This is a genomic window from Enterococcus sp. C46 (genome assembly GCF_040887565.1).
In the GTDB taxonomy this organism is placed as follows: Bacteria; Bacillota; Bacilli; order Lactobacillales; family Enterococcaceae; genus Enterococcus_B; species Enterococcus_B lactis.
The window spans coordinates 286,770-344,440 of record NZ_JBFOGA010000003.1; the positions used below are offsets into that span (position 1 = coordinate 286,770).

55 protein-coding genes and 1 pseudogene (2 of these 56 cut by a window edge) are annotated in these 57,671 nt (G+C 38.3%); 22 read left to right on the top strand and 34 right to left on the bottom strand.

Annotated features, from left to right (window positions below; translation table 11 throughout):
• From AB3I27_RS07045 to AB3I27_RS07070, 6 genes are all read right to left on the bottom strand, one after another.
• On the bottom strand, window positions 1-1,022 hold the 5' portion of the coding sequence (locus AB3I27_RS07045) for a radical SAM protein (protein WP_235688741.1). Its footprint begins 229 nt before the window's first position; only the first 1,022 of its 1,251 coding nucleotides appear in the window; the start codon lies at window positions 1,020-1,022; its stop codon lies off the left edge, out of view.
• A 496-nt stretch (window positions 1,023-1,518) separates the two neighbouring features.
• The gene (locus AB3I27_RS07050; RefSeq protein WP_024635601.1) at window positions 1,519-2,592 is read right to left on the bottom strand and encodes an ABC transporter substrate-binding protein; all 1,074 of its coding nucleotides are present in this window, start codon (window positions 2,590-2,592) and stop codon (window positions 1,519-1,521) included.
• A complete protein-coding gene (locus AB3I27_RS07055; protein ID WP_002308417.1) occupies window positions 2,589-3,416 on the bottom strand; it encodes an ABC transporter permease in 828 nt (275 codons plus the stop codon). The genes AB3I27_RS07050 and AB3I27_RS07055 overlap by 4 nt, the downstream gene beginning before the upstream one ends.
• Complete coding sequence (locus tag AB3I27_RS07060; protein WP_002287038.1) at window positions 3,417-4,223, bottom strand: ABC transporter permease; 807 nt, start codon at window positions 4,221-4,223, stop codon at window positions 3,417-3,419. It abuts the gene before it with no gap.
• 11 nt (window positions 4,224-4,234) lie between these two features.
• Window positions 4,235-5,320: an ABC transporter ATP-binding protein gene (locus tag AB3I27_RS07065; RefSeq protein ID WP_002308416.1), complete on the bottom strand. Its 1,086-nt coding sequence runs from the start codon at window positions 5,318-5,320 to the stop codon at window positions 4,235-4,237.
• A gap of 16 nt (window positions 5,321-5,336) precedes the next feature.
• The gene (locus AB3I27_RS07070; RefSeq protein ID WP_002308415.1) at window positions 5,337-5,879 is read right to left on the bottom strand and encodes a helix-turn-helix domain-containing protein; all 543 of its coding nucleotides are present in this window, start codon (window positions 5,877-5,879) and stop codon (window positions 5,337-5,339) included.
• A 268-nt stretch (window positions 5,880-6,147) separates the two neighbouring features.
• Here AB3I27_RS07070 and AB3I27_RS07075 point away from each other — a divergent pair, with 268 nt between their 5' ends.
• The 6 genes from AB3I27_RS07075 (at window position 6,148) to AB3I27_RS07100 (ending at window position 10,788) form a co-directional block, all read left to right on the top strand.
• Window positions 6,148-7,137: an oxidoreductase gene (locus tag AB3I27_RS07075; RefSeq protein ID WP_222897024.1), complete on the top strand. Its 990-nt coding sequence runs from the start codon at window positions 6,148-6,150 to the stop codon at window positions 7,135-7,137.
• The gene (locus AB3I27_RS07080; RefSeq protein WP_104869264.1) at window positions 7,134-7,871 is read left to right on the top strand and encodes a phosphopantothenate--cysteine ligase; all 738 of its coding nucleotides are present in this window, start codon (window positions 7,134-7,136) and stop codon (window positions 7,869-7,871) included. The genes AB3I27_RS07075 and AB3I27_RS07080 overlap by 4 nt, the downstream gene beginning before the upstream one ends.
• Window positions 7,868-8,419, top strand: coding sequence for a phosphopantothenoylcysteine decarboxylase (gene coaC, locus AB3I27_RS07085; protein WP_002308411.1), 552 nt, complete (start codon window positions 7,868-7,870; stop codon window positions 8,417-8,419). Before AB3I27_RS07080 ends, coaC begins: the two co-directional genes overlap by 4 nt.
• A gap of 16 nt (window positions 8,420-8,435) precedes the next feature.
• Window positions 8,436-9,068 (top strand): ECF transporter S component, encoded by a 633-nt coding sequence (locus tag AB3I27_RS07090; RefSeq protein ID WP_002308409.1) that lies wholly within the window; start codon window positions 8,436-8,438, stop codon window positions 9,066-9,068.
• An 84-nt stretch (window positions 9,069-9,152) separates the two neighbouring features.
• Window positions 9,153-9,800 carry an NAD(P)-binding oxidoreductase gene (locus AB3I27_RS07095; RefSeq protein ID WP_002308407.1) on the top strand — a complete coding sequence of 216 codons (648 nt, stop codon included), beginning with the start codon at window positions 9,153-9,155 and terminating at the stop codon, window positions 9,798-9,800.
• Window positions 9,801-9,804: 4 nt separating this feature from the next.
• Window positions 9,805-10,788: an NAD(P)H-quinone oxidoreductase gene (locus tag AB3I27_RS07100; protein ID WP_002308406.1), complete on the top strand. Its 984-nt coding sequence runs from the start codon at window positions 9,805-9,807 to the stop codon at window positions 10,786-10,788.
• Between the two features lie 583 nt (window positions 10,789-11,371).
• Here the strand turns inward: AB3I27_RS07100 and AB3I27_RS07105 are convergent.
• Window positions 11,372-12,886: a flavocytochrome c gene (locus AB3I27_RS07105; protein WP_002345300.1), complete on the bottom strand. Its 1,515-nt coding sequence runs from the start codon at window positions 12,884-12,886 to the stop codon at window positions 11,372-11,374.
• Between the two features lie 138 nt (window positions 12,887-13,024).
• Here AB3I27_RS07105 and AB3I27_RS07110 point away from each other — a divergent pair, with 138 nt between their 5' ends.
• Window positions 13,025-13,831 carry a hypothetical protein gene (locus AB3I27_RS07110; RefSeq protein ID WP_222897023.1) on the top strand — a complete coding sequence of 269 codons (807 nt, stop codon included), beginning with the start codon at window positions 13,025-13,027 and terminating at the stop codon, window positions 13,829-13,831.
• Between the two features lie 174 nt (window positions 13,832-14,005).
• Here AB3I27_RS07110 and AB3I27_RS07115 read toward each other — a convergent pair whose 3' ends face one another.
• From AB3I27_RS07115 to AB3I27_RS07135, 5 genes are all read right to left on the bottom strand, one after another.
• Entirely contained in the window at window positions 14,006-14,575 is a 570-nt protein-coding gene (locus tag AB3I27_RS07115) for a GNAT family N-acetyltransferase (RefSeq protein WP_222897022.1), read from the bottom strand.
• Window positions 14,576-14,657: 82 nt separating this feature from the next.
• Entirely contained in the window at window positions 14,658-16,724 is a 2,067-nt protein-coding gene (locus AB3I27_RS07120; protein ID WP_222897021.1) for a bacterial Ig-like domain-containing protein, read from the bottom strand.
• Window positions 16,725-16,989: 265 nt separating this feature from the next.
• Window positions 16,990-18,468 carry a helix-turn-helix domain-containing protein gene (locus tag AB3I27_RS07125; RefSeq protein WP_222897020.1) on the bottom strand — a complete coding sequence of 493 codons (1,479 nt, stop codon included), beginning with the start codon at window positions 18,466-18,468 and terminating at the stop codon, window positions 16,990-16,992.
• A 297-nt stretch (window positions 18,469-18,765) separates the two neighbouring features.
• On the bottom strand, window positions 18,766-19,701 hold the full coding sequence (murB, locus tag AB3I27_RS07130; RefSeq protein WP_002308397.1) for a UDP-N-acetylmuramate dehydrogenase: 936 nt from the start codon (window positions 19,699-19,701) through the stop codon (window positions 18,766-18,768).
• Between the two features lie 72 nt (window positions 19,702-19,773).
• Window positions 19,774-20,694 (bottom strand): Gfo/Idh/MocA family protein, encoded by a 921-nt coding sequence (locus AB3I27_RS07135; protein ID WP_002345303.1) that lies wholly within the window; start codon window positions 20,692-20,694, stop codon window positions 19,774-19,776.
• Between the two features lie 112 nt (window positions 20,695-20,806).
• Between AB3I27_RS07135 and AB3I27_RS07140 the strand changes: the two genes are divergently transcribed.
• Complete coding sequence (locus AB3I27_RS07140) at window positions 20,807-21,559, top strand: exodeoxyribonuclease III (protein WP_002308394.1); 753 nt, start codon at window positions 20,807-20,809, stop codon at window positions 21,557-21,559.
• Between the two features lie 742 nt (window positions 21,560-22,301).
• Entirely contained in the window at window positions 22,302-22,835 is a 534-nt protein-coding gene (locus AB3I27_RS07145) for a 3'-5' exonuclease (RefSeq protein WP_174132264.1), read from the top strand.
• 247 nt (window positions 22,836-23,082) lie between these two features.
• Here the strand turns inward: AB3I27_RS07145 and AB3I27_RS07150 are convergent, their stop codons facing one another.
• The 4 genes from AB3I27_RS07150 to AB3I27_RS07165 form a co-directional block, all read right to left on the bottom strand.
• A complete protein-coding gene (locus AB3I27_RS07150; protein WP_222897018.1) occupies window positions 23,083-23,607 on the bottom strand; it encodes a GNAT family N-acetyltransferase in 525 nt (174 codons plus the stop codon).
• Window positions 23,600-24,073: a tRNA (adenosine(37)-N6)-threonylcarbamoyltransferase complex ATPase subunit type 1 TsaE gene (tsaE, locus tag AB3I27_RS07155; protein WP_002308391.1), complete on the bottom strand. Its 474-nt coding sequence runs from the start codon at window positions 24,071-24,073 to the stop codon at window positions 23,600-23,602. Before tsaE ends, AB3I27_RS07150 begins: the two co-directional genes overlap by 8 nt.
• Before the next feature lie 124 nt (window positions 24,074-24,197).
• Window positions 24,198-25,178, bottom strand: coding sequence for a phosphate acetyltransferase (pta, locus tag AB3I27_RS07160; RefSeq protein ID WP_002312157.1), 981 nt, complete (start codon window positions 25,176-25,178; stop codon window positions 24,198-24,200).
• A 152-nt stretch (window positions 25,179-25,330) separates the two neighbouring features.
• Entirely contained in the window at window positions 25,331-26,011 is a 681-nt protein-coding gene (locus AB3I27_RS07165) for a uracil-DNA glycosylase (protein WP_002308387.1), read from the bottom strand.
• 125 nt (window positions 26,012-26,136) lie between these two features.
• Here AB3I27_RS07165 and AB3I27_RS07170 point away from each other — a divergent pair, with 125 nt between their 5' ends.
• Window positions 26,137-27,006, top strand: coding sequence for a Cof-type HAD-IIB family hydrolase (locus AB3I27_RS07170; RefSeq protein WP_002312156.1), 870 nt, complete (start codon window positions 26,137-26,139; stop codon window positions 27,004-27,006).
• 25 nt (window positions 27,007-27,031) lie between these two features.
• Window positions 27,032-27,547: an LURP-one-related/scramblase family protein gene (locus AB3I27_RS07175; protein ID WP_002313432.1), complete on the top strand. Its 516-nt coding sequence runs from the start codon at window positions 27,032-27,034 to the stop codon at window positions 27,545-27,547.
• A gap of 46 nt (window positions 27,548-27,593) precedes the next feature.
• Here AB3I27_RS07175 and AB3I27_RS07180 read toward each other — a convergent pair whose 3' ends face one another.
• From AB3I27_RS07180 to AB3I27_RS07195, 4 genes are all read right to left on the bottom strand, one after another.
• Entirely contained in the window at window positions 27,594-28,157 is a 564-nt protein-coding gene (locus AB3I27_RS07180; protein WP_002320003.1) for an N-acetyltransferase, read from the bottom strand.
• Window positions 28,158-28,211: 54 nt separating this feature from the next.
• Window positions 28,212-28,391, bottom strand: a complete 180-nt coding sequence (locus AB3I27_RS07185; protein WP_002308376.1) for a hypothetical protein — start codon at window positions 28,389-28,391, stop codon at window positions 28,212-28,214.
• A gap of 76 nt (window positions 28,392-28,467) precedes the next feature.
• Window positions 28,468-28,977: a hypothetical protein gene (locus AB3I27_RS07190; RefSeq protein ID WP_002313430.1), complete on the bottom strand. Its 510-nt coding sequence runs from the start codon at window positions 28,975-28,977 to the stop codon at window positions 28,468-28,470.
• A 95-nt stretch (window positions 28,978-29,072) separates the two neighbouring features.
• A complete protein-coding gene (locus AB3I27_RS07195; protein ID WP_002313429.1) occupies window positions 29,073-29,453 on the bottom strand; it encodes a VOC family protein in 381 nt (126 codons plus the stop codon).
• 331 nt (window positions 29,454-29,784) lie between these two features.
• Between AB3I27_RS07195 and pnuC the strand changes: the two genes are divergently transcribed.
• Window positions 29,785-30,534, top strand: a complete 750-nt coding sequence (pnuC, locus tag AB3I27_RS07200) for a nicotinamide riboside transporter PnuC (RefSeq protein WP_002308371.1) — start codon at window positions 29,785-29,787, stop codon at window positions 30,532-30,534.
• A gap of 42 nt (window positions 30,535-30,576) precedes the next feature.
• Here pnuC and AB3I27_RS07205 read toward each other — a convergent pair whose 3' ends face one another.
• Window positions 30,577-31,854 (bottom strand): hypothetical protein, encoded by a 1,278-nt coding sequence (locus tag AB3I27_RS07205; RefSeq protein WP_002334907.1) that lies wholly within the window; start codon window positions 31,852-31,854, stop codon window positions 30,577-30,579.
• A 78-nt stretch (window positions 31,855-31,932) separates the two neighbouring features.
• Window positions 31,933-32,577 (bottom strand): pyroglutamyl-peptidase I, encoded by a 645-nt coding sequence (gene pcp / locus AB3I27_RS07210; RefSeq protein ID WP_002287081.1) that lies wholly within the window; start codon window positions 32,575-32,577, stop codon window positions 31,933-31,935.
• A gap of 234 nt (window positions 32,578-32,811) precedes the next feature.
• Here pcp and AB3I27_RS07215 point away from each other — a divergent pair, with 234 nt between their 5' ends.
• The 3 genes and pseudogenes from AB3I27_RS07215 to AB3I27_RS07225 all read left to right on the top strand — a co-directional run bounded on the left by AB3I27_RS07215 (window position 32,812) and on the right by AB3I27_RS07225 (window position 36,088).
• A complete protein-coding gene (locus AB3I27_RS07215) occupies window positions 32,812-33,267 on the top strand; it encodes a lactococcin 972 family bacteriocin (protein ID WP_235688739.1) in 456 nt (151 codons plus the stop codon).
• A 91-nt stretch (window positions 33,268-33,358) separates the two neighbouring features.
• Complete coding sequence (locus AB3I27_RS07220) at window positions 33,359-35,395, top strand: bacteriocin-associated protein (protein ID WP_104760097.1); 2,037 nt, start codon at window positions 33,359-33,361, stop codon at window positions 35,393-35,395.
• Between the two features lie 7 nt (window positions 35,396-35,402).
• Window positions 35,403-36,088 (top strand): annotated as a pseudogene (locus tag AB3I27_RS07225) (putative bacteriocin export ABC transporter).
• A gap of 179 nt (window positions 36,089-36,267) precedes the next feature.
• On the opposite strand, the gene AB3I27_RS07230 reads toward AB3I27_RS07225, so the two are convergent.
• Complete coding sequence (locus AB3I27_RS07230; protein ID WP_002308361.1) at window positions 36,268-37,212, bottom strand: DUF979 domain-containing protein; 945 nt, start codon at window positions 37,210-37,212, stop codon at window positions 36,268-36,270.
• A 1-nt stretch (window position 37,213) separates the two neighbouring features.
• Window positions 37,214-37,900 carry a DUF969 domain-containing protein gene (locus tag AB3I27_RS07235; RefSeq protein WP_002308360.1) on the bottom strand — a complete coding sequence of 229 codons (687 nt, stop codon included), beginning with the start codon at window positions 37,898-37,900 and terminating at the stop codon, window positions 37,214-37,216.
• A 472-nt stretch (window positions 37,901-38,372) separates the two neighbouring features.
• On the opposite strand from AB3I27_RS07235, the gene AB3I27_RS07240 reads away from it, so the two are divergent.
• From AB3I27_RS07240 to AB3I27_RS07250, 3 genes are all read left to right on the top strand, one after another.
• Window positions 38,373-38,693, top strand: a complete 321-nt coding sequence (locus AB3I27_RS07240; protein WP_002308356.1) for a multidrug efflux SMR transporter — start codon at window positions 38,373-38,375, stop codon at window positions 38,691-38,693.
• A gap of 160 nt (window positions 38,694-38,853) precedes the next feature.
• Window positions 38,854-39,759, top strand: a complete 906-nt coding sequence (locus AB3I27_RS07245; RefSeq protein ID WP_002334911.1) for an ABC transporter ATP-binding protein — start codon at window positions 38,854-38,856, stop codon at window positions 39,757-39,759.
• A complete protein-coding gene (locus AB3I27_RS07250) occupies window positions 39,756-40,529 on the top strand; it encodes an ABC transporter permease (RefSeq protein WP_002312143.1) in 774 nt (257 codons plus the stop codon). Before AB3I27_RS07245 ends, AB3I27_RS07250 begins: the two co-directional genes overlap by 4 nt.
• A gap of 176 nt (window positions 40,530-40,705) precedes the next feature.
• Here AB3I27_RS07250 and AB3I27_RS07255 read toward each other — a convergent pair whose 3' ends face one another.
• A complete protein-coding gene (locus AB3I27_RS07255) occupies window positions 40,706-42,130 on the bottom strand; it encodes a basic amino acid/polyamine antiporter (protein WP_002306103.1) in 1,425 nt (474 codons plus the stop codon).
• Window positions 42,131-42,339: 209 nt separating this feature from the next.
• Between AB3I27_RS07255 and nrdI the strand changes: the two genes are divergently transcribed.
• Entirely contained in the window at window positions 42,340-42,786 is a 447-nt protein-coding gene (gene nrdI, locus AB3I27_RS07260) for a class Ib ribonucleoside-diphosphate reductase assembly flavoprotein NrdI (RefSeq protein WP_002308351.1), read from the top strand.
• Window positions 42,787-42,855: 69 nt separating this feature from the next.
• Here the strand turns inward: nrdI and AB3I27_RS07265 are convergent, their stop codons facing one another.
• The 6 genes from AB3I27_RS07265 to AB3I27_RS07290 all read right to left on the bottom strand — a co-directional run bounded on the left by AB3I27_RS07265 (window position 42,856) and on the right by AB3I27_RS07290 (window position 50,499).
• Window positions 42,856-44,838, bottom strand: a complete 1,983-nt coding sequence (locus AB3I27_RS07265) for a glucose PTS transporter subunit IIA (RefSeq protein ID WP_002308350.1) — start codon at window positions 44,836-44,838, stop codon at window positions 42,856-42,858.
• Window positions 44,839-44,851: 13 nt separating this feature from the next.
• Window positions 44,852-45,748: an N-acetylmuramic acid 6-phosphate etherase gene (gene murQ / locus AB3I27_RS07270; RefSeq protein ID WP_002306098.1), complete on the bottom strand. Its 897-nt coding sequence runs from the start codon at window positions 45,746-45,748 to the stop codon at window positions 44,852-44,854.
• 2 nt (window positions 45,749-45,750) lie between these two features.
• Window positions 45,751-46,812 carry a DUF871 domain-containing protein gene (locus tag AB3I27_RS07275; protein ID WP_002306097.1) on the bottom strand — a complete coding sequence of 354 codons (1,062 nt, stop codon included), beginning with the start codon at window positions 46,810-46,812 and terminating at the stop codon, window positions 45,751-45,753.
• Between the two features lie 211 nt (window positions 46,813-47,023).
• Window positions 47,024-47,551 (bottom strand): histidine phosphatase family protein, encoded by a 528-nt coding sequence (locus AB3I27_RS07280; protein WP_002320007.1) that lies wholly within the window; start codon window positions 47,549-47,551, stop codon window positions 47,024-47,026.
• Between the two features lie 66 nt (window positions 47,552-47,617).
• A complete protein-coding gene (eat(A), locus tag AB3I27_RS07285) occupies window positions 47,618-49,120 on the bottom strand; it encodes an ABC-F type ribosomal protection-like protein Eat(A) (protein ID WP_002334914.1) in 1,503 nt (500 codons plus the stop codon).
• Between the two features lie 257 nt (window positions 49,121-49,377).
• Entirely contained in the window at window positions 49,378-50,499 is a 1,122-nt protein-coding gene (locus AB3I27_RS07290) for a glycerate kinase (RefSeq protein WP_104760098.1), read from the bottom strand.
• A gap of 125 nt (window positions 50,500-50,624) precedes the next feature.
• Here AB3I27_RS07290 and AB3I27_RS07295 point away from each other — a divergent pair, with 125 nt between their 5' ends.
• Window positions 50,625-51,566, top strand: a complete 942-nt coding sequence (locus AB3I27_RS07295) for a 2-dehydropantoate 2-reductase (protein WP_002293798.1) — start codon at window positions 50,625-50,627, stop codon at window positions 51,564-51,566.
• Between the two features lie 142 nt (window positions 51,567-51,708).
• Here the strand turns inward: AB3I27_RS07295 and AB3I27_RS07300 are convergent, their stop codons facing one another.
• A complete protein-coding gene (locus AB3I27_RS07300) occupies window positions 51,709-52,605 on the bottom strand; it encodes a hypothetical protein (RefSeq protein WP_002334915.1) in 897 nt (298 codons plus the stop codon).
• 281 nt (window positions 52,606-52,886) lie between these two features.
• Here AB3I27_RS07300 and AB3I27_RS07305 point away from each other — a divergent pair, with 281 nt between their 5' ends.
• On the top strand, window positions 52,887-54,227 hold the full coding sequence (locus tag AB3I27_RS07305; RefSeq protein WP_087064059.1) for an amino acid permease: 1,341 nt from the start codon (window positions 52,887-52,889) through the stop codon (window positions 54,225-54,227).
• 194 nt (window positions 54,228-54,421) lie between these two features.
• Window positions 54,422-54,865 (top strand): DUF305 domain-containing protein, encoded by a 444-nt coding sequence (locus tag AB3I27_RS07310; RefSeq protein ID WP_002293791.1) that lies wholly within the window; start codon window positions 54,422-54,424, stop codon window positions 54,863-54,865.
• A gap of 381 nt (window positions 54,866-55,246) precedes the next feature.
• On the opposite strand, the gene nhaC is transcribed toward AB3I27_RS07310, so the two are convergent.
• Both nhaC and AB3I27_RS07320 read right to left on the bottom strand, forming a co-directional pair.
• The gene (gene nhaC / locus AB3I27_RS07315; protein WP_368022957.1) at window positions 55,247-56,665 is read right to left on the bottom strand and encodes a Na+/H+ antiporter NhaC; all 1,419 of its coding nucleotides are present in this window, start codon (window positions 56,663-56,665) and stop codon (window positions 55,247-55,249) included.
• 404 nt (window positions 56,666-57,069) lie between these two features.
• Window positions 57,070-57,671: the 3' portion of a M20 family metallopeptidase gene (locus AB3I27_RS07320; RefSeq protein WP_002320010.1), read on the bottom strand. Its footprint extends 622 nt past the window's final position; 602 of the gene's 1,224 nt are visible here — the last part of the coding sequence; its start codon lies beyond the right edge, outside the window; the stop codon is at window positions 57,070-57,072.

The following is a 57,671-nucleotide window of genomic DNA, read 5'->3' on the forward strand; positions in this document are numbered from 1 at the left end:
ATAATATCCACGAATTTATTTTCGATAACAGATCTCATAATACCTAACGTAATTACTGTGGTTTGAATTTCTTGATCGTGCAAAATACATTCAAATGTATAATCAACTAAATCAATAATGTATTTTTGGTATAAAATTGAGTCATTATATAAATCTAAAGAACTGGGTTCATCAAATTGAACTGGAGCAATATGTGGAATATTCACACCAAACTCTTCACCAAAAAATTTAACTAAGTCTACTAGTGAAACTTTTTGCTTTAAATGCTCATTAGTATAGGTTCCTTCAAATCCTAAATTTTCAAGTTTCCTGTCTTTTGCCTTTCGATAGCTCTCAACTATTCGATTGTATGATCCCTTCCCCTTTGTATCAATTCTTACGGCATCATTCACTGAAGCTGGACCATCTAGGCTTAATGTCAGCGTGAAATTATTTTCCTCGAACAAATCTAATAACCTATTGGAAAGTGCATATCCATTAGTGACGATTCCATATTTAGGCTTTTTATAGTCCGGATGTGTCTCACAATATTTGTTGATATAATTGACTGCAAATTCAATTTGCTTTCCACAAAGACTAGGTTCTCCTCCAAAAAACTGAATTGCTTCTACACTTTTAAAAGAAGTTAAGAAATATTCAAGAATATTTTCCAAGGATTTATTTCTCATAACTGTTCGATTAGCAAAGGAATAGATTCCGCAATCTGCATAGCAATATTTACACCTTAAATTACAATCCGAAGTCAATACCAGTGCCAATCTTTTAACATTAAAATTCTTAGAAATTGAAGGATTCTTTTTTTGATCAATGTATTTGTCGACTTTCTGAGTTTCAATATTACTAAGCATTTCATTAATTTCTTGGACATAGGTTCCGTTTAGATGCTTTTTTAACTTAATCAAAAGGTTTGGATCATGAATCAAGTAGAATCGCATACTTGACCTTTCCACCAAAATATTTACATTGTCTTCTTTAAAAAGTTGAAATTTATCGTTCTGATTTACTTGTATTTGATTATCCATCATATCCTTCCTCTCGTTCTGAATATTAAAACGAAATGTTCTTCATTAAAACAACTTTGTAAAAATCGACAATTCTAATGTAATAATTGGCTTAAACTCAATCATTGAAAAAATCAATTTTATTAGTTACAGATATCTGCTTTAAATGAATAGTCAATTGAAGAGGTGTATACATCTTATTACTAATTATTTTTTCGTATCAAAAATACTAACTTCACTCAAAAAAATGTTCCAACGCAGTAAGTTAAAAATGGACTGTATGTTGTCTTTACCACCTCATATCCTCCTAGCAGAATTCTGAGCTATTATTCACTATTCGACATATCCTTTTCCATATTTTTCTCTGGTAGAAAACTGTGGTAGAAAAAAATAAAATAACAAAAAAAAGCGGCTTTTCAGCCGCTTTTGGTAGAAAATTGGAAAACTCAAATAGAAAAAGGTCGCTTTTTCTCTATTTAGAAGGTTGATAAATCCCCAGTTTTACTGAGTTTTGCCATCATTTCCGATACATCTTGAATTCTAAGAATAGATCATTATAGATGCCTAGGTATTTCGATCCTAGATCTTCATAGACTTCAAGATGAGAGATCGTGTCATCAGATGGATAAAATTGTTCGTCCGACGAAATGTCTTTTGGCAATAACGCTTTTGCTTTTTCATTTGGTGTAGAATAACCAATATACTCTGCATTTTGTGCCGCGTTTTCCGGTTCTAGCATAAAGTTGATGAAATCATAGGCACCTTCTTTATTTTTCGCAGTTTTTGGCATAACGATATTATCAAACCAAAGATTGGACCCTTCTGGTGGGATCACGTAATGTAAATGTTCATTTTCCCACATCATATCGGCAGCTTCGCCAGAAAATGTTACTGCCACGGAAGCTTCTTCATTGATCATATACATTTTGATTTCATCAGCCACGATTGCTTTGACATTTGGTGTTAGATGATTCAATTTATTTGCTGCTTCTGTCAGCTGTGCCATATTCTTACTATTCAAAGAATAGCCTAAACTATTCAAAGAAAGCCCCATAACTTCTCGTGCACCATCAATCAGCATCAAACTGTCTTTCAATTCCGGCTTCCACAAATCATCCCAATGCTGGATTTGATCTGCATCAAAGAATTTATCATTATATACGATCCCTAAAGTTCCCCAAAAATATGGAATCGAATACTGATTATCTGGATCAAAATCCAAATTTAAAAATCGTGGATCGATATTATTTAATCCTTTGATCTTTGAATGATCTAAGGGTAGCACTAGTTTTTCTTTGATCATTTTTTGGATCATATATTCACTTGGAATAGCGATATCGTAGTTTGTTCCACCTTGTTGGATTTTTGTGAACATCGCTTCATTAGAATCAAATGTTTCATAATTTACTTTGTATCCATATTCTTTTTCAAATTTCGTGATCAAACTAGGATCGATATAATCCCCCCAGTTATAGATCGTCAGTACCTTTGCTCCACTCATGCCACTTGTTTTTTCAAGTTGACGAACACCAAGAAGTAGCACCGCAATAATGATAAGAATACCTAAAAACAGAGATTGTAATTTTTTCATCGTAGCCGTGCCACCCCCTCGCGTACTCTTCTGTTTTTCTTCAACCGTTTTGGACGGTTTTCTTTACTAATGAAGTAGTAACCAATGACCAATATCATGGAGAACAAGAAAACTAATGCACTTAGCGCATTGATTTCTAAACTGATTCCTTGTCTTGCACGAGAATAAATCTCTACTGAGAGCGTTGTAAAGCCATTTCCTGTGACGAAAAACGTAACCGCAAAATCATCAAGAGAATAGGTAAATGCCATAAAATACCCAGCTATGATCCCTGGAGAAAGATAAGGCAAAATGATATTTTTGACTACTTGCAAATTATTCGCACCAAGATCTCTAGCCGCATCAACCATTGAATCGTTCATTTCTTGCAATTTTGGCAAGACCATCAAGACGACGATTGGAATGCTGAAAGCAATATGGGAAAGCAATACACTCTGAAAACCTAATCCGAACCCTAGTAGTGTAAAGAAAATCAAGAAACTAGCACCGATAATAACATCAGGAGAGACTAATAAGATGTTATTCATGCTCAACAACGCTGTCCGTGCACGTCGTTTCTTCGTGTAATAGATCCCCATAGCCCCAAATGTCCCGATGATCGTGGCGATCAATGCAGATAAGAAAGCCAACATGAACGTATTCAATACGATAATGATCAAACGAGTATCTTCAAAAACAGCTTCATAATTTTCCCAAGTGAACCCTGTAAAGCTGTTCATCGTTCCTCCTTCATTGAAGGAATAAAAAATCAGATAGAAGATCGGTGCATATAAGAATAAAAAGACGATCCCTAAATAAAGATACGACCATTTAAATTTTTTCATTTATGAGCGACCTCCTTTTTTCTTCTCGCCTGTCAGGAGCATCACGATAAACATAGCAATGATTAAAATCACACCGATCGTAGAACCCATCCCCCAGTTTTGCGTAACCAAGAAATGCTGTTCGATAGCTGTTCCTAAAGTGATCACTCGGTTTCCACCAATCAGACGAGTGAGCATGAATAAAGAAAGAGAAGGAATAAAGACTGCTTGGACGCCGCTTTTCACACCATTTAATGATAATGGAAAAATCACTCGTCGGAAGGTCTCAAAGCTATTCGCTCCTAAATCTCTGCTGGCACTGATCAAAGAAGGATTCATCTCTTCCAATGCATTGAAAATCGGCATAATCATAAATGGAATCTCGATATACGTTGCGACGAACAAGAAACTGAAGTCTGTGAACAATATCTGTTTCGGTCCGATCCCGATAAAATCAAAGAAATGATTCACGCTGCCGTGAACACTGAAAATTCCAATAAATGCGTAAGCTTTAAGCAGCAGATTCACCCATGTAGGCAAAATAATCAACATCAGCCATAATTGCTTGTGCTTCAGTTTTGTTAAAAAATAAGCAGTCGGGTAACTGATGATCAGTGTAAAAAACGTAATCAAAAATGCATACCATACAGAATTGATCGTCATAGAAAGCGATGTCCCCGACGTAAAATAAGATAGATAGTTATTCAGCGTGAATTGCCCATTCATATCAAAAAAAGATTGATAAATGATCATTAATACAGGCGCGATCACGAATAAACCGAGCCACAAAATATAAGGGACGGAATAGATCCTGCGCATTGTTTTCATTCTTGTCCCCCCTATTCTTCGTAACTGTCAAGACGTGCATCGAATTCTTCTTCAGACTCGTTGAAACGCATGACATGGATATCTTCTGGCTCAAAGGCCAATCCTACTTTGCTTCCTTCTTTAGCTTTTTTCGTCGAATGGACCATCCATTCATTTTGCTGTTCATCATAACAGATGATTTCATAATGGACACCACGAAACAGCTGAGTATCGACCGTTACGACTAGCTTTCCTTTATCTGGTGTCGTGATCGTCAAATCCTCTGGGCGTAAAACAACTTCAACTGGCTCATTCGGGCGCATCCCGCCATCGACACATTCAAATTGCTTACCAACAAACTCAACTAGATTATCTTCGATCATCACACCGTCCACGATATTGCTTTCCCCAACAAAATCAGCAACGAAATGATTGATTGGCTCATCATAAATATCTACAGGCGTACCACTTTGGACGATTTTCCCTTTATTCATGACAAAAATCTCATCACTCATCGCCAACGCTTCTTCTTGATCATGAGTCACAAAAATAAACGTGATCCCTAATCGTTGTTGCAGATCCCGCAGTTCATACTGCATATCTGTACGTAGTTTCAAATCAAGCGCCGATAACGGTTCATCTAGTAACAATACTTTAGGTTCGTTCACGATTGCTCGTGCAATCGCTACACGCTGTCTTTGACCACCAGACATTTCACTGATCTCCCGTTTCTCATATCCAGGAAGCTGGACCATACGCAATGCATCTTTTACCTTCTTTTCGATATCAGATTTGGACATTTTTTTGATCTTCAATCCAAAAGCAACGTTATCAAAAACATTCATATGAGGAAAAAGTGCATAATCTTGGAAGACGGTATTTACTTGTCGCTTATTAGCTGGCAAATCATTCAACCGTTTCCCTTCAAAATAGATGTCCCCTTCTGTAGCTTCGGTGAATCCAGCTATAATACGTAGGATCGTTGTTTTACCACAGCCGGAAGGACCAAGCAGTGTATAAAATTTTCCTTGTTCGATCTCAAAACTTACTTTTTTTAATACTGTTTCATCATCATAGCGTTTCACTACTTGATCAAATGAAATGATTGGTTTCCCCACGTTTTTACCCCCTATATTACAAATATGATTGTGTCGCGACAATCAATACTTTTGTTCGTTTTTTGAGATGATTCCTTAATTGATGTTGTTTTGTCGCTTGATAATAGATCGACTGTCCTGCTTTTGCCACATAGATCGTCTCTCCTAAGCTTAACTCTAATTCCCCTTCTAATACAAAAATAAACGTTTCAGATAATGAAGGTTCAAACGTCTTATATTCTCCTGCACCTTCAAAAGTTAGTAAAACAGGCTCCATTTCTTTTTCATTCGAATCAGCCACCAGCCATTCCAATTCATACCCGTTTTCTTCATCGAAATAAACCGTATGATCTTCTTTTGAATAAACCACTTGCAGATTCGCTGCTTCTTGATGAAAAAATTCTTCTGGAGTGACACCTAAGACTTCAAGAATAGAAAAGAATGTTTCCATTGATGGTGAACTTAAATCTCGTTCCAACTGGGAAATATACCCTTTTGACAAATCTGTGCGTTCGCCTAGTTCTTCTTGTGTCAAATTCTTTTGGATGCGCAAATTTCTTAACTTCTCACCAATTTCCATAATTTCCTCCGTATGAAGTTTTCTAATAGTAAACTTCTGGTTTACTACCACTCGTATTAGTATACGAATTTTATTGCAAAAGGCAACCCTTTTTAACATTTTTTTTGCTGAATATTTCTTTATCTTTTCGAATCATTTCTACTTATTCGATTCTTTCTTTTTTCTACCTCTTTCACCTAATTTTTGTCTAAATTTAAGGAAGAACCAGAATAAAAAAGTAGGCTTTGTGGTATGATAAAAGAAAATTTTTAAAAGGAGTGTCTCACGAATGAACGCTTTTCGATCTTTTCAGGTAATAAATGAACCTGTTTTCCATACAGCAATCAGTGATCTGCCATTTACTGAATTGGCTGAAAATGAAGTCTTGGTAAAAATTGCCTATTCTGATGTCAATTATAAAGATGCATTGGCAATGAGCGAGTCTGGTCAGGTGATACGAACATATCCAATGACTCCAGGGATTGATTTATCCGGAACTGTCGTCCAAAGTAAAGATTCACGTTTTTCAGAAGGAGATCTTGTACTTGCTACTGGTTTTGGGCTTGGTGTCACCTATCCAGGCGGTTACAGCCAATACCAAAAAGTACCAGGAGACTGGTTAGTCCCTCTACCGAAAAATATGACACTGCGTCAAGCGATGATTTTTGGTACAGCAGGTTTTACTGCTATGTTGTGTGTGAACGCTTTAATCCGTCAAGGCATAACCTCCAATAAAAAAGTTGTCGTTACTGGTGCTTCTGGCGGTGTAGGCAGTGTAGCTGTCGCCCTGTTACATAAACTCGGATTCCAGTCAATCATCGCTTTTTCCAGAAAAGAAGAGTCTGTCACATGGCTAAAAAGTTTAGGTGCTTCTCAAGTCGTACGTCCTGATGAATTTCTGCCAGAAACAACAAAAGCTTTAGGAAAACAGCAAATCGATGCTGTCATCGACACAGTAGGCGGTGAGCAACTAAGTAGTCTTCTTCCATTGATCTCTTATAACGGTGTAGCAGCTTTATGTGGTAATGCAGGGGGAATCAAACTAAACACGACCGTTTTGCCTTTTATTCTGCGAAACATCCAATTGATTGGGATCGATTCTGTCAATGTACCTATTGAACAACGTCCTTCTTTATGGCAACAGATGGCAGATTTGCAGATGGCAGATGATCTAGTCGCCCAAGAAGTAACTCTGCAGCATTTGCCTGAAACAGCAACTAAACTACTTGCTGGGACACATCAAGGAAGAACACTGGTAAATGTAGGTGACCAAAAATGAAGGTTCTGATCACAGCTGGAGGGACAACTGAAAAAATCGATCAGGTACGCGCTATTACGAATCATTCGACAGGACGATTAGGACAAGCTTTAGCTGATCACTTAGCTGCCAACCCAGATACCACAGTCGATTACGTGACTACGAGACAAGCACTGAAACCGGAAAGACGTTCCAATATAACGATCTATACGATTGAGTCTGCCCAAGACTTGTTTTTACAATTAGAAACACTCACAAAAAAAGAACACTATGATGCAATTATCCACAGTATGGCAGTCAGTGATTTTACTCCTGCTTTTAGTTTTTCAGAAGAACAGTTGGCAAAAAAACTACCCGCTTCTTCAACACAAGAAGAACTGGCCAATTGGTTTGCAGAAAATGAACAAATAAAGAACTCTGCTTCAAAGATCTCTTCTGACACCGAGCATCTTGTGCTCGTTTTGAAGAAAACGCCAAAAATCATTTCTTATCTGCGTGAATGGCAGCCGAAAGCGAAAATCATTGGTTTTAAACTATTAGTAGACGTACCAAAGGAATCTCTTCTTACAGTCGCCAAAAACAGTCTGATAAATAACAAAACTGATTTTATTTTCGCGAATGATTTGACAGAAATCCATGGCGAGACACACCACGGTTATCTCTTATCTAAAGATGGGACAGTGGAAGAAGCACAAAGTAAATCAGAGATTGCTGCATTGATTACTGAAAAAATTAGATTGGAGGAATCAAAATGAAAAAGATCTTATTAGGCGTTACCGGAAGTATTTCTGCTTACAAAAGTGCCGATCTTACAAGTCAATTTGTCAAATCAGGTGTCCAAGTAGATGTGATTATGTCTCAAAGCAGCACACATTTTATCACGCCATTAACCTTGCAATCTCTGTCGAAGCGAGCAGTCCATACAGATGTCATGCAAGAATCAAATCCACAGGTGATCAATCATATCGAACTAGCCAAACAAGCTGACTTGTTTCTCATCGCACCTGCTACGGCAAACATTATCGGCAAGCTAGCAAACGGCATTGCAGACGATCTCCTTTCAACAGTCGCAATGGCGCTTCCGGCGGGAACACCAAAACTGATTGCCCCTGCCATGAACACGAATATGTATCAAAACCCGATCACTCAGCGTAATCTGGAAACATTGAGATCTGTCGGCTATCAGGAAATCGAACCAAAAGAATCTCTTTTAGCTTGCGGAGATTTTGGAAAAGGTGCCTTAGCTGATATTCAGACGATCATCGAACAGGTCATGCTGACTCTTAACGAAAGAAATGTTTAGTGGAAAAGGAGTACTTATGAAAAATACAAAAAACTTTACTTTGACTGCGATGTTTTTAGCTATTTTGATTTTATTAGCTGTTACGCCTCTAGGGTTTATTCCTATTGGCCCAATAAATGCAACAACCATGCATATACCTGTAATCATTGCTTCGATCGTTTTAGGACCAAGACTAGGTGCTTTTCTTGGCGGTACATTTGGACTGATCAGTATGATTCGAAGTACGGTTATCCAAACACCTTTGTCTTTTGTCTTTTCTCCGTTCATCCCAGTCATCGGAACTGAACATGGAAGCTGGAAAGCCTTGTTGATCGCGTTTATCCCTCGGATCTTGATTGGTGTTGTTCCTTATTTCGTTTATAATGGTCTGCGCAAACTGATGAAACAAAAAGCAGATACCGTCTCTTTATTCTTAGCAGGACTTGCCGGCTCATTGACCAATACGATTTTAGTGATGAATATGATCTACTTTTTATTCCAGCAAGATTATGCCAAAGTCATCGGGACAAATTTAAATGCTGTTTATTCAGCTATTCTTGCAGTTATTTTTACAAGTGGCGTACCTGAAGGAATCGTCGCTGGCCTTGCGACTGCGGCAGTATGCAATGTCTTGCTAAGATACTTCAAGCGCCCTTCTCTTCATCACTGATAGTTATCGTAGCCGATGTCTGATTTTTTTCTCTTTTGGTGTTACTATTAAATAGTAAGATTTGACGTCGAAAGGATGATCCAAATGAAAATTTTTGTTGTAGGTGCAAACGGACAGATTGGCCGACACCTGATAAAAGATCTAGCTTCAAGCTCCCACGAAATTTTTGCTGGGGTAAGAGATGTCGCTTCCCAGACATTAGTAAAAAAAGAGAATGTTTCGTATGTCTCTTTTGATTTAACTTGGTCCGTGGAAAAAATGGCTGAAGCATTCAAAGGTATCGATGTATTGATTTTTGCTGCCGGTTCTCAAGGAAAGAATCTTCTGCAAGTAGACTTGGATGGCGCAATCAAAACAGTGATTGCAGCTGAAAATGCGCATGTTTCTCGCTATCTGATGGTCAGTGCTGTTTATGCGGATGAACCAGCAAAATGGCCTGAGTCCATGACAGATTATTATATTACTAAACATTATGCAGATGAATGGCTGAAACGAACTAACTTAGATTTTGTCATTCTTCAACCAGTCACATTGACGAACGATGAAGAAGTTACTTCCATTCAATTAACTAAGCCTAATGAGAAGGCATCAAAAACGATCACTCGCTCTACAGTTGCTGCTGTACTTGCCGCTCTAGTGGAAGAAACGGATATTTCCCGTACGACTCTAGTACTTTCTGAAGGTAGCAAAGAGTTGAATACAGCATTCCAAGAATGGGCAAAGGAGGAATAGATCCATGCGTGCCATTTCAATCAAGCATCCTGGTTCTGTAGATGTATTAGAACAAATAGAAGTGCCTGTTCCTGAACCAAAACAAGGCGAATTATTGATAAAAGTCCATACAGCAGCGGTCAATCGAACAGATATCATGAAAAGAGAATCAGTCTCTTTAAAACCTCCCTACCCTATTTTGGGTGTCGAAGTAGCTGGAGAGGTAGTTGAGAATAAAAGTGATATCTCCACTTTTACTACTGGAACAAAAGTGTACGGATTAGTCAATCTAGGTGGTTATGCTGAATATGCTGTGATGCCTGCCGATCGAGCAATCCTTCTCCCTGATACATTAGATTATGTTTCTGCTGCTGGAATCTCAGAAGTTTTTCTGACTGCTTATCAAACACTTTATTGGCTTGGAAAATTACAAGAAGGCGAAACTGTTTTGATCCACGCAGGAGCAAGTGGTGTTGGAACAGCAGCGATTCAATTAGCTAGACAACTTTCTCACGCGAAAATCATCGTTACTGCAGGATCAGAAGAAAAGCTCGCCTTTTGTAAAGAACTTGGTGCAGATGAATTGATCAACTATAAAAAACAAGATTTTCAAGAAGAGGTAAGAAAAATCACTGATGGTCGAGGAGTCGATGTTATCTTGGATTTCATCGGCGCTTCTTACTGGGAAAAGAATTTAGCTTCTATAGCCGTTGATGGACGCTGGGTCTTGATTGGTATGCTTGGCGGAACCATTGTGCCTGAGATAGACCTTGGTGTATTGATTGGGAAACGTGTCCAACTTCTTGGTACATTATTGACACCTAGAAGTGATCAGTATAAAGCAGAGCTCGCACAAACTTTTATGGAAAAAGTGGGGCCTTTTCTAGAAAATGGCAAGATTCGGCCAATCATTGACCGTACATTCCAATTCAGCGAAGTCAAACAAGCGCATGAATATATGGAAGCAAACAAAAACATCGGAAAAATCATTTTGAAGATAACTGAATAAAACCATGCTGATCAAAAAAGAGGCTGGAATAGAAGCGTTTAACTCCAAGAAATAAGAAAAAATTCTCGAAAATTGCTTTTCAAATTTTTGTGAATTTCAGCTTATTTCCGAAGGAGTTGCTCCTGCTTCCGCCGTTTATACGTGTTTAGAGCGTGAGACAAAAGTGTTCTTTACTTTTGTCCCACGCTCTTTTTCCGAACAAACGGTGTTCAATCAGCTTGCATCTGCGGTAATAAGTCCAACCAAGTCAAAAACATAAGAAGCTACTTTTACTTGGCTGTTCTTATTACTTGATGCAGGGCAGCTTTTTCACAACCTCTTCACTAAACGGTGTTCTACTGCCAACTCCTCGGTCACAAGTCACAATATTCAATAAACATGAGGAGCTGTTTTTTGAAATTGTTCCTTGTGACTCGGAGCTGAACGGCAGGCTCACGACCTCTTTCTTAAACGGTGTTCAATCAGCTGACCCTCGGTATTCGCTCAACAAACGGCAAAATATGAGGAACTATTTTTTCGTTTGTTTCCCTAATACTCAGGTCAAAACACCGATTTCACAACCTCTTTTTATTTACGTTCTATTTCATTCATTTTCCGAAGCAAACCGAGCAGCTTGTATGCCCGCTTGTCGCCCAAAAATAATGATTTCTGCAACTGAGTTTCCACCGATCCTATTGTCTCCATGTAATCCACCTGTGACTTCTCCGGCAGCATACAACCCGCTGATCGGCTGATTTTCTTTATCCAATACTTCGGTATTCGTATTGATTTTCACACCCCCCATCGTATAATGAATCCCTGGCGCGATTTTGATTGCATAATAATTTGGAGACGATAGATCATGTTCCATGGCTGTGGCACGATTGAATTGAGCATCTTTTTTCTTGGCAACATCCGCATTCCATCCATCAATTGTTTTTGCTAATGTTTCTTTTGGCAAATCAATTTTTTCTGCTAATTCTTCCATTGTTTTTCCAGTTGTGACATATCCTTTTTGGTCATAAAATTCGATGGCAGTGGCACGATCACGCACGCCTTGATCAAAAATCAAATACGCTGATTTTTCAGGCAACGCTGTGATGGCTGCAGATACTTTATCCCTTGTATCCATTTCATTCACAAATCTTTTGCCTTCTTGATTTACCAAGATTGCTCCTTCTCCGCGAACCACTTCACCGATCAAGATTCCCTCATCCTGTTGCACGGTTGGATGAATTTGTATTTTATCCATGTCAACGGTTTGTCCGCCTAACTTTTCGATCATGGTAATACCATCTCCAGTTGATCCTTCTTGATTTGTCGTAATATAATCAGCTAAATCAGGACGATATCTTTCAATAAATTCTTTGCTAGCACCAAAACCGCCTGTAGTGACGACGATTGCTTTACCGGTGATTTTTTTTGGTTCTTCTCCTTGGACATGTACAGTCACTTCATTGACTGTTTCGCCATTTTTCTTAATATCTGTCACATCTGTGTTGACAAAAATCGGTATTTTTCGCTCATGGACGCTGTTCAATAATCCATCCACTAAATATCCACCGATAGCCGAGCCATCAGACGGACGATGCGTCCTCTTCTCACCCATCCCTCCAGTGATCGTTAAATTATCTAGTTTGATCCCATTTTGATCCAACCAATCGATTGCATCAGCAGAGTGATTGACAAAGTAACGAAGCATTTCTTTATCATTTGTTCCTCCGCCACCTTTTAGCGTTTCTTCATAGAATGCCTCATTGGAGTCTTCGATTCCCTCTTCTTTTTGGAATTTGGTTTCAGAAGCGTTCATTCCGCTTGATGATTTAGACGTATTTCCTCCGGCAACAGGCATCTTTTCGAAAATCACTGGGTTCAAACCAGCATCTTTTGCTTCGATAGCGGCTGCCATCCCTGCACCGCCAGCTCCCACGATTACGATATCATAAGATTCTTTCATTTCTTTTGGATCGGTATATGCTTGTTTAGAAGCACCTGATGACACTTCGGCAGATTCCTTCGTACTAGAACTTGTCTGTGCTGTATTTTTCTGATCTGCGCCACATGCACTCATGGCAAGAAGCGAAACCGCCGTTAATAAACCAACAACTAATTTTTTCATGTTTATCCCCCTTTTCTCCTTATGCCTATATTAAGTGATTTTTTTCACAATATCAACTCTGTTTTTCTTTAAGACATATAGTTTTGGTAAACACGCGCTTCTTAGTATAATTAAGGATATACATGAAGGAGTTATTTTATGAATCATTTGAAAACCTTTTTTACGAACAGTACAAAAACTGCTGGCAAAATCACAAATGGAATCTATATTTTATTACGTATCATCGTTGTTATTATGTTGGTTGATCAGATTTGGAACCAACATTGGGGAAATACGATGCTTTTATTATTGACACTGATTTTATTTGAAATTCCTTATTTTCTGGAAAAGATATTAAAGATACAGATTCCAAATATGTTAGAAATCATATTGTTATCTTTTATTTTCAGTTCAACGGTTTTAGGAGAATTAAGCGATTTTTATGGCTATTTTTCAATGTGGGATACTTTTCTACATGCATTCAGCGGATTTTTAGCTGGGGGTGTCGGTTTTTCACTTGTTTATTTGCTCAATAAAAATACAAAAACGATGAACTTGACTCCTCTGTTATTAGCAGTCGTTTCCTTTTGTTTTTCGATGACAGTTGGTGTTATGTGGGAGTTTGTTGAATTTTCAGCAGATAAATTGCTACAATTCGATATGCAAAAAGATACGATCGTCCAGCAAATCAATAGTGTGGAGTTAAGCAAAGACGGAAACACTGTCTATCATGTTCCTGATATCACTCGGACAGTCATTGAAAGTCAGAATGCAGACGGTAAAACAGATAAAATAATCATCCAAAATGGTTATTTAGATGTAGGAATCATGGATACTATGAAGGATTTATTTGTTAATTTTATTGGAGCAGTCGTTTTCAGTATATTTGGTTACTTGTATAGTCGAAATGATTACCAAAAATTTACTTTCATCAAGAATTTTATTCCAAAAAAAATCAAACGATAAAAATTCTAAAAAAATAAGAGAAGAGGCAGTGACAAGACTTTTGTCACGACCTCTTCTTTTTCGAATAAATAGCGTATCATCAGCTAGCCAACAGGATGAATTCAAAAACAGTAAGATAGAAAGAACTACTTTTCCGTTTTTCTTCTCATATTGTGAGCTGATTTCACCATTTTTTTATTTATCTAATTTACTTAAAACCTGCATAACCTTTTCATAATCTGAATTAGGTGTGCCATCTAGATTTTCAGCAATAAAAGAAAAACCCATTTTTTTATAAAGAGCAATCGCCTGATGGCTCCATGTCTGTGTGTGAAGATAGATTGGTCCATCCGTATGGAGGGTAGGAAATTCTTGTAAGACTTTAGCAGTCAATGCTTTTGCGAGCCCTTTTCCTTGGTAAACTGGTTTAACTGCCAACCAATGAAAAACCGGATACATTCGTTCTCTTGATTTTTTTCGCCAAGCGGTACAGGTTGCTACTTTTTCTCCATTTTTTGTCTCTACAAAAAACATCCTTCTTTCAAGTTCTTCAGGATAAGGAGCAAAGTTTTTTTGAAAATACTCAAGTGCTTCACCTGTCGTTTGAAATTCCCCAACGGAAGTTTCAATCTCTGACCAAGCAGATTCGTCCCCTTTTTGATAGGTTCGAAATTTAAAGCCTTCCGCTAAAGGCGTCATTGGCACAGGCAATTGAAATGGTCTTGTCATCCAGATTTCTGCGTAAGGCAACGTTTTATCTAACATTTTTCTATCCCTCCTCGTATCCATTATGCCAAATAACAGATAACTCAGCTACTTATTTGACTATAGCAGATAGGGGGATGAATCAGAACCAGTCATCTGCGTCAAATTCATTTCGATTAGCGTATACCCATGTTCCTGCCATACCTCGCATGACATCTCCTAAAACGGAAGAAGAAGGGACGCCTCCACCAGGTGCGGGTGTTCCCGGACTAGGAAGCGGTACTTGCGGCTGCAGATGCTCATTGGTGGAATCAATAGTTGACAAGCGTTTTTTCTTCGTTTCCTTGTGGTCATCTGATTCATTTTGATCTTCCGACTGTTTAGTAACAATTTCTTTTTCTGATTGTTGTTGTTCTATTTTAGACTCTAACATTTCATTTTCCGATTCAGAAACTTGTGGGACCAAATGATCTTCTTGCCCTATCGTTTTGTTAGATTCTGAGCTTTTTATAGATATTCTTACTGGTTCTAGGCTTCTTATTTGTTTTACTTTCCCTGTTGGAGAAACTGCATGAGCCATTTGTTGTTTTTTTTCTGGCAAGCTTTCTTCTTGTCTTTTTTGTTCTTTTTGGTTTATCTGTTTATTTAATGGTAAAACATGTAATAGCGACTGAGCACGGAGTTCTTGGAGTGAATACGGGTCATGATAACTATACATAATCGTAAAATCGCCTGTTTGTTTGGTCAAATAACCATCCTCCAATGGTTCTCCGTTGATTGTGACCTCTACATCCTTTGACGGTACGGGTTTACCTAAGGAGTTTGTTGCGGATTTGATCAACTCTTCTTTACTTATTTTTTCATTTGGCTGAGCAATAACAACATGACCTTCTAATGAACTATTATCCGGTACATAAACATAAGTGAAGGTAATTTCCTCTCCTGATTGCTTCCTATTATTCATCAGTTTTGAGTGAATAGCTTCAAGAATCACCGACCAGTTACTGTTTCTGTCTAATCCGTTTGCTTGCATCCAGTCAGAAATAGAAGTGACTTTTCCGTCTTGTTCATAAGTCGACAAATCTACATTCGGCACTCGATCAGAAAATTCAGCAGGGAGTTGTAAATCTGGAATAAGTTCTACACTACTTATGCGTGTTTCTGCTTGCAGTTCTTTATTCGTTTGACGATCAATAAAATGAGTGATGACAGTCGATGAAACAGCAGGTGCTTCTACATAAACGACAGCTGTTGTTTCCACCATTTTTGATGTAAGAGGGTCTGCATAAGTTAATACGACGGGATATTCTCCCGGTGTGGTAGAATCTACTGTCCCGCTCATTTTGATTTCTTCTTTATTCCCTGAAGTTCCATCGCTTTTTGTTACATATTCGATAAGAGATTTAGGGTCGTAATTCTCTCCTGTTATTAGATGAAGATCTTTTCCTTTGATAGCTGTTTGATCAACATGAACATGAATCACAGCAGATGCAGTCATTGTTTTTAAAGCAATTGGATCAAAATAAGACAAGTCAATAGTAGATACTCCTGTATTTGTCGTGTCTATGATATTCCCATTGTTTGAAATTACTTTGGACATATCTCCTTGTGTTCCATCTGCATTCCTCAAGCTTTCTACCAGATCCGATATCGAAATTTTTGTCCCTGCCAGAACGTTGATTTCCTTGCCTTTGAACTGTGAATAATCTTTTCCATATACATAAGAGACTTGTGCACTTCCACCGTCCTTCACACCTGTCAAAGCATGATTTAAACTATCAATGATCTGTTTTAGCTGATCACCTTTTGTTGGATCAGTCATACCGGAAAAGACAGAAAGCGGCACGCTACTTCCAGTTTCTGATGTCCATAATGTTTTGTTAGGAATTAACCAATAGTGGTTTATCGTTGGAGGATAACTGACTTTATTATAGGAATTCAAAGAAGGAAGTAGCTGTGTTCCACTTACATCAGTGAAAGTATGGGTAATAGTAATAGGAGAATCAGTCGTCTCAGAGACAGATGTACGTACGATCTTGATGGTTTGTGCCGTTGCCTGAACGGGTACATTCATATAGACACCTACAGATAAGCTGATCAGCATCGTACGCATCACAAATTTGACGTAGCGGTTTTCAGAACACGATCGTTCTTTGTCTAAACGGCAAGCGTGTTTATTTAGTTTTTTAGGTTGTCTTTTTGAACACATTTATTCTTAGTCCTCCCTACTCTTGCCTCAGCATGAAGTAGTAATTTTCATAAGATGATTTTATTATATAGATAAAATCAAAAAAAAGATGGTCAATTGGGACAGTATTTTTCTTGATTTTTTATTATTTAAAGAAAATCGTAATAATAACTTATGTACTTTTTAATTTTGTCAAGCAATATCTCTCGATATCTAGTCATCTTTTCTTTGAAAAAAACATAAATCAGCTAATAAATAGGTGAGACAAAGTTGTCATCCATAAATATTAGCTGATTTTTTCAGTTAAATGTCTATTTTTTTCTCTGATAATGATATTCCCAAAATATTCCCAGTCATCTGGAGTCGGCGGATTTTTCCATATTATCTGCTCTTTGTTGAATTTTTCAAGCAAACAATCAGATAAATAAATATCCGTACGGGAAGTGATTCGACTTTCAATCACAATATTGTAATTTTTAAATCCCTTCACTTGAGAAATAATATAAGCGTTATAGGCAGATCCTTGAGAAAAATCAATACAGACATGGATTGGTGATTCAAAATAAGAGACTGGACAAATACCGACCAATAAAAAAAGATAATCATAAAATAAGCGAATCATGAAACGTTCATCTTTTTCCAAGAAATAGTGTTTATTATCTTGTATGACATTTTGGATCGCTGTACTGAATATTGGATACGTTTCGAAGAAAAACTGCAACTGCTTTTTAGACGTAAAACTAGTCATCTCAAAGTCGAATATCCAATTTTTCCGATTGACATGCATCATCCCCATACGAAGTTCTTTTCGTATATGGAGTCTTTCTTCTTCAGAAACTTCAGTTGAAAATGGTAATTGATCAATCAATTCCACTGACATTTTTTGACTAATCATATGGATATCATGGAAATGAGCTTCTGCAAGTCCAAACGCACCATCTAATTCAAATTCTTCTTCCGTAATCAAAAATAACATGATATAAGAAATCTCATCAATAATCTGCTCTTTAGGGATATGTAGAAAAGAAATATGCGATAAATCCTTAATAATCTTCATTCCTTCTGAGCTCTTAAAGTATTCATCTGAAAAGAAACGTTTTCCTATTGGTTGATTTCCATAAATCCTCAACAAACTAACAGTAGTTAGCAAATTGAATTTGATTCGCTTTGTGGCAGACAACTTTAAATTGAACAGATATTCAAAATATTGCACGATACTTTTTGCTTCATTCATGACGCTTTCTCTAAATGGCATAGAAAAACCATTAAAGACCCCAAAATATACCCCAAATAATACGTTCCGTATGTTTATTTCTTCCCCAACTAATATGTTTTTCTTTAACTTTATTTGATGCTGTTCAAGAAAAGAGACTAATTCTCTTCTTTTTACATAAGCTCTTGATATGCTTAAAAAATGGTTCTCTGCAAATTTTTCAATTGTTACTTTTGAATCCACGATCTCCGTTAACAGTCGAGCAATTTTTGATCGTTGAAAGTAGATTCTTCTTAAATTTTTGATATCCGTCAAATTTAGCCGTTCAACATGAATCTCTCCTTCTTCTGAGATTTGGATCTCTGGCTTTGATTTGAATTCAGAAAATTCTTTATTTAATTCTATGATATAATTTCTTGTTTTAAATTTAGATAAACCTAATGTTTCATATAACTTAGACAACACGACGTAATTCTTTTTCTCAAATTCTAAATATCTGGCTAACAGCAGTTTTTCTCTATCTTCCTCTTCGATAAGGTAATCCAACTTCATATTCTACACCTCAAAAAAATGCCTCATACCAATCACTTGATATGCAGATGAAAGTTCATCTTTTCACCTATACTGATTTTATGATGGATTACACCTGTTTTTTCATCAGTTATTCACATTTTTTATCTTTTTTTTGAGAATATTACAAAAAATGGAAAAATTTACGGGAAAATATTCTATATTTTTTGTTTTATTGTGTTAAAATGTACAAGATTTGCACCATTTGCGTAAACAACCACAAAAAGAGCAGGGCGTCCTCCGTCCTGCTCTTTTACTTATTTTAAGTGCAATTACTTATTAATTCGCTAAACTTCTGCTTGTTTCTGATAGTGCTTGTTTCTCTCCAATGATCCGCACTTCTGTTTCTAAAGACACATCAAATTTTTCTTTGATCACTTCTTGGATGTGCGCAATCAATTCAATATAATCTGTCGCTGTCGCATGATCGATATTGACGATGAATCCTGCATGTTTTTCAGAGATTTGTGCACCGCCCCATTTCAGACCTTGCAATCCTGCTTGCTGGATTAGCTGACCCGTATAATGTCCTACTGGGCGCTTAAAGACACTGCCGCATGAAGGGTATTCTAATGGCTGTTTGGATTGACGCAATTCTGTCAACTCATCCATTCGTGCTTTGATTGCTTCATAATCCCCTGTTTGCAAACTGAATCGAGCTTCCAATACGATAGCACGTAGCTCTTGGATTTTACTGTGACGATAAGAAAATACCATTTCTTCTTTTGTCAAAGTTTTCAATGTTCCATCTTCAAGCAAAAGATCCACTTCAGCAAAAACATCTTTGATCTCTCCGCCATACGCACCTGCATTCATATAAACCGCTCCACCGACACTTCCCGGGATGCCGCAAGCAAATTCAAATCCAGTCAATGATTCGGCCAAAGCTGCATAAGTCGTATCAATCAGTGAGGCACCTGCTTCCGCAATGACCATCGTTCCTTTGACATGAATCTGTTTCATTTCAGTCAGCATGATGACTACACCACGGATCCCACCATCTTGAACGATCAGATTGCTTGCGTTTCCTAGTACCATCCAAGGTATATCATGGATTCGGCAATAATCGATGATTTGCTTTACTTCTTCTTGCTTTTTCGGGAATGCAAGGACATCAGCTGGTCCGCCTGTTTTCGTAAACGTATAGTTCATCAATGGTTCATCAAACAATAAAGTGATCGTGGCTAAGCTTTCAACTATTTCTTCTTTATTCACTGAGGATTTTCCTTTCTTTTCTCAAACGTCCCCATTATTCTATCACGCTTAATACAATCTTGCCAGTCTTGTTCAAAGTTGATGACGGTAGTGCTCTTTAAGCACTTCCTCGCATAATTCATGACTTCTTACAACTTCTTGCTGCTTAAGCAGTTCTGCTTCCGGTTTACCTGAACGTATCTGAGATAAGAAGGCCTCTACCATTGGCTCAAACCCGCGTTTGACTAGCGTGTTCGTCCAGTCGCCAAATTCTTTCACCTTTTTTCCATCAGCATCTTGAATGACAAGCTGGGTCAGGTCGCTTACTTCATAAGTACCATTCTTACTTGTTACTTGATATTTTTCTGTATTAGCACCACTTGCTAGATCCATCGTTAATAGAGCCGTTTGATTTTGTGTTTCTAATTGTAAAATGGCATATTCCAAATATTCCTTTGTTTCTCTTATCTGATATTTTGTTCTCAAAATGGGTTCATCCAATAAATACACCGCTGTATCAATGAGATGTAAAAATAAATCATAAAGGACGAATTCTGTCGTCTCTTTTGCCGCTATTCGATTTTTTTGCAGTTGGATCAGCCGCTTCTCTGGGATACGTTTCAATTCTTCTACCATAGGAGCAAAGCGTCGGTTAAAACCGACCATCAAGATCACTTGGTTCTTATCAGCCAATTCTTGCAATTCACGCACTTCGTTTAGATGGACACTCAACGGTTTGTCAATATAAACATGGATACCATTTTCTAGACATCTTTTTGCTAGCTCATAATGTACTTTTGTTGCTGCGTGAATCATGCATGCCTCGATTTTTTCTTCTAAAAGCTCATCGATCGTTTTATATAGATGTTGGAACCCATATTCTTTTTGGATTCTTTCTTTTGTTTCTTTATTTCGTGTTGCAAAATAAAAATCAACTGTTCCTTGTTTTTTCGCATAGGTTGGTAAATATGCTTTTTCTGCAATATTCCCTACACCGATTACACCAATCTTCATCGACTTTCCTCCTGGATCATTTAGTTACTTTCATCTTACACCATTTTTTACTAAAATGAGGTACAATAGTATCGCAAAGGTAAGGAATTTAATTCGAAGGAGTGTGTTTTTATTGAAATTTATCTCTTGGAACGTGAACGGGCTTCGTGCCATCGTAAATAAAAATTTTTTAGAAGTTTTTCATGAGTTAGACGCCGATTTTTTCTGTTTGCAGGAAACAAAGCTCCAAGCAGGACAGATCGATTTAGATCTTCCTGGTTATTATCAATATTGGAATTATGCAGAACGAAAAGGCTATTCTGGTACAGCCATTTTTGCTAAAGAACCTGCATTGAATGCCACTTACGGAATGGGTATCGATATCCACGACACAGAAGGCCGTCTGATCACTTTGGAATATTCCGATTTCTTTCTTGTAACTTGTTATACGCCAAATTCTCAAAGTGAATTGAAACGTTTAGATTACCGATTAGAATGGGAAGAAGCCTTTTATAATTATCTAGAAAATTTAAAGAAACAAAAACCAGTCATCGTTTGCGGGGATCTAAACGTCGCGCATCAAACGATCGATTTGAAAAACTGGAAAACGAATCAAAAAAATGCTGGATTCACTCCAGAAGAAAGAGCGGCTCTTTCTCGACTGTTGGATAACGGGTTTATCGATACATTTCGTTATTTTTATCCAACCCAAGAAGGTGTTTACTCTTGGTGGAATTACCGATTCAATTCAAGAAAAAACAATGCTGGTTGGCGGATCGATTACTTTTTGACGAGCAAAGATTTAGCGCCAAGACTGGCTGATGCAAAGATCCATACGGACATTATGGGCAGTGACCATTGTCCAGTAGAATTAGATTTGAAATAAAGAGGTTGTGAAAAAGCTGTCCTGCATCAAGTAATAAGAACAGCCAAACAAAAATAGCTCCTCCTATTTTTCTTTTGGTTGGGCTTATTACCGCAGATGCAAGCTTTTGAACACCGTTTATTGAGAGGTTGTGAAAAAGCTGTTTAGTTTCGAGTATTAAGAAAAATTTTGTGAAAATGGCTTTCCACATTTTTGCATAAATTTGGCTTAATACCGAGAAACTGGCTTTTGAACACCATTTACCAAGAGGTTGTGAAAAAGCTGTTTAGTTTCGAGTATTAAGAAAAATTTTGTGAAAATGGCTTTCCACATTTTTACATAAATTTGGCTTAATACCGAGAAACTGGCTTTTGAACACCATTTATTGAGAGGTTGTGAGCCTGCCGTTTAACTCTGAGGCACAAGGAGCAATTTCAAAAAACAGCTTCTCATGTTTGTTGGATATTGTGACTTGTGACTGAGGAGTTGGCAGGAGAACACCGTTTATCAAGAGGTTGCGAAATCGGCGTCCTGATCTGTGTATTAGAGAAACAAACGGCAAAATAGTTCCTCATATTTTGCCGTTTTGTGAGCTGATACCGAGAAGTCATGATCCTCTCGTCTAACTCCGAGTCGCAAGGAATGAGTTCAAAAAATAGCTTTTCTCTACAAAAACTACATAAAAAATCCTATGTTTTTTGTTAAAACTATTTGTTTTTTTCAAAAGTATGTTACAGTAATTTCCCAAGGAGGTTTTACAGAAATGAATTTTGTTTCCATGGATTTTGAAACTGCCAATCATCAGCCTTATAGCGCTTGTTCTCTTGCGTTAGTCATGGTAAAAAACAGCCGAATCGTCGATGAATTCTATACATTGATACAGCCTGAAACTCCTTTTTTCTGGCGAAACGTCCAAATTCACGGAATCCATCAAGAAGACGTACGCAATGCGCCGAAATTTCCAGAAGTCTGGCAAACTATCCAACCATATTTTCAAAAAAATCTTTTAGTCGTTGCACATAATGCTGCTTTTGATACAAAGGTCTTAGCAGGTTGTTTAGATTATTACCACCTCGAACAGCCTAATTATCTTTCTTTATGTACAGTGAAAAGCAGTCGTCGCTTGTTTCCTGAATTTCCAAATCATCGATTGAACACTGTGTGCGAAAATTTGAACATCCAATTAGATCATCATCATGATGCATTGGAAGATAGTCGTGCGTGTGCGGAAATCCTGCTTTATCAAGAAAAAAAATTCGGGACAGATCCATTGAAAAAACTCGTGACTATAAAGTAAAGCAATCATTTACTTATGAAACGCACAAAGAGGTTGTGAAATCAGCGTTTTGACCTGATTATTAGAGAAACAAACGGCAAAATAGTTCCTCATATTTTGCCGTTTTTTGAGCGAATATCGAAGGTCAGCTGATTGAACACCGTTTATTCAAAAAATGGACTGCGTCACGACTTTTGTCACAGTCCATTCATACGTTTTTCTGCCTTCCCAAAAGGATGACAGTTTCTTAACTCTTTTCTTATTTTTTCTATTCAATCAAATAACTCATTTTATATACATCTAAAAATTCACCTAAATCTGTTCTTGTCCCTCTAGGCATGACCGCTTCGATTTGGAAACCCATTTTCTGGTAAAGGTGTACGGCTCTTTCATTACGAACTTGAACATCCAGCTCCAATCGAAAAAGTACACCCATTTCCTTCGCCCAATTGATGATTTCTTCTAGCATAAGAGTACCTAGTCCCATTCCCCAATATTCCTGCAGGATACTGATACCGACTTCTCCCACATGAGATAAACGAAATTGACTGTCTGCTTTGACTGATGCTGTTCCAACAATCGTCCCCTCATTGATAGCAAGCAGCAATAAATTATTGTTGCTTTCGTACATATAACTCAACTCTTCTGATAAAGTTTCTGGGGGTAAAAGAAGTTCAGCTTCATCTAAAGCTAAAAATTCTGTCTCGCTATTGACTTGTTCCATCATCGAAAGAATATCTTTTGCATCATCTGGCACTGCTTCCCGCAAGATGATTCCAATTTCTTCACTCATGGTTTTCAACCCATTTTTCTAGGATTCGCTGTTTGAATGTTTCACTTTGTTCACCATATGAGATTAATTTCACATAACGCTTTTCTAAATCTGTATCACTTTTTTCTAAAATCAGTTCCAAATAATCTTCTGGCAGTGCTTCTTCTAATAGGTTTCCCCATTCGACAACGGAAAGCCCATCTCCTTCAAAATATTCATCTAACCCTAAGTCAGCTCCGCTAGCTGCTACCCGATAAATATCCATGTGATACAACGGAATCCTGCCTTGATTATATTCTCTAATAATCGTGTATGTCGGACTTTTGATCATTTGCGTTATTCCCAGTCCTTGGGCGATACCTTTCGTCAATGTTGTTTTACCCGCACCTAGATCACCAGTCAATATCAGATTATCACCTGGCATGGCGGAATGACCAATTGCTTCTGCAAATTGTTCTGTCATTGTTAATCCTGATAGTTCGATCATTTTTCATCTTCTCCCGCTCTTCTTTCTTTTTGCCAGTATATCGCGTAATGAAGTTTTTTTAAAGAAAAAAACGAACTAGCCAAGAACAGAAGCTGCCGTTTTTGGACTAGTCCATGTGTATTTGTTAATCAATCAATGTTTGTGCTGCTGTGATAATCGATAATTTATATACGTCTTCTTCATTTGCCCCACGAGACAAATCAGAAACCGGTTTGTTCAAACCTTGCAAGATTGGTCCGATTGCTTCAAAGTTACCAAAACGTTGAGCAATTTTATAGCCAATATTTCCTGATTGCAATTCTGGAAATACAAAGACTGTTGCTTGACCAGCTACTTCTGAATCTGGCGCTTTCAGTTGTGCAACTGAAGGAACATAAGAAGCATCAAATTGCAATTCGCCGTCGATCAAATATTGTGGTGCTAGTTTTTTAGCGATTTTAGTGGCTTCAACTACTTTGTCTACTTCTGGCGATTTCGCTGAACCTTTTGTCGAGAAGCTCATCATCGCCACTTTTGGTTCGATATCGAACAGTTCAGCTGTTTTTGCAGAATCTACAGCGATTTCTGCCAATTCTTGTGCAGTTGGATTCACATTGATTGCACAATCAGAAAAGACGTATTTTTCTTGGTCTCTTCCACGTACCATGATCATCGCACCACTTGTCCGACTGACACCAGGTTTTGTTTTGATGATTTGGAGTGCTGGACGAACAGTGTCGCCCGTCGAATGGATTGCTCCAGAGACCATGCCGTCTGCAACACCCATATACGTAAGCATCGTACCAAAGTAATTCACATCTTTTAAAATCTTTTCTGCTTGTTCTTTGGATGCCTTTCCATTTCTACGTTCGACAAATGCATCTACCATTTCATCCCACTTATCATAAGTATCAGGACTAATGATCGTAAAGCTAGATGTTTTGATTCCTCTGGCATGTGCTGCATTTCTTATTTCTTCTTCGTTTCCTACTAAAATGGGTTCCACCAGTTCTTCTGCTTTCAACCGGGCAGCTGCACCTAAAATTCGAGCATCAGTAGCTTCCGGGAAAACGATTTTGATCCCACGGCGAACAATCTTAAATCTTAAACTATCAAACAATTCCACAAGATGACCTCCAGACGTTTTTATATGTATTATCATACACTATTCCATAAAAAAAGAACAGTTTATTTTATCTGTATCAGTCAAAAATGCCGGAAAAATGAAGTTTTTCACATATATGGCAAACTGCGCTATAACAGGAAAGCGCTGTTTTATTACACTGTTTCAGGCAGTTGCCAATCAATCGGTTCTTCTCCTAACGCAAGGAGTGCATCATTCGTTTTCGAGAAGGGTTTGGAACCAAAAAAGCCACGACTTGCGGATAGCGGACTCGGATGTGGAGATGTAATGATGATATGACGGCTCTTATCGATCATTTTGATTTTTTCTTGCGCCGGTTTTCCCCACAAGATAAACACGATTGGTTTTTCTCGTTCATTTAATTTTTCAATGATCGTGTCTGTTAATCTTTCCCAACCTTTCCCGCGATGTGAATAAGCTTGCCCTTCCCGAACAGTAAGAACAGTGTTGAGTAAGAGGACTCCCTGTTTAGCCCATGACACTAGGTTTCCATGTTGAACAGGTACGATACCAAGATCATCATGAAGCTCTTTGTAGATATTTCTTAAAGATGGCGGGATCTTCACGCCGGGCTGCACAGAAAAAGATAATCCATGAGCTTGGTTTTCTCCATGATAAGGATCTTGTCCTAAAATCACTACTTTGACTTCTTCATAAGGAGTCAATTCCAACGCTTCATAGATATGATACATATCTGGATGGATCTTTTGGGTCGCATATTCTTTCTTTAAAAATTCTCTTAGATGCAGATAATAATCTTTTGAAAATTCTGAGGACAAAACTTCTTGCCAACTGTTATGAATGATTTCTTTCAAAACGTCCACCTCCTAATAAAAAGAATAACTCACATTTTCTTCAATCACAAGGGACAATCTTCCCCCTCAGCACTTGATTAATATGGTAAACTAGGAACAAGAAGCAGAAAGGAACGATAATCATTATGATCAAATTAATTGCATCAGATATGGATGGCACATTATTAGATGCCCATATGAGTGTTTCTCCTGAAAATGCCGAAGCGATACGTTTTGCAAACGATGCCGGCGTTGAGTTCATGGTCGCTACTGGACGAAACTACCAAGAAGCTCGCGCCGCTTTGGATGAAGTAGGAATCGATTGTGCGATGATCACTTTGAACGGGGCACAGGTATTTGATAAAGAAGGAAATTCCTTGTTTACCGTATCCATCCCAAATAATCAAGCAACCTCTGTTTTGGATATTTTAGACGCTAACGGTATTTACTATGAAGTAGCAACCAACGATGGTCTTTATTCTGAAAATCAAGCGAAGCGGATCGAAAGCTTTGCTTCCATGGTCGCTACCCATTTACCTCACCTTACGTATAAAATGGCGATTGCCATGGCCTCAGCTAAGCTGGAGTTGTTGCACATCACATATGTAGACAGTATTCGTACCATTTTGGAAGAAAAGAATCTGGAAGTCTTGAAAATCATCTGTTTTCATACAGAAGGACCTGCTGTGTTAGGACCAGTTGGTAAGCAGATTTCTCTTTTAGGTGATTTAGCTGTCACTTCTTCTGGTCAAAACAATATTGAAGTGAACCATAAAAACGCTCAAAAAGGGATTGCCGTTGCCCACGTCGCGCATGAGCGTGGCATTTCTTTAGAAGAAGTCATGACGATTGGTGATAATTTCAATGATGTCAGTATGCTGCAAGTGGCTGGAGTCAGTTTTGCAATGGGAAATGCAGAAATCGAAGTAAAAGATTATGCCAAATATACAACGGACACGAACCTTGAATCTGGCGTAGGAAAAGCCATATTGCGCGCGATTGCAGAAGACTTATAGTTTTATCTAGAAAAGAGGGATATAGATGTCAGAATTTTTCATTCAGGAAAAACAGCTTGGACGTGCGACTCGGACAATCGTCAAAAACGAAAAAGGGCATTCCCTGTTTTTGATGGTTGGTCGTTGGGGAACAAAGGGCGATGCGTTGTCTCTTTATGCCATGAATGGCGATCTTGTTGCCCACATCAAGCAAATAAGCCTGACATTCGGTACGCGTTTTGAGCTGTATAAGGAGTTCGAAAAAGTGGGAACCATGCAGAAAATATTCAATTGGCCCGGTGATTTTTATTATATTCGTAGGCTTCACTGGACAGTCCAAGGTGATATCTATAATCATCAATATCAAATCCACCATTTCAATCAACAAATCATGAAGATGGATAAAGCTACGCTTTTTTCAGGAGATTACTATGTACTGGATATCTCAAATGATGAAGATGCTCCTATTTGTATTTGTATTGCTGCGGTTTTAGATTACTGGCTTTACCGTAAAGACAAAAGTCGCGATAAGCCTGTTTCTTATCGGCTTGACTTAAGTTAAAAAGATGTACCTGAAATGCGTATTTCCGCATTTCAGGTACATCTTTTTAGATATTCTTTTGCATATGATCATAAAGATGACCACTGATCATCCGCTGACCGACCACTTTGAAGCCATGGCGTTCGTATAATTTTTTAGCCTTTGGATTTTTTTCATCCACACTTAGTCCGATGACGGAGCGATTCGCTTTCTTCGCCAATTTAGGTAATGCTTCTAATAATCGTGAACCGATGCCTTGCCCTCTAAAATCTTCTGATACACTGATAGAATCCAAATACCATTCATTGGGAAACGTTTCTTTATCAATGAACAAACGTGTAGACGCATCTAACTGATATTTTTCTAAGATAGGTACCAGCGGCTGATCGATGATGGCTTCTTCTTCATCTGTATAACCGTAAGCAACTCCTGCAACTTTACCGTCTATTTCTTCTACGATACCTCGTGAATAACTGTAGCGATAATTTGGATCAGTGATGGCTTCTTCTAGAATCTCTAAAGTCTTTTGTTCCCCTGTCTGCTTCAAAAATGGCAATTCCATGTCTTTTAGAATTACTAAGATCAATGGAGCGATTTCTGGAGCATCTTCTTTTCTCGCAAAACGAATCATAGTTTCCTCTCCTTTTCTCCATTCTAACATGCAGAAAAAGAAATCGCAAAATCGTTATTTTAAAAAATCTTCTATCTTTTCAGTAATGAAATAACCATGAGTAACGATTCTTGCCGCTTCAGTTCGGCAATAAGGGCAGACGATTGGCATTTCTTTATCATTATGTTCGACTACATTATTGACTTCTTCGTATGCAAATTTTTTTCCGCAATTAGGGCACTTCATTTTTTCCATGTTATCTCAACTTCCTTTCATCTTTACCCTCTTAGCTTACTCTTATATTGAAAAAAAGAGAAGCGATAGCCTTTTTCTATGCAGATATCCATACCTGTTGAGTCTGTTTTCCATCAATTAATTGGACTTGATAATACGGTCGTTCATCTTTAACTACAATCGCCCACTCTTTCACTTTTGCTTTTTTCCCGTAGTAGCTAACTGCTTCCTTCATCGCTGCTTGCGGTTGCTTGAACTCTTCCGTTTTTTCTATGTCAAATAGAGGTTCTGCTGTTTTTTCTGTATGATTCCTTACAGTTGCTTTCCCAGTGGTCGGGTTGACTGCTATGACTTGTCCTTCACAAAAAAACTGGTATTCATATGTTGCATTCGTAGGATTATCCAATTCTTTTTCCACTGTAAAATGGATAGAAGATATATTGTGTTTTTTTATTTCTTTTTTAGCGATTGCTGCTGCTTCGTTCAATGAGATCCGATATTCTTGATCACTAATATCATCCAAGTGAAAAGCGGCGCTGAGCAATCCTGTCATACCGGTAATCAATATTACGATGAGGGCAGCAGCACCAAACATCATTTTTTTCATTCTTCATTCTCCTGTTTCTTTTTTTAAAAGAATATCAAGAAATGAACGAACGAAAAATCGAATGAAACGAAAAAAAAGTGACAATTTTGTTATCTTTATTCGTGTAGTTCTAACGGCAACCCGTCTGGATCAAAGAAAAACGTCATTTTTTTACCTGTAAACGTATCTTCTCTTACCGGTTCAGATTCGATCCCTAGGGAATGCAATTCTGCAATTGTTTCTTCGATATCGTCTACTTTGAAAGCAAGATGACGCAAGCCACAAGCTTCTGGATAGTTTGGTCGTTGTGGTGCATTGGCAATTCCAAAAATCTCCAATTCGGCACTTCCTAGTTTCAGATCTAATTTATAGTCATCTCGTTCTTTGCGGTAGTTTTCTCTGATTACTTCAAATCCTAATTTATTAACATAAAAATCACGTGATTTCTGATAATCTGAAACAATGATGGCTACATGATGGATCGTTGTAAGGTTCATATAAGCACTCCTATTCTTCGTTTAAATTCGTATCTACCTTATTCTCCAGCTCTATTGTAAATGTGTCAGCTTGAAAAAAATAGCTGTTTTTTCTTTTTATAAGAAAAAAGGCAAAAAAAAAACAGAAAGTAGGTCCTCCAAGACACTCTTTCTGTTCCCAATATAATAAATGAAAGTAAGAAATTATATTTTCAAGAAAACAAACAGAAAATTATCATAACACAAATTATTTATAATTGAAAGACTAGTTTTTTTTCAAGAAAAGCATACAATAGATTGTGTTAGTAAATACAGAACACACTACATTTAGTGTCTTAAGGAGTCCTCATACATGAAGTCATATTTTCAGTTTTTAGCTCATCAGCTAAAAGGCTGGCCGCAACAAAATTATTATCTTTTCTTTTTCAGTCTTGGCTGTCAGGTCATGACTCTTGTCAATAGTCCCATCACTTGGCTGTCCGTTATCACATTTATCGGTACCACGCTTGGTGTATTGTGTATTTTATCCATCAATGCGGCAAAATCAGTCAACGGTATTTTAGGTATTTTGTCTGCGATTTGTTTTATTATCGTTGGATTTTCAGCAAAGAACTATTTAAGTATCGGTGAACAGATTGCTTATATGATCACATTGGATATCCCCGTATTGTTAAGTAAAGAATGGAATCATAATATGGCTTCAAAAATCCGAAAATTCACTGGAAAAAGCTGGTTTATCGCAATCGTCAGTACTTTCCTTGTCTATCTTGTTTCAGGATTCCTGATTGGTCGTTATACAGATGATCCTCGCCCATGGGTAGATGCCATTGCTTTTTCCATTAGCTTGACTGCTGGTATCATCAGTTTCTTGCGTTACAATAACCAATATTACTGGTGGTTAGCTTCAGGGCTTGCACAAATGGTCCTTTGGTATATTTCATTTACGCATGGATCTGCAAGTTTGGCAATGTTCGTGAACAGCTCTGTTTACTTGCTGAATGATGTCCTTGCATTTACCGTTTCTCCTTGGTATAACCAAAAAGAACGTGAACGTATGCAAAAAATGGAAGAAGAATACTACAACGCACAGCAACACGCATAAAAAATAGGCTTTTTCTCTAAAAATAGAGAGAAAGCCTATTTTTTATAGTAATTCCTTCAGATACTTTCTTGCCTCATCATTGAAACGCAGTGATTCTTCTAACTTCTGATAATATTCTAAGGCTTGTTTTTGCGCTTCAGTAAAACGATAATGTTTCCCTTTCCATTTGTCGATCGTCTCTTTTACATTCCCGGAATGGATCTCCTTCACTACTAGCTGCCATTTTTCTTTTGAGACTGTGTGCTCTTTCTTATCAGCAGATTGTACGGCTTCTCGTTCTTTACGCAATACTTTTAAAAAACCATTTCTGACTATCCGAGGAATGCTGTCGAAGAACCCTTCCGTAAAACCATAGCGACAATATTGCTTCCAAATAAATAGATAGATTTTTGGTTGGATGAATCGTTGTTTTTTTGCAAAATATTCCATCTGGGCAATGACTTCTGGTGTTCGCTGACGTTTTGTCTTTCTCAATGCGGAAATAAACGTTTCAAAATAAGCATTAGGATGTGCTGGCACTTCTTCATAAACGATGGATTGCCAATCTTTACGTAAAAATGTGCGATAGTTGTTCAAGAATTCTTCTACATCCTTTACTAATTCTTCTGCAAAGTCGTCAAACAGTTCTTTCTTTATCTGTCGCTTTTTTGGCTGCCCATTGATGTGTTCACTGATTTTCTTGATTTCATTTTCCAATGCTTGATAATCCGCTATGTAAATCGGCATTTCTGCTTGGCGAAATTCTGCGAGACGCTGTGCTAATTTTATATCCGGTAAATACGGCTGTTTCATCCGTCGATTTTGGTACAGGACAAAACAGTATTTTTGCCATAGTTCTTCAGGAAAATCGATATTCTTTTGCTTAAGCCATAATAATTCATCTAAGGCCAGATCGACTTTTGTCATTCCCTGATGGATCGAAGCTGCTACTGTCGGAGAAACATGCAGGTGATCGGCAAAGTGGTTGATACCTAGCTTTAGGGTCTTTCCGGTTTTTGGCGATTTGACGATATATTGCACTTTTAATTCTCTCCCACATTCGCAATACAATTTTTGCTGGCTTCGTTTTGTTCGAAAAAACGGATTGATCTTGAAGTCAGAAAACACCCAATCTGTTGCGGCCAAATAATGTTCTTCCATAAAACGAGAGCTGATTAGATATCGGCGGTGCTTATCGACTAGTTCCCGCTGTTTTTTTGTTAATTTTGCATAGATCTCCCAACGTTGACTGCTTGTGTATTGTTTAGAGATCTTAATAGGATAGCTTTTGTTGATTTCTTTTGGAAACCATTCTTCAAAGACGGATTGCCATTCTTCCACGGCTATTTCTTTCCTTTCTAATTACAAAAAGCTGGCTACTAACATAACGTTAGCAACCAGCCAGTGTTTCTTGCTAAATTAGTGAGTTGTTCCGGCATTCCCGGAAATATCTTCTTTATTTTCTACTGCTGCTTCAACTGCATAAGTCAAAGAAGAAGCAATGTCTTCCAGAGACATAGAAGGTGTACCCACTGGACGATCGATCACTTGATCTGGTGAGAATGGTACGTGGATGAACCCACCGCGAATTGCAGGGAATTGCGTTTCGATCAAATGAAGCAAACGATACATGATATCGTTGCAGACAAATGTTCCTGCTGTATAAGAGATGTACGCTGGTAGACCATGATCTTGTACATTTTTTGTCATTGCTTTGATTGGCAATGAAGTAAAGTAAGCGGCTGGACCGTTTTCTTCTAAAGCCGTATCAAATGGCTGATTTCCTTCATTATCAGGAATTCTTGCTTCTGCTAGATTGATTGCGACACGTTCGAACGAGACTGCTGACCGTCCGCCTGCTTGTCCGACACAGATCACGACATCTGGTTGGTGCTGTTGGATGGCTTCTTTGACTACTTGACTGCTTTTTTCGAATACGGTCGGTACTTCCACTTTGATGATTTCAGCACCGCTGATTTCATCTGGCATTTTCTTTACTGCTTCATAGGCTGGATTCACTTTGTCCCCACCAAATGGATCAAAACCTGTTACTAGTACTTTCATCTGTTGTTCCTCCGTCCGATTGATTTAACATATGGTTATCTTTTATCTTACCATTTTCCTTGAACTGCGTAAATAAAGGAAAGAAGAGTTTAAATAACATAACAGAGCAAACTTAATATATTCTTATAAAAAAATAGTGTTCCACTACTTTGAAAGCGGATTATTTTACTATAAAATAAAGATTTTCTGATGGAAATATCACCTATACCATTTATCGAAGAAAGGAAGTAAGAAATGAAAAAAATAACATCAGTTTGCAAAACAGGACTTCTTTTAGGAAGTACCGTCATTAGCATGGTGCAAGCAGAAGTACATGCTGACACAGTCACAGACTCAAAAAACGAAATACGGATAACCGAACAAATGCCTCGATCAGGCGGGGTCATTTTGGATGATAGCGGGAAAGTGATTGGCACGACAGATCCCTCTCTCATAACGGATGCCCCTTTAGAAAGCAGAGGATCTGTCCATATCCACCGCGGACATTGGACATACGGGACGCATAGTTGGCCGAGAGTAGCATGGGGAACCAAACAAGCTTGGTCAAATTTCAATCATTATGATAAATTCCACTATGCAACAGCAGTGGTTGGAGGTAGAAGATATACTGCTTATGCTGACCGTAACATGTATGCCTATGCCACTGTAGTAGGTGATAGCAAACACACAGGCTTAGCGTATTACGGCTGATGGTAATCCATCTTTAAGTAACTACACTGATGTTTTCATCAGACATCATTAAAAAATTGCTACTTATTTTAACAGTAAAGGATCACATTTCATGAACAATAAACTTATTCGGTTGAATTTATTCGTCCTTTTTTCTATCCTTTCATTTATGATTTTCTTTTATGTCCAAGAGGTGGCACAAGAAAGAATCATCGCCGACAGCTATTCACTTCCTGAACAATACCAATCGTTCGATCTACCTCGAACGATCCAAGACGATCGACAAAATTTTTCGAGAAATCTGACCATTTTGCTCGAAACGGCAGAAGAAGAACAGTTGAACGTACTTTTTCGTGAAACAAATTTCACACCCAAAATCACGAACGGAAAGCCTGACCCAAGTGTTGATTTAGTCGTGATCGACTACTTTTCCAATGAGCCTGATTTGAGAACGCTGCTGAATCAGCCTTCAGCAAAACACCTCTCAACCCAACACTATACGATCAATTATGCTTCGTTCAACAATCATCCATTGATAGAGCTGCCTTCCTTTAAAGAAGCGACGAAATTTGTAGAGAGCCAAAATACAGAGCAGGTATCCGCGTTCATCGAAAGCTTGACGACTAAGTATAATGAACTCTATCAACCTTCATTCACGGTGCAGGATTTTCAATATACAGATTATTCAGAAACCATCATGTTGCTTGATTTTCGTCCTGTGAGGAATTTGATTATTATCAGTCTGGTCTTCTTTCTGTTATTCACCGCTCTATGGCTATTCGACAATGCAAGAAAGTTATCGATCCTACGATTGAACGGACTCTCTTGTGCGACGATCTTGTATAAAGTACTGATAAAACATCTACTTTTCCTGTTCGGATCGTGTTGTTTGGTCCAGCTAATTTTTGATCCATCGATTTTCCTTTTGAACATGTTCCACCAATTCGCTTTTTTTACCGTATCTATCATTAGTTTGCTATGTGTTGTTTATTTCTTATGCACCACTTCTTTTGTGGAGAATCTAAATAGGAAATCGTATGCCAGAACTTTTATTTTTTCACTTTATTTCTTCAAGACCATCGCCTTCGTCTGGTGCTTGGCAAGCGTCCTTACACTTGTCGAACTGGTCAATCTGTCGCTTCTTCCTTCTACGTATCCGGATGAATTTTCTGAGTATGCAGTATTTTATAATACCTATTCAGGGAAAAACAACCATGAAGTCATCAGTATCGAAAACAATGTATTAAGCGCCCAACAAGACCGCTTGTATCAATATCTAGAAGAAAACGGGATGCTACTGATTGGTACAGTCAGTTACTTTATGGAAGAAAAAGAAATCAACCGCAAAATTTGTGTAAATGTCAATTATTTGCAAAAATACCCGATCATCAGCGTAACTGGACAAAAAATAACGATTTCTCCCGAGGAAACACAACGTGTCTTTCTAGTACCGGAAAGATTGGAGAATCAGTTCCAAGAAATCAAAGAACATTATTTGCATGGTTACTTTCTGGATGAATCACAAGCTGATTTTTATCTCATCCGGTCCAAACAAGAGATCCATACATTCCACCCAGATGAAGAAATCATTCACTATCCGAATGTCATCGAAGTCCAAACAAGAAACAACAGTGCGGGAAACCTCCGACAAATCATTACTGGTGGTGGATATTTCGACCCAGTCAAAGTTCCTATCACTCAATCGGTCGAGAAAACATTCGAACCCATCAAAAAAGTACTGGAAGAAAATTATTTATTGGACAACTACCCAGTCCTTACTCCGCTTTCAGAAATCAAAAAAGTAGATTTACATTTCGGAATCAAACGACGTAGCCTGGAAATTCTCTTCGCACTTTATCTTTTGATCACGATGATTGCTTATCTCGTGCTGATCTCTTTGAAGATCAAAAAGCAGAAATATACGATTTGGCGATTGAATGGTATTTCCATGATCAAAACTTATCGTATGATTTTCTTGCCGTTTTTCATACAATATGGTGCATTGGTTTTATATACGACTTTCATGGATGCGCCTTTTGCTTGGCTCCAAAGTCTGATTCTTTTTTCTATCTTAGAGATGGGAATGATTTTCTTCACCTTGCACCGTTTGGAAAGAAAAGAAAAAGCAACTATATTAAAAGGAGAATGATAGCCTGATGCCTCTCATCCAATTAGATCATGTAACGAAAACCTACAAACAAAAACTTGTCCTGAATGCTGTCTCCTTGTCGATCGATCAAGGAGAATTTTGGACGATCCACGGAAAAAGCGGTGCAGGAAAATCCACCCTATTGAATCTTTTGGGACTCATTGATTCATTCGATGAAGGAACGGTCTCGCTCTTTGGAAAAAATGCGCCGAGAATCAACAGCAAAGCAGCTCTTTTACTACGGAGAAATAAAATCTCCTATCTTTTCCAAAATCATGGATTGATTGAAGATGAAACGATCATGGACAATTTGAACATCCCCTTCATCTATCGAAAGACCAGACGAAGAGAAAAAATCAAGCTGCAACAAGAAGCTCTTGCCAAGGTTTCCTTAGACTATCCATTGAAAACAAAAGTTTATCGTCTTTCTGGCGGAGAAAAGCAACGCCTAGCTTTTGCCAAACTCCTACTAGAAGACAAAGAACTGATCCTAGCAGATGAACCCACTGGCTCTTTAGATAACGAGAACCGTAACCATATCTTGGATCTGCTATTCCAACAGCATCGCGCAGGGAAAACAGTCATCGTTGTGACCCATGATCCTTATATCATCGAAAAAAGTCCACGCTCTTTTTCGATAGATTCGTGGCAGGAAACTAAAAAAGAGGTTGTGAAATCAGCGCTCTGACCTGAGTATTAGAGAAACAAAAAGGGGGTGTGACTAGTGTCACACCTCCTTTTTCCGAATAAATGGTGTTCCAGAAGTAGCTTCTTCGAAAAATAAGCCGAAATTCCACAAAAATTTGAGAAGCCATTTTCGTCAATTCCTTCTTATTTCTTGAAGCTGACCACTTCTGTCCCAACCTCTTTTTTTATTTAAATAAAATCATGTAAGCAATTTGGAAAACAAGCATGAACAAAGCAATGAAAAGTTGATTTTTGATCACACCGTATTTATCTTTCATTTCCAACATCGCCACTGGCACGATATTGAAGTTAGCAGCCATTGGTGTCAGCAAGGTTCCACAAAAACCGCAAGTCAACGCGACCATTCCTATTAACGCTGGATTCGCTCCATGGCTAAATACGAATGGTGCACCGATACCAACCGTCATCACGGTGATAGCCGCAAATGCATTCCCCATGATTACCGTAAATATCACCATGCCAAGAGCGTAAATGATGATACCGATGTTCACATTTCCTTCTGGAACGATCGTACCTACGGCATTGGAAATCACTGTTCCAACTCCGGCACTTGTAAATACCGCACCAAGAGAAGCTAAAAGCATGGGCAACATACTTAACGGCCCTACTGTACCCAGCATATCTGCTGCGTCATCTAAAAATGTGCTTGGGCGATTATCTCGAGAAAAGAACATCAAGATCAGCATAGCCGCAAAAACACCGACACCCACACCGACTAAAGCACCTAAATTGGTGAATAAAGCAAACAAAATCGCAAAGACACCGATACTCAAAGCTGGAATAAATATTTTCATTCCTAGTTTGTCTGACATTTTTTCCATATATGCTTTTGATGGAAGCCGACTTTCTCCTTTGCTGACTCTCTTAGCAATCGCGGGTATGGTCATCGCAAAGATCAAGCCGCCGTTCACGATTGCCGGAAGCCATCTTCCTCCTGCAATAACTACCCCTAAAACCGTCCAGAAAAAGGCTGAGCCGTAACGATGAGGATTGGTTTGATCTGTTAAGTTTCTTACTCCAGTGTAAATCAACACAAGTCCCATCACGATATAAAGGATCTCCAATAATTTATCGCCTAACAAAATATCAGGATTTGTAAAAAAGTCCATCTTATTGCCCCTTTCCTGAATAATATTTCTTCGCTAGCTTCTTTTCTTTAAGATAGAAGTAGACACTTGCCACGACTAAAGCTGTAATGGCCACTGGAACTTCCACTAAAGCAAGCTGTCCCAATGTTACGTCATATCCTAGATCTTTCAATGTGGATTGGACTAGCAATGCCCCTGCTCCTCCGATGAACAGTACTTGTCCAAAGAACCAGCAGACATTTTCCATAGCTGAAGCCATCCCTTTTAGTTCTTCTTCATGCTTCGGATGGACTTCTAACCCTTTTGATTCGATGGTCCCCAATGCCATAGGTAGAATGATCGGACGAACAAATCCAGCAACTCCACCAAAACTCACGTTAAAAGCTGCAAAGATCATTCGAAAGATCCCATAAATATCTACGATCATGCCAGCAGATACTTTTTTGAATCGCTTGATCAAGGAAGCCGCTGATTCTTTCAGACCATTTCTTTCAAGTGTTCCTGTCGCCAACATAATGATGATGAAAATCGCCATCCCACGATTGTTCACAAAACTTGTGCCTAAAAGTTCTAACATTCCTTGAATGCCAAGACCGCCAGTCAAAGCTGTCACAACTAAAGCAACCATTACGATCAATATCGAGTCTAATTTAAATGCGAACCCGAGAATAACGATCAAGACGCCTAAAAGGCTAAGATAATTTTCCATGTATTTTCCTCCATAAAATGACAATATTTTTTTAATTATAATGCAAAACACATAAAAAATATAGCTGTTTTCTTACGAAATAGACACTATTTTTAAATATTTTTCGTTATTTTTTTATTATATAATTCACCTTACTTATTGTAAGATAAAGCTTTTTTCAATCTAATGCTTGATAATAAATAAAAATAAGGAACAGTTACCGTTTTTTTAAATGATTTATAAATAACAGATTAGTTCTATGCTGTTGAAAAGCATTTATTTTCTTTTCCGCTAATGATGTATCCATCGATGCTTGATGCACCTTAATAAGAAGAATCAGATTGCCGATAACTTGGTAGGTGTGCTATACTACAGAAAAAGATATACGATCTGCCACCGGGTAGGATAAAGAGGATGATCATTCCATTAGGTCTTTGAAGGGATGATTTTCCTCTTTTTGTGTATTTTTTTATAGTTAAGGAGGAATGTAAGTATGGCATGGATGGAATTAATCATAGCAGGGATTTTGGAAGTATTCTGGTCAACGATGATGAAATGGAGTGATGGTTTTTCCAAAGTCAATTATTCTTTCTACACAGTGATTGGAATGATTGCTAGTTTTTACTTTTTGTCAAAGGCAATCAAAAGTTTGCCGATGAGTCTCTCTTATCCTATTTGGACAGGGATTGGCGCGGTTGGTTCGGTCATTATTGGTGTGGTCTTGTTTCATGATAAGCTGAATCTTTCCACTTGGTTCTTTGTCGGGTTGCTGCTCATCAGCATCATTGGCATCAAAATCACTAGCGGTCACTAGATACTTAGACAAGCAGACAAGGACTGATCAGAAAAAGCGGGGCTTTTTATTTGATATTCCTCTTTCTATGAAAAAACAAGAAAATAAGACTAATGACCTAGCGACTTCTCTACTCATCAGGTGTATGCTTGTACTATCTATAGAAAAGGAGTGAATATTTTTGAAAAGTCTTTCGGTCCAAGAATTATCCAAGAACTTTGGTCACAAACAAGCCCTCAGCGATGTCAGTTTTAGCTTATCTCCTGGCAAAATCGTTGGATTAGTAGGTCCTAATGGCGCTGGAAAAACAACGATCATGAAAGCTATTTTAGGACTGATCCATTACTCAGAAGGAACGATCCGTATTGGTGAAAATGAGATTTCTCCCTCTAGTCATAAAGGATTAGAACAAGTAGGAGCATTGATCGAATATCCGGGTATCTATCCATTCTTAACAGGTTATGATCATCTGAAGTTATTCTCTGAAACAAACGATGTATCTGCTATCGACACTATCGTGAAACAGCTCAAGATGGAAAAATACATTCACAAAAAAGCGAAATCCTACTCGCTGGGAATGAAACAAAAATTGGGAATTGCTCTTGCCTTACTGAACCATCCGTCTATCGTTATTTTAGATGAGCCGATGAACGGTTTGGATCCACAAGCAACAAGAGATGTGCGAAAAATCATTACCGACTTGGCTACTCAGGGCACCTCTTTCTTGATCTCCAGTCACTTACTCAGCGAGCTTGAAAAAATGGTCGATGAGCTGATCCTGATCAATCAAGGAAAAATCATCAAACAATGTACAATGGCTGAATTGAACCAAACAGCGCAAGATTTCATCGTTATCTCTACGACAAATGATCAAGCTGCTCGAACGATCTTGACAGACGCTGGATATCCCTTGGAAGATCCTGATAAAATCAAGCTTCTAAAAGAAAACGAAGAGTTATTAGGAACTGTTATCCAGTTATTGTCTGCAGAAAATGTCCATGTGACAGATGTCCAGCATCTGACGAATGATTTGGAATCTTCCCTATTGGAAATTCTGGATTCAGTAAAGGGGGAAGAAGAAAAATGACATTGCTTATAAAACAAGAATTATTTAAATTGATCAAGAAAAAGTCAACTGCTGTTTTATCTGTTCTATTAGTTGCTTTGCTCATAGGAACAGCACTTCTAGCCAAAAAATACACGACGATCATTGATCCAGTTGAAATGACTGCTCAGCTTTTCAGTGCCACATCTTGGATTGTCTTTATCATGATTGCTGCTGCAAGTACGATCATTTCAATGGAATCACAATATGGTACATTGAAAAATCTCCTTTATCGAAAGTATTCTCGAGGAGAAATATTAGTAAGTAAATGGATCACATTAGTTATTTATTCTATTTATTTATACCTTTTAGCTATTATTGTCACCGTGTTGATGAAACTGATCCTTTTCCCTTCGATTTCCTTTACGGAGAAGATTTCTACTGGTCAGACACTGATCCAAAGCTTATTCACTTATACTTTGGGTAGTTATATCGGTTTATGGCTAATTTTAAGTTTAGTGTTGATGATTGCTTGTTTTATCAATAGTTCCGGTGCCTCCATCTCAGCAGGGATCGTCTTTTATTTTGCTTCATCAATCATATCTGGTATCCTCATCGCACTCATTCAAAAATGGGAGTGGATCAAATGGAATCCAATCAGTATGCTGAATCTGCAAAACCAAATTGGCAACGAAGAGATTATGAAGCAATTGACTCATCTTTCTACTAATCAAATGCTGTTTGGCAATTTAGCTTACATTGCTTTGTTCTTAGCATTGGGATACCTCGTATTCAAGCGAAAAAATGTATGATGGTTCATTAACAAAGAAGTTGTGACAGAAGTGGCCAGTTTCAAGAAATTTCGGCTTATTTTTAGAAGAAGCTACTTCTTGAACACCATTTATTCAAAAAAAGAAGCGATGACACGAATGTTGTCACCGCTTCTTTTTTGAATAAACCACAGGCTTCACAGCCTCTCTTTATACTTCTATACGTGAAGCATCCCAGTGGCAAATAAAACCATTGCGATTACTCCGACCATCGTCACACCGATAAGTAAAATCTTATCTAAGTGGATATGTTGTACAGGTTCGTTTTGTTCTTTACGTGCTTTGAGGTAAAAATAAATACCTGGTAAGAAAAGAACAAGAACAAGCATCACTTCATTAAAGGCTACAACTAGCATGGCCCATACTTGAAAAGCACTTGCTAAAAACCCTACTAAAAATTGGACCCACTCTTTCCGCTGATAAGAAAGCTTCATTTGGTACAGCCCTAAGAAAAGCCACGTGAAGAAAATCGCTGCTGTACCAAGTGTATAAGCAAAGTTATATGCACTGTCAGTGAATAATAATGAAAGTAAAAAGACATTCGTACATAACGTCGTCAATACGATAGCATAAGTTGGTGCCCCATTTTTGTTGAGTTTTCCCCATGCTTTAGGCAAAAGTCCGTCCTCAGCCATATTCCCCATTGTTTCAATCGGCAAGATTGTCCATGAGAGCCAAACCCCAACTAAAGAAATGATCAAACCGCCGTTGATCACGACCGCCCCCCATTTACCAACCATCATTTCAAATACATATCCCATAGCAGGTTGCGCTTTGATCGTTTGCAGCTGATTCATCGTCATTGTGCCATATGGAAGCATGGAAACCAAGACGTAAATAATGATCAAACCGAATATTCCTAGAATCGTTGCTTTCCCAACATCCGATTGTTTTTTTGCTCGTGAACCTACGACAGAAGCTCCTTCAATACCAACGAATACCCAGAGCATCACCATGATGCAACTCAATACTTGACTAGAAAACGGGATCGGCTGCCCATTCGCATTCAATATGATATCGCTAGAAAAGTTATTAATGAATTGTTGGATCGAAAAGGTGCTGATAGCTACTACAATAAATAAAAATAATGGCACTAATTTACAAAATGTGACGATAGCATTGACAAAGCTAGCATTTTCAACTCCACGATTCACTAGCCATGCATATCCCCATAAGAAGATCGTACTCATCACGATCGATGCCACATTTTGACCACCTTCGAATACGGGGAAGAAATAACCTAATGCACTCATCAACAATGTTGCGAACGCCACGTTTCCTAACCAGCATGTGAGCCAGTAACCCCAACCGCTGATAAAACCAGCGAAACGGCCAAAACCTTCTTCTGCGTAACTAAAGATCCCGCCTTTTAAATCTGGACGTTTTTTATTGATATTATTGATCGATAAGGAGAGCATCAACATTGCTGTTCCTACGAGTACCCAGCTGAAGATAGCTGGGCCACCAGCCGATCCGGAGATGTCCGTCATAATACCAAATACGCCACCTCCAATCGCTGAACCAATCACTAAGGCAGCAAGTGGAATCAAACCAATTCCTTTTTTCTGTTGCTCTGTATCCATGTAAGCATCCTCCAAAGTAAAACCGCTTTTATCAAAAAGTATAACAAACCTTTTTTATTTTTACTTAATTAATAAAAACTTTAATAGAAATATAATTCTACCGACTTTTTTCTCATTATACAAGCAAAGCGCCTAGTCCCTTTCCAAATTACACCACCAAAAAACTTAAAAAGATGCTATACTAAAGGGAAAGAATTGGGGGATGATCCATGAACATTTTATATATATCGATTTCAGGAAATACGCGTGCTTTTGCCAAACATCTAGCAGAATATGCTGAAAAAATGCATGCAGAAGATCCTGTCAATCCTGAAGTTACTTTAAAAGAAATCCATGAAAATAGTGATTTTACGAAAGAAACAGAACCATTTTTTACTTTCGTTCCTACTTATTTAGACGGCGGGAATGGGTTAGACAACGGTGACACAGAAATCTTGACCGAAACGATGCGCGAATATCTGGAATACGAAGACAATCATAAACTTTGCCTTGGTGTAGTCGGTAGCGGTAATAAAAACTTCAACAATCAATATTGTCTGACAGCCAAACAATACGCACAAAGATTCGGCTTTCCTTTCTTGGCAGATTATGAATTACGGGGAACACCATCTGATGTGACACGCGTTTATCAAATTTTGGCAGAAAAAAATAAATAACACAAAAGAAGAAGCTGAAAAATAAATTTCGGCTTCTTCTTTTTATGTTCTCTATTGTTTCTATTCTTATTAAGCTTTGACATCCATCACAGGTGCTTTTGCTTTCGCTTTACCTGTTTTTTCCAAGACAAAGTTTTTTACACGATCCATATTGGTTACCAAGACGATCATGGAGGTTTCTTTGTCTGCTGCTTTGATTGCTTCTAAGTCAGCTTCTGCTACAAGCGTATCAGGTGTCACTTGCTGTCCTTCTGTTACTTTCACATCGAATGGCGTACCGCCTAAGTCAACTGTGTTGATGCCCATGTGAAGCAAGATTTCTAAGCCATTTGGTGTCGTAATGCCGATAGCATGTTTTGTTGGGAAAACAGAACTTATTACTCCAGTAACCGGGGAATAGATATGTCCGTTTTCTGGTTCTACAAAGTAACCTTCACCCATCATTTTTTGTGCAAAAACTGGGTCACTTGCTTTATCTAAAGAAACAACTGTTCCGTCAGCAACTGATGATAAGATAGTCACACTTTCAGCTGAAGCTTGAGGTACTGCTTTTTCAGGTACTTCATTTACTGTGGCTGTTTCGGTCGCTAGTTCTTCTTTTTCTAAACGGTCTTTAGGAATACCGAAGAAGAATGTAGCAACGAAGCCACCAGCGTAAGCAGCCAATAAACCAAGGATATAGCCTAACCATTTACCATCAGAGATCAATGGAATCAAAGCGGCTCCTGAAGGTCCAATAGCGATTGCTCCGACATTTCCGATCATTCCGATCACTGCCCCACCGATACCTCCACCGATACAAGCAGTAATAAATGGACGTCCTAGAGGTAATGTTACTCCGTAAATCAATGGTTCGCCGATTCCTAAGATTCCGACTGGTAAAGCCCCTTTGATCATTTCTGTTAATTCTTTGTCTTTTTTGCAGCGGATCCATAATGCCAATGCTGCACCCACTTGTCCTGCTCCGGCCATCGCAAGGATTGGAAGCAATAAGGTACGACCAGTTTCATCAATCATTTGTACATGGATTGGCGTCAAGATCTGATGTAGTCCGAACATGACCATTGGCAAGAATAATGTACCTAGAACGAAGCCGGCAAATGCTCCTCCAACACCAAGTACCCAGTTGATCCCACCGACCATGCCGTCAGAAATGAACCCTGCTAAAGGCATGATGAAGAAAATTTCGATCAGACCGATGGCAATCAGGGAAAGAGTTGGCGTAACGATGATATCTACCGCATCAGGTACTACTTTATGCAGTTTTTTCTCAACGATTGACAATAACCAAACTGCGAAGATAACACCTAAGATCCCGCCTTGTCCAGCTGCAAGAGCTTCACCGGTAAACAAGTTTTTCAGTGGTGCTTCTGGATTCATCCCTGTCAGCATCACAACAGCCCCGATAACTCCACCAAGCGTTGGCGTTGCACCAAAAACTTGTGCAGCATTGATACCTGTATAGATAACTAGATAGCTAAACATCCCGTTTTTCAAGATGTTCATCACATCGATATATTGTTGCCATGTTCCTGCGTCTAGTGTTCCAGCTGTGACTAAGTTTGCTAAAACTGCGGCAATCCCTGCCACGATCCCAGTGCCGACAAATGCAGGGATCATTGGTACAAAGATATTAGAGATGTCTTTTAATACCGATTTGATTTTAGAGGGTTTTTGTTTCGATTTTTGTGCCGCTTTCATTTCTTGTGCCCGTTCGTTTACACGGTCTTTTCCAGATGCAGAAGAACTTGCTGTAGTTGCACTAGCAGAAGGAAGTTTTTCTCCTAATTTCACGCCTGCTAAGTCAACCATTTCCTGCGCTACTTTGTTCACTTTCCCAGGTCCGATGATGACTTGGAGCTGTTCATCCTCTACTACGCCAAGCACTCCTGGAATCGCTTTTAATTCCGAGACATTTACAAGATCATCATTGATGACCTTCATACGTACACGAGTCATGCAGTGGACAATGCTTTCAACATTGCCCATACCGCCTGCTCCTTGATAAATTTGTTTTGCCAGTTCTTCCAAAGTCAATTCGTTTTTTGCCATGGTCTTTTCCCCCTCATAAGGTTCCTTTTACAAAACCGTTTGCTTCAGCTAATTTTGCTTGAGCTGCCTCTTTATCACTATTTGTCAAAATCATGACGATAGCCAGTTTGACATTTTGATCTGCTTCCTCAAAGTACTTTTCAGCTGTTTCGTAGTCAGCTTCTGTCGCTTGCATGATGATTCGTTTTGAGCGTTCGATTAGTTTTTCATTTGTTGGTTTGACGTCGACCATCAAGTTATTGAATACTTTACCGATACCGATCATACTGATAGTAGAAATCATATTCAAAATCAGTTTTTGTGCTGTTCCTGACTTCAATCGAGTAGAGCCTGTCAAAAATTCTGGTCCTGCATCGACTTCAATTGGGAAATCCGCATGCTTGCTGATTTCTGCTTGTTTATTGCAAGAAATCGTTCCTGTAACAGCACCAATCGATTTTGCGTAATCTAATCCACCAATCACATATGGTGTACGACCGCTAGCTGCGATACCAATAACTATATCATTTTTTGTTAAATTCAGCTTGATTAGATCTTCTTGCCCTAATTCATAAGAATCTTCGGCTCCTTCGACGGCTACAGTCATTGCTTCTTCTCCACCAGCAATTAGGCCTATGACCATTTCCGGTTCTACACCGAATGTCGGTACACATTCAGCAGCATCTAATACACCAAGTCTACCACTCGTTCCAGCTCCCATATAAATCAAGCGACCACCTTTTTTAAAGGATTCAATCGTGTTGGCGATCACTGGCTCGATACTTGTCAGTTCTTTTTCAACAGCAGCGGCCACTTTCTGATCTTCTTTGTTCATGAGTTGGACTGCTTGAGAAATACTCATTTCATCTAATCCAAAAGTTTCTTGGTTTCTGCGTTCCGTTGTTAGGTTCTCTAAATTGATTTTGCTCATTTTTATCTTCCTTCTTTTCTTATAAATTGATAGTTCATACCAGCTTTGATTTGGTTGATCAGCGGTAGTTCTTCTTTGATGACTTTGGCTACTACATTCACTTTTTCATCCGCTGGCAAATCATATTTAGTTAATTGGATCTCACCCATATAGCGCAAATACTTTTCGTTATCTAAAGTAATAGATCCTTTCATACGCTTAGCTGTATTTCTTACTGGGATTGGCGGAATCTCTCGAAAACGCGCATCTGCGCTTCGTATGACATCTCTTGCATCATCTTGCCGATTCGTATGTTTTCCTAATATATATTCGTAAAAAACTTCATCTACAGGTTCCGTATGGAGCAAGACTGTCTGTTCTTTTTGGAAAGAAGCAAATTGCTCCTGAACGTGTTCTGACAGACCTGCATCTCCGATATAAACAATATCCGTGTTACTTGCTAATAGATCAAGAGCACCTGCCAGAGGATGGATCCCTCGATGTTCTTCCAAAGTTGGTAATCCTTGATACAGTGGACCTCTCAACTCTGTATCTCCTGGTACAAAGCCTTGTACAAGGAATCCTTGAGTTTTGAGCCATTGATTTTTTTCCTGATACCATTCTTTGTCCAGCCCTGTTTCAGGACGTGGATAATAATTATGCCAAGCTTCAATCTGTGAGAAATCAGCCGCTGCTTCTTTCAACTCATCGATATCTTTAGGCGTGATCGTGCTGGCATTCAAACTGATTTTCAATTGATGTGACCAGTCGGCGATCTGCTGATTAGAAATATGATAATCCATTCTTAACCCTGTTACACCAATTGCTTTCAAGGGTGTTAGATCTTCTAATGAAAAGCCAGCTCGTTTCAATGCCTCTCCTGAAATATCGACCATCAACTCTAGTTTATTCTTTTTCGCTTCGCTTCCTAGTTCGATCAATCGATTTTGATAAGCCGAAACATCATCTTCCGGTATATGCATGGAAGTGAAAATACCGACAAAGCCATTGGATGCCATTTGGCGGATATACTGTTTCTTCTCTTCTGACAAAGAATCATTCATAAATATTGAAAAGCCAAACATATTATCCCTCTTTTTCTGTATCCGTCTTCATTTCTATGACTAGAGTATATATCTAAAGAAACAAAATTTCAATACTTTTGTTAAAATAATTAAATTTTATTTCTAAAAATTGGATTTATAATGCCAAAAGAATTGACACAGCCACAAAAAAGGCACTGCTAAGCAAAAGCAGTGCCTTGAAACATTTTATTTAAATAACACAAAAGTCTAATTACTCATAAGAAATTAATTCTGTATTGTCTACCATGAATGTAAAGAACCCTTCATTAGGCATTGGATGAAAATAAGCATTGATCACTCTTATCAAGGCATTATGACAGACTAACAAGTAGACATTTTCTTCGTCTTCCATGCATTCTTTCAATAAAGGAACGATCCGTGCGTACACATCTAAGACCGACTCTCCATTTGGGAAACGTACAGCAAACGCTAAACGCGCTTTTTGAAAGTTTTCATCTTTGCTTGGCAGTCCGTCATAATCCCCAAAATCCATTTCTACCAATCGCTCATCAGCGGTCATCGGCAAATTGAGACGATCAGCTACTGCTTGTGCTGTATCTCTTGCTCGTTGAAGAGGGGAATGGATGATTTTCGTGATTGGAACAGGCAAATCTACTACCTTTTCTGCTAGTGCCTGTGCCTGCATCTGTCCCTTTTCAGTCAGCGGCACATCTGCTCGCCCGCAAACTAATCCTTGTGCGTTCCAAGTTGTTTCTCCGTGTCTCGTTACATAAAGCATGTGATTCTCTCCTTCGTTGACAAAGTTCTCCTTAACCATACCTTGTTGTCTTTGAGATTACAAGGTTTAGATTTTCTCAAGAGAAATAATCTCAGTAGATACTTTATCTAGAAAGGTTTGATCATGTTCCACTAGTAACATAGCAGGTTTCACGTTCAAAATCAGTTGTTCTAATTGTTCTTGATTGAAGACATCCAAATAATTCAATGGTTCATCCCATATATAGAGCTCAGCTGGTTGGGATAAAGATTTAGCCAATTCCACTTTTTTCCGTTGTCCCATACTCATCTGTTCGATTTTATTATGAAAAACATCTCTTTCCATCCCAAGCTTTCGGAGATTATTCAAAAATGCTTGATAGTCTACTCGGTTTTTCTTCGCGAATTCCGCCAATGTCCCTCGATTGTCTTCATAATTTTGGCGTACGTAACTAATGGTCAAATGTTTGGGCTGGGATTTTTCTCCTACAACCTTGCCGTTGAATGTCCCCAGAAGATAATGGATAATGGATGACTTTCCCGCGCCGTTAGGACCTGAAATTGCCACCCGTTGATGAGGTTCGATCGTAAAATGAACTGGCTCGAATAACAGATTTTCATACCCTAATTGAAGATTTTCTACGCTTAACAGCCGTTTATGATGAGACACTTGGCTATTCATCGTCAAAGCATCGATATACTCGATATCTTTTAATAATTTTTCTTTCTCACTGATCTGGGTTTCCATCCGATTCACGATTGCTTTAGATCGTTTCATCGTCCGTGCAGCATCAGCGCCTACTGCTCCTTTATTCACTCGCCTAGATTCCGTATCGATGAATCCGACTTTTTTCTTTGTTTTGTCTCCTTCTCGGGAACGAGACCATTCTGCTTTTTCAGCTGCTGTTTTCTTTAGCCTGCTGACTTCTTTTTTCAATTTTTCATTTTTAGCTATTTCAAATTCATCACGAAGTTTTTTCTGTTCTTCATAGATAGAGAAATTCCCTTGATAAAGTTCCAGTTGGCTCTTTTCGATTGCTAAAACATGGTCCACTACTTCATCGATAAATCCCCGATCATGACTCACCACGATGAATCCTTGTTTTTTCTTTTTCAAGTAAGCCGCTACTTGTTTTCTGCCAGAGATATCCAAATGATTCGTTGGTTCATCGATTAACGGGAAATGAGTGTCATCCACAAATAAGAGTGCCAGTAGGACTTTTGTCTTCTCTCCTCCTGATAGTGTGCTGAATTCTCTCCATAAGATTTCAGGATCTGTTTGCATCAGTTGGAGCTCTCTTTCAATTTCCCATATCTCAAAATCCGTAATCTCATTTAACACATAATAGGTCAAACGCTCTTTATCTTTTGTTTGCTGCGGGAAATAGACAAACGCTTGCTGATGGATCACTTGCCCTTGATAAGGGAGTTTGTTTTGCAGGATATTCAGTAAAGTTGTCTTTCCTCGACCGTTTCGTCCGATAAGTCCTAGTTTCCATTGTGTGTCAAAGTTTAGATTGGCTTGTTCAAATAATAATGTGCCTTGGCTGTCATAGCCGAATGTCAGATTTTTTATTTCGATTTTAGACATTATTCCATCACCTCGTAAAAAAAGACCAGTCCTATTTTCAGAACTGGCTAAAGAGGATGCAAGGGTTGGGGCACACAAAAAGACCCATACATCGAAAGAACCAAGCCAATCCCGAAAATCTGCACACTGCTCCCTTGTCTCCACAAGGTACAGTCTGAATGCAGCTTTCATCAATCGACTTAATTTTTCAATGCACGGATCCCTCACTTTGTCCTATATTTGAAATTACGATAGCATAAAGAAATTGTTTTTGTCAACTACTTCGGGAGAATGTTGAAAAATCTGCTGAGTGTCTGTCCTAAGATTTCTGTTTTTTCTAATGTTTGCCTGTGTTCCATTGCTTCCTCTAAATCGATTGGTCCTAATTGAATGCTTAAGACAATGGGGAGAAAATCAGAGAGTCCTTCCATCTCTTGGTCTCTACTTCCGCAAATAGCGATTATTGGTTTTCGATATTTTTTTGCAAGCACTGCTACGCCATATGGAACTTTTCCGTGGATTGTTTGCTGATCAATCCGCCCTTCTCCTGTAATGATGACATCCGCTTGTTCGATCTGTTTTTCTAATCCAGTGATTTGGCTGACCAACTCAAAACCAGAGACCATCTTCGCTCCTAACAAAAAAAGGGCTCCGCCAATACCGCCTGCTGCTCCGCTTCCTGGGATGTCATCTAAATCCACCTCCCAAACATCTTTTATCTGCTGAGCAATCTTTTCAGCTTGTTTATCCAAGAAAGCTAACGTCGTATCCGTTCCTCCTTTTTGTCTTCCAAATTGCCAAGCAGCTCCTTGTTGACCTGTATATGGGTTGGTCACGTCTGCAGCGATGATCACTTTTACTTTAGAAACAAGAACGTTCCTTCGATCCAAATGAAGTTTTCTAGTAGATAACAAAGGATTTCCTTCTGTGTACCCTTCTAAAGAAGCACCCAAGGATTGGAGTAATCCTAGACCACCATCGCTACATCCGCTTCCTCCTAAAGTGACAATGATTTGTTCCACTTCTTGAAGCAGTGTATCTTTGATAAGCTCTCCCAAGGCATAACTAGAAGCAAGTCGGATGGTTTGATCCGTTGGTTTATCAAGTAAATCTAATCCTAATACTTGTGCAGATTCAATGACTGCGGTATTTTTTCCTTGCCAGTTCGTCAATAAATAACTGATTTTTCGCTGACGAAATAAGAGATCCATCCCATCAATCGTACGCCAGGTTCCCCCGAGCGCGTAATAGATTGCTTCTGCAGTATTTTCTCCGCCATCTGCAATCGGCACATTGATTTTTCTTCCTTTACGGTCTTCCCAACCATTTAGAACTGCCTGATTTAATTCAAATGAAGAAGCACTTCCTTTAAATGAATCGATTGCCGCCAAAATATCCATCTATATCCCTCACTTTCTTCTTAAGTAAGACACTTTTTTTCACTTTTTTCAAACAAAACAATGCTATTTTCTTCTGTTTTTCTATATACTAAAAGGGAACTCATTGAATAAAGGAGAGAAAAAACATGAAAATCGCAATAGCTGGAGCCGGAGCAATGGGCAGCCGAATCGGATTAATGTTGCATCAAAGCGGAAATGAGGTCGTCTTGATCGATCGCTGGCCTGCTCACATTGAAGCCATTCGTACAAATGGATTGATTGCTGACTTTAATGGCAAAGAAGTAGTTGCAAAACTGCCAATCTATTCACCAGAAGAAATCATCGAAAGCAACAAACACGTGGATTTGATCGTAGCCTTGACAAAAGCGAATCAATTAGATGATATGTTTCGTTCGATCCAATCCATTATTACTGAGAATACTTATGTTTTGTGTTTACTGAATGGATTAGGTCATGAAGATGTACTGGAAAAATATGTACCAAAGAAAAATATCTTATTTGGGATCACGATGTGGACAGCTGGTCTAGCTGGTCCCGGAAAAGTCACATTATTAGGTGATGGAGAAATCGAACTAGAGAACTTGGAACCAGAAGGCGAAGCATTTACAAAAAAAGTTGTAGAAGTCTTTCAAGAAGCAAAATTGAATCCAATCTATAGTCATAATGTTCGTTATTCCATTTGGCGAAAAGCTTGTGTAAACGGAACATTAAATGGATTATGCACGATATTGGATTGTAATATTGCTGAATTAGGTGCGCAAAAAGCGGCAGAGGGCATGGTTCGAACGATCGTATCTGAGTTTGCTTCTATCGCAGCAAAAGAAGGAATCACATTAGATCAAGAAGAAGTGTACCAACATATTGCTTCTACTTATGATCCTGACAACATCGGGTTGCATTACCCATCTATGTACCAAGACCTGATCAAAAACCATCGTTTGACTGAAATCGACTACATCAATGGTGCCGTTTGGCGAAAAGGACAAAAATATGATATTGCTACACCATATTGTGCCTTTTTGACCCAATTAGTCCATGCAAAAGAAGGAATCCTTGGCGCAGAATAAAAGGCTCTCTGATGAGAATCAGCTGGATCAGCAGCTGGTTCTCATTTTTTTACCCCCATGAAAGATCAAAAAGAAAAACACAATTCTCATGTTGCCATAAGAATTGCGCTTGTTTATTTTCATCTATGATTGGTTGGCACTTTTATTTATTTTTAACAGAGGAAAGATCGTATTCATATTGTTCATAAATAGCGGAGTCAGTAGTGAAAAAACGTTTTGCCCAATTTTCTGCATCAAAAAATTCCAACAGTTCTGATGGGATTGGTTGAAATGGCGTATGCAAAAATTCCGGTAATTCATCTAAATCACGTTCTTGAAGCAAAAAAATATTTTCAGGATGATAAAACTGATAATGAGCTATGGCTTGATTATCTGTCACTAGTTTCTTTTGAAAATACATAGATTCAAACGTTCGCAAAGTCACTCCTTGCTGACCCTCCCGCAACAGTTCTAGAATTCCCCTCGATTCCCCAGTTTTTTTCAGGTACTCTTCATAAGTAAGATATCCAGGTTGTTCATTTCCTCGAAGCGGAAGAATGAAATAGTTGGTCGTAACATCTCTTTTTATAAATTCCTGCTTATAGCTTTCTGCTCGTTCTTTTCTCCCATTATTCGTTGCACCAAAAAATAGATCCGTCTTTGGTTCGCTAGAAGAAAAATCCATATGTTTCGAATAAAAGGAACTATTATGTTTTAGTCCAAGTTCTTTCGCTTCTAAAAAATCAAAATGATAAATCTCATCGATTGCCGGTTCATCTTGTGCCTGCTTCAGCATCGCCTCGTGTTCTGCTTTGAAGTGGTTCCAAAAAAATAACACGATTTTTGCATTGGTAAATGGACGCACGCGTCGAGCCATCTCCATATCAAATCCATAATCTAAAAAAACGATCAGCTGATAATTTGCCAACTGTTGTCGAGCTGATTTAATGAATTCCGACTGTAGTAAATCTTTTCCGGACCAAACATCTAAAGAGCGGATGGAAGGAAAAAAATAAAGTGATTTATTTTTCGCAATTAGCAATACGTCGTTTTTGTTCATCTGTTCCGCCTCACTTTCTCTGTCACTTTTTCCTATGATAGCCTGTTTAAATAGTAAAAAGCCAGTAAAACGCTTCCTATTATTTTTATAAAAATTTAACATTTCTATGAAAATACGATGAAATAAATCATTCTTCCATTAAAATATGCCTAAAAGTTTTCTGAATAGTTGTAATTATCTGAAAATTTGTTATCATTAGTCATTGTTATTATTGCTATTTATTCTTACTATTTATTCTTACTATACATTTTGATTGTGAATTTAAAAGAAAGAGGTTATTTATGGAAGATAAAAAATTAAAAAAACAACTTAGCTCCCGACATATCACCATGCTAGCTTTAGGTGGAGCGATTGGTGCAGGTCTATTTAAAGGAAGTGGCGAAGCGATTGGAATCGCCGGCCCTTCTGTATTGATTGCTTTTTTGATTGGCGGAATGATTTTATATATCGTGATGAAAGGTCTGGGAAAAATTGTTTTAAGTGGTGGCGATACGCACCACGGATTATCTGGATTGATTCGTCCATATCTAGGTGCTCATGCTGCCGATTTTACCGATTGGGTCTACTGGTCCATGTGGATTATCAATATCATTGCTGAAGCTGTTGCAGCTGCTTCCTTTTTACAGTTGTGGTTCCCCCACATCCCAGCTTGGGTATTTGTTTTTATGTTGGCTGTTTTAACTACTATCATCAATCTTTATTCGGTACGATTATTCGCAGAGACAGAATATTGGCTGGCCTTTGCTAAAATCAGTGTCATTATCCTATTGATCATTTTTGCTGCTTATCTTGTCGGTCAGCAAATGTTGGGTACTGGTGTTTTCCCTACCCTTCAACAATTAACTGATCATGGTGGTTTTACTCCCCACGGTATGAAGGGAATCATCAGTTCTTTGCTTGTAGTTATCTATTCTTACGGCGGTTCTGAGTTGATTGCTATCACAGTAAGCGAAGCAGATGATCCTAAACGTGCGATTCCTAAAGCAATCAAAGGCGTCATGGGAAGAATCATTTCCTTTTACATTATTCCTTTATTTTTGCTTTTGATTATTTTTCCTTGGAATACTTTAGCAGGCACGAACGTTAGTCCTTTTGTGATGGTATTTGAAAAAATGAATATTCCATTTGCGGCAGATATCGTCAATTTCGTGATTGTTCTTGCTCTGTTCTCGTCTATCAATTCAGGTGTATATGCTTCTTCGAGAATTTTGTTCTTCCGCTTGAAAGATCGGAAAGGTTCCTCTAGAAAACTAGCTGTTTTAAACAAGCATCAAGTACCGCAACGTGCTGTGCTGTTTTGTACCAGTGTTCTTTATCTAGGTGTGGCTCTTTCTTATTTTGTCGGTGACAAATTATTTGGCTATCTGGCAGGTTCTCTTTCCTATACAGTATTATTGATCTGGATCATTATCAGTGCTGCGTCCTTTGTACTGACACTAAGGAAAGGAACGTTATGGGACAAAGGAATCAGCTTTTTTGCATTAGCAGTCTTAGGGTTGATTTTCCTTGGTATCCTATTCACGAACTCCATTGGGGTAACTGTATTGACCGGTTTGCTTTACCTGTTCATTTATTTCAGTTATCAAAAAAAGAATGATGCTTTCGTCTTGACGAATGAATGAAACCAATAGAGAATTTTATTCTATTTATATTGAATATCTGGAGCTATTGAAAAAAAGGAGCTGCGACAAAAATTGTTGCAGTTCTTTTTTCCGAATAAACGGTGTTCAAAAACCATCTGCGCAGATTAATTGATTGTTCTCCACGCTCATGACATGATAGAAGAAAGGAATGAAGAAAAAGGAGTTTGTTTTAAATGAAAAAGTATTGGAAGTTTTTGTTGATGATTGGTGTTTCGACGGTAGTCATGTTTGGTATGATGTATTTGAATGTTTATGCGCTTGATCATATCTTCTTCAGTCGCACACGTGTATTCATGGCGCTGATGATGGGTGCAGTCATGGCAGTCATTATGTTGTTGTTCATGTGGAAAATGTATGAAAACAAAAAGATAAATGCTATGATTTTAGCCGCTAGTCTTCTTGTTTTTGCCGGTTCCTTATTTATGGTACGAAGCCAAACAACCGTCAATGATACGGCGTGGATGAAGGCGATGATCCCTCATCACTCTATTGCTATCTTGACAAGTAAACGAGCTGATTTAAAAGATCCTGAAGTAAAAAAATTAGCGGAAGAAATCATTCAGGCACAAGAAGAAGAAATCGACAAAATGAAAAAAATGATCAAAGAAATGGAATGACCATTATCCATCCAAATAAAAAAAGAGGATGTTCCAGAAGTGATCAACTTCAAGAAATAAGAAGAAGCTACTTCTGGAACACCGTGAATCAGAGGTTGTAAAATCAGCGTTCTGACCTGAGTATTAGAGAAACAAATGGCAAAATAGTTCCTCATATTTTGCCATTTTTTGAGCTAATACCGAGGGTCAGCTGATTGAACACCGTTTATCGAGAGGTTGTGAAAAAGTCGCTTAGTTTCGAGTATTAAGAAAAATTTTGTGAAAATGGCTTTCCACATTTTTGCATAAATTTGGCTTAATACCGAGAAACTGGCTTTTGAACACCGTTTACTCGTAAAAGGGAGTGTGACAAGACTTTTGTCACACTCCCTTTTTACATTTTTATTGTTCTAATTGCGCTGTCTTGCTTACTGCTTCTTGCGGTTTCACAAATTTCTTTGAGATCCCCCAACCTGTAAAGGCACTGACCATCGAAAACACAGGTGAAAGCAAACTGAAAAACACGAATGGCAAGTAAGTGAGTGTAGGAATGCCAAATGTACTTGCTACGAAACTTCCGGCGATTCCCCAAGGCACTAAGTAGTTGATTACTGTTCCACCATCTTCTAGTGTTCTCCCTAATACAGTTGGATCAAATCCTGCTTTTTCGTAAGTTTCTTTAAATGAATTACCAGGCAGGATAACAGATAGAAATTGTTCTCCAATAAAGATATTTACTCCGATGCTTGTCATCAATGTTGTAAAAATCAATTTTGGGGTGTTCGTCATCTTTCTTGATACTCGTTCCATAACGGTTGAGATCAACCCAAATTCGATCAACAAACCACCTAATGACAATGTTAGAATAATCAATGACACAGTTGGCATCATGCTTTCGATTCCTCCACGGCTAAGTAGTGAATCGATTTGTTGGTTTCCAGTATTTGAAACAAATCCCGATTCGATGACCCCTGCCAACTTCGTTAAGGAAGTTTGTGGGTTTTGAATAAAGATCATTCCTACTGCTACAGCAATATTCAACAAAATCGTCAAAATTGCCGGTACCTTTTTCCATGCACACAAGAGCATTAAAAATAGAGGAATCAGTGACCAGATCGAAATAGTAAAGTTTGCTTCTAAAATATCAGTCACTTCACGAATAGATGAAAGACTTGCGGCTTTACTTGTGTGTCCTAAAATCATGAATAAAAAGAAAGAAACAACAAATGCCGGAACAGTTGACCACATCATATGCTTGATGTGTTTGAACAAATCGGCATCAACAATAGCTGCTGCTAAATTTGTTGATTCGGATAATGGAGACATCTTGTCTCCAAAAACGGCACCTGAAACAATGGCTCCAACAACAAGGGCTGGATTTAGTCCTAGTGTTGTCCCAATACCGAAAAATGCAATCCCAATCGTTGACATAACAGTAAAGGCACTCCCTACAGCGCTACCTACGATTGCACAAACAACAAATACAGAAGGGACGAACCACTGGACACTAATCAATTTAAATCCAATGACCATGAGGGTTGGAATAATTCCTGCTTGTATCCATACAGCAATCAATGAACCGACTAAAATAAAAATAAAGATTGGAATAATCCCCGGTTTGATGCCATTGATGATCCCTTCGTGCAACCAATCTGTCGGGTATTTTTTTATCACTGCGTACAACATGACCATTCCGATAGCTGCCAAAATCGTGATATTAGGTGAAACCTTTAATCCGACAACGCCAATCGCAATGCCTAAAACAATGACCATCAATACAAGTGTTGCTTCTAAAAAACTTGGTGTTCCTTTTTTTTCCATGATAATCTCTCCTTTTTTAGTTGTTCTTATGTTCTAAAAAAGTTAAGATATCGGATTACTCCGCCACAATTCATCCGCGATTCCTCCTTTATAAAAATAAAAAGACCTGCTTTCAACTAAGGACGAATGACTCCGCGGTACCACCTTAATTAAAAACAGATCTGTTTTTCACTTTCAAACGATTATTCAAATGTATGGACTTTCCATGTAATTCGTCAATTAGGCTTGATCGGTTCACAGCGACCACCGACTTTCTGAACAAAACACCTAACCGCTACTGCGTGAAAAGTTGACTTGTATGAAGTTTACCTTCCATAAGATCATTTGTCAATGAAAAAGAAAATATTTTTTTCATTTTTCTGAAAATTATTTTTATAACTTTCGCGCACAACTTTATCTTTTTACTAGAAAGTAGCGCCCTCTTGTTTTTTTCTTGCTACTATTTCTTGATGTTCTTGTTTGATTTTTTCTAATAGCTTGGGTTCTCTCAATAAATCTAGAGCTGTATTGGCAAGTAATTCCGCTGCAATCGCAATAGAAGCAAGTCCTTTTTCACTTTTAGCAGCAGCTTTGAATTCTTCTGTATGTCCGGCAATATATGTCTCAGAGATTGCTACAGTAGGCTGTATCGTTGGAATAACTTGGCTAACATTTCCTACATCAGAAGAACCTAGACTTGTTCTTTGTTCCGTTTCTATTTCTTCATCAGGAACCCCTGCTTCTTTTGCATGTTGGAAGAATAAGTCATCGAAAGAAGGCGTGACGATGACATCATCGACTGCATTTTGGAACAATCCAAACTCGAAAGTCGTACCCGTGCTTAATGCAGCGCCTCGTACGATATTTTCCACTTTTTCATATACTTTGTCTAATGTTTGTCGATTTCCTGCACGTAAATAGAAACGTCCAGCAGCGTAGTCTGGTATGACATTGGCCGCCACGCCTCCATCTGTAATGATTCCATGGATATTGACATCTTTTGGCAATTGCAAGCGTAGAGCGTTGA

Coding starts and splice junctions, on each gene's coding strand:
- AB3I27_RS07215 (WP_235688739.1), top strand. CDS start 32,812: ATGAAAAAAATAACATCAGTTTGCAAAACAGGACTTCTTTTAGGAAGT.
- tsaE (WP_002308391.1), bottom strand. CDS start 24,073: ATGATCGAACTATCAGGATTAACAATGACAGAACAATTTGCAGAAGCA.
- AB3I27_RS07175 (WP_002313432.1), top strand. CDS start 27,032: ATGTCAGAATTTTTCATTCAGGAAAAACAGCTTGGACGTGCGACTCGG.
- AB3I27_RS07240 (WP_002308356.1), top strand. CDS start 38,373: ATGGCATGGATGGAATTAATCATAGCAGGGATTTTGGAAGTATTCTGG.
- murQ (WP_002306098.1), bottom strand. CDS start 45,748: ATGAGCAAAATCAATTTAGAGAACCTAACAACGGAACGCAGAAACCAA.
- AB3I27_RS07185 (WP_002308376.1), bottom strand. CDS start 28,391: ATGGAAAAAATGAAGTGCCCTAATTGCGGAAAAAAATTTGCATACGAA.
- AB3I27_RS07275 (WP_002306097.1), bottom strand. CDS start 46,812: ATGTTTGGCTTTTCAATATTTATGAATGATTCTTTGTCAGAAGAGAAG.
- pnuC (WP_002308371.1), top strand. CDS start 29,785: ATGAAGTCATATTTTCAGTTTTTAGCTCATCAGCTAAAAGGCTGGCCG.
- AB3I27_RS07255 (WP_002306103.1), bottom strand. CDS start 42,130: ATGGATACAGAGCAACAGAAAAAAGGAATTGGTTTGATTCCACTTGCT.
- AB3I27_RS07075 (WP_222897024.1), top strand. CDS start 6,148: ATGAACGCTTTTCGATCTTTTCAGGTAATAAATGAACCTGTTTTCCAT.
- AB3I27_RS07305 (WP_087064059.1), top strand. CDS start 52,887: ATGGAAGATAAAAAATTAAAAAAACAACTTAGCTCCCGACATATCACC.
- AB3I27_RS07105 (WP_002345300.1), bottom strand. CDS start 12,886: ATGAAAAAATTAGTTGTTGGTTTATTAACGGCGGTTTCGCTTCTTGCC.
- AB3I27_RS07100 (WP_002308406.1), top strand. CDS start 9,805: ATGCGTGCCATTTCAATCAAGCATCCTGGTTCTGTAGATGTATTAGAA.
- AB3I27_RS07295 (WP_002293798.1), top strand. CDS start 50,625: ATGAAAATCGCAATAGCTGGAGCCGGAGCAATGGGCAGCCGAATCGGA.
- AB3I27_RS07230 (WP_002308361.1), bottom strand. CDS start 37,212: ATGGACTTTTTTACAAATCCTGATATTTTGTTAGGCGATAAATTATTG.
- AB3I27_RS07095 (WP_002308407.1), top strand. CDS start 9,153: ATGAAAATTTTTGTTGTAGGTGCAAACGGACAGATTGGCCGACACCTG.
- AB3I27_RS07280 (WP_002320007.1), bottom strand. CDS start 47,551: ATGCTTTATGTAACGAGACACGGAGAAACAACTTGGAACGCACAAGGA.
- AB3I27_RS07190 (WP_002313430.1), bottom strand. CDS start 28,977: ATGAAAAAAATGATGTTTGGTGCTGCTGCCCTCATCGTAATATTGATT.
- AB3I27_RS07250 (WP_002312143.1), top strand. CDS start 39,756: ATGACATTGCTTATAAAACAAGAATTATTTAAATTGATCAAGAAAAAG.
- AB3I27_RS07115 (WP_222897022.1), bottom strand. CDS start 14,575: ATGTTAGATAAAACGTTGCCTTACGCAGAAATCTGGATGACAAGACCA.
- AB3I27_RS07070 (WP_002308415.1), bottom strand. CDS start 5,879: ATGGAAATTGGTGAGAAGTTAAGAAATTTGCGCATCCAAAAGAATTTG.
- AB3I27_RS07055 (WP_002308417.1), bottom strand. CDS start 3,416: ATGAAAAAATTTAAATGGTCGTATCTTTATTTAGGGATCGTCTTTTTA.
- AB3I27_RS07090 (WP_002308409.1), top strand. CDS start 8,436: ATGAAAAATACAAAAAACTTTACTTTGACTGCGATGTTTTTAGCTATT.
- AB3I27_RS07050 (WP_024635601.1), bottom strand. CDS start 2,592: ATGAAAAAATTACAATCTCTGTTTTTAGGTATTCTTATCATTATTGCG.
- nrdI (WP_002308351.1), top strand. CDS start 42,340: ATGAACATTTTATATATATCGATTTCAGGAAATACGCGTGCTTTTGCC.
- AB3I27_RS07310 (WP_002293791.1), top strand. CDS start 54,422: ATGAAAAAGTATTGGAAGTTTTTGTTGATGATTGGTGTTTCGACGGTA.
- pcp (WP_002287081.1), bottom strand. CDS start 32,577: ATGAAAGTACTAGTAACAGGTTTTGATCCATTTGGTGGGGACAAAGTG.
- coaC (WP_002308411.1), top strand. CDS start 7,868: ATGAAAAAGATCTTATTAGGCGTTACCGGAAGTATTTCTGCTTACAAA.
- AB3I27_RS07060 (WP_002287038.1), bottom strand. CDS start 4,223: ATGAAAACAATGCGCAGGATCTATTCCGTCCCTTATATTTTGTGGCTC.
- AB3I27_RS07235 (WP_002308360.1), bottom strand. CDS start 37,900: ATGGAAAATTATCTTAGCCTTTTAGGCGTCTTGATCGTTATTCTCGGG.
- AB3I27_RS07220 (WP_104760097.1), top strand. CDS start 33,359: ATGAACAATAAACTTATTCGGTTGAATTTATTCGTCCTTTTTTCTATC.
- AB3I27_RS07120 (WP_222897021.1), bottom strand. CDS start 16,724: ATGTGTTCAAAAAGACAACCTAAAAAACTAAATAAACACGCTTGCCGT.
- AB3I27_RS07170 (WP_002312156.1), top strand. CDS start 26,137: ATGATCAAATTAATTGCATCAGATATGGATGGCACATTATTAGATGCC.
- AB3I27_RS07150 (WP_222897018.1), bottom strand. CDS start 23,607: ATGAGTGAAGAAATTGGAATCATCTTGCGGGAAGCAGTGCCAGATGAT.
- AB3I27_RS07145 (WP_174132264.1), top strand. CDS start 22,302: ATGAATTTTGTTTCCATGGATTTTGAAACTGCCAATCATCAGCCTTAT.
- AB3I27_RS07300 (WP_002334915.1), bottom strand. CDS start 52,605: ATGAACAAAAACGACGTATTGCTAATTGCGAAAAATAAATCACTTTAT.
- AB3I27_RS07125 (WP_222897020.1), bottom strand. CDS start 18,468: ATGAAGTTGGATTACCTTATCGAAGAGGAAGATAGAGAAAAACTGCTG.
- nhaC (WP_368022957.1), bottom strand. CDS start 56,665: ATGGAAAAAAAAGGAACACCAAGTTTTTTAGAAGCAACACTTGTATTG.
- AB3I27_RS07195 (WP_002313429.1), bottom strand. CDS start 29,453: ATGAACCTTACAACGATCCATCATGTAGCCATCATTGTTTCAGATTAT.
- AB3I27_RS07080 (WP_104869264.1), top strand. CDS start 7,134: ATGAAGGTTCTGATCACAGCTGGAGGGACAACTGAAAAAATCGATCAG.
- AB3I27_RS07135 (WP_002345303.1), bottom strand. CDS start 20,694: ATGAAGATTGGTGTAATCGGTGTAGGGAATATTGCAGAAAAAGCATAT.
- AB3I27_RS07180 (WP_002320003.1), bottom strand. CDS start 28,157: ATGATTCGTTTTGCGAGAAAAGAAGATGCTCCAGAAATCGCTCCATTG.
- AB3I27_RS07265 (WP_002308350.1), bottom strand. CDS start 44,838: ATGGCAAAAAACGAATTGACTTTGGAAGAACTGGCAAAACAAATTTAT.
- AB3I27_RS07290 (WP_104760098.1), bottom strand. CDS start 50,499: ATGGATATTTTGGCGGCAATCGATTCATTTAAAGGAAGTGCTTCTTCA.
- AB3I27_RS07110 (WP_222897023.1), top strand. CDS start 13,025: ATGAATCATTTGAAAACCTTTTTTACGAACAGTACAAAAACTGCTGGC.